Source organism: Hymenobacter artigasi (genome assembly GCF_012275535.1).
GTDB lineage: Bacteria > Bacteroidota > Bacteroidia > Cytophagales > Hymenobacteraceae > Hymenobacter > Hymenobacter artigasi.
On record NZ_JAAVTK010000010.1, the window covers coordinates 1 to 57671 of the forward strand.

A 57671-nucleotide genomic window follows, 5' to 3' on the forward strand; every position below is an offset into this window, starting at 1 on the left:
CCCCGCTGCGGCCGCCGCTTGCGCCGCCCGCCACGCGTAGTAGCGGCTGGGTACCACGTCCAACGCACGGCAGAGCTGTTGAACGGGGTGGAAAGTACGCTGCTGGTCAATGAATTGCAGTGTGCTCACAGGGTCGGGGGATGCGAGAAGATGGCGATGGCTTTTTTTAAAATCTCCAGTTCCTGCGCCAAGCGTTTGTTGGCCGCCCGCAACGCCCGCACTTCGGCGGCCTCGCCCGGGTCGGCCGGCAAAGGCGGCTGGGCCGCTTTTTGCCAGGCATAAATGCGCTTGGCGTCGATGTTTAGCGCGCGGGCGGCGGCCAGCGTGGAACGGCTTTCGCTGGCCAGCCGCAGGGCTTCGGCACGGAAGGCCGCATCATAGCGCGGCCGTTTTGTCGGAGGAGCTTTTTCCATCAGATTGGGAAGTTACCACCCAATTCTCTCCTGCTTTACCCGACCACCTCATTAATACTTTAACTTGTGTCCGTTAGCAGCCTGGTGTAACGACGCACAAGCTAAAGCATGTGCTACAGGGCATGTCCGGTGCCCCCTCTTTTTTGGAGAGGGGGTCAGGGGGTGAGGTTGCCGTTGAACGAGGCCGTCAAAAACCCTTCGGCAACTCAATCCCCTTAATTGTCTTGTACAAGCTCAGCGCGTTCTGGTCAGTCATACCGGCTACGAAATCCGTCAGCAGCAGAATTTTCTCATAGGCGGAAACGCCGGCCTGATGCCCTTCGGCGCGGAACTGCTCCGGTAGCAGCAGGAGCAGCTTACGGCTGCGGTGGCCCTGGCTGCCATCGAAAATGGCGGTGAGGAAGGCGTCGAGCAGGCCGCCGAGGACCTCGAAGCCGGCCGCTTCAATTTCGAGGACCGGGCGGCTGCGGTAAAGCTGGTTGATGCTCAGGCGCTGCACTTCCTGCAAATCGGTCCAGCAGCTCAACTCTTTGATGAGCGACTGGTCGTACTGGCCGCGCAGGATGGCGGGGGCGTGGTGGGCGAATAGCGTCGCCAGCTCGGCCACCAGCTTGCCGATGAGGCGGGCGCGGATGTAGCCCAACTCCTCGCGCCAGTCGTGCCACTGCACGCTGCCCACGCGGCCGGCCGGGTCGTTGAGCATGCGCTTGAGCAGCGGCAGGCCGGTTTCGGGCGCGATGAGGCCCAGCTTGAGGCCATCTTCAAAGTCGATGATGCGGTAGCAGAGGTCGTCGGCCGCTTCGACGAGGAAGGCCAGCGGGTGGCGGTGGTAGAAGCCATTGGCAGCATCTTTCGCAAGCAAACCCAGCGCGGCCGCGACGTGCTGAAAACGGGCGCTCTCGGACTGGAAGTGGCCGTATTTCTTCTCTGAAGCGCCGCCGGTTCGGGCGGCATCCGCCACCAGACTGGGCTTGGGATACTTCGTGAACGCGCCCAGCGTGGCATAGGTGAGGCCCAGGCCGGCCGTGCCGGTGCTGTGCGCCGCGTAGGTGTGCGTGAGGATGCGGAAACCGGCCGCGTTGCCCTCGAAATGCTGCAAATCGGCCACTTCGGCGGCGGTGAGCTGCTCCAGAAACGGGGCGGCGGCAGCGCTGAGGAAGTAGCTGCTGATGGCATCCTCGCCGGAGTGGCCGAAGGGCGGGTTACCGATGTCGTGGGCCAGGCAGGCGGCGGCCACGATGTCGCCGCAGTCCTGGTCGAAGTTGGGGAGCTGTTCGGCCAGCTCGGCATCGGCTTCCATGAGGTGGCGCGCGGCGAGGCGGCCCAGGGAGCGGCCCACCACGGCAGTTTCGAGCGAGTGGGTGAGGCGGGTGTGCACGAAATCAGTTTCGGGCAGGGGCATTACCTGCGTTTTGCGCTGCAGGCGCCGGAAGGCCGAACTGAACACCACCCGGTCATAATCGGCCACGAAGGCCCCGCGCACGGGGGCCGCGCTGGTGGGCGGCAGCTGCTGGTCGGGGAAGCGGCGCTGCGAGAGCAGGCGCGGCCAGGACATTGATTCCAAGGTGGAGGTATTTGACGGAATGGAAGAAATGGCTGTCATCCTTCGCAAGCTCAGGATGACAGCCGATTGCTAGCGTGCCAGCTGCTCATCGAGCTGCCGGAATGGATTGAGCGTGTTCAGGTTCAGCACGAAGCGGATGCGGTCGGTGAAATCCTGGCGGCTGGCGGGCAGGCCGTTGGCGTATTGTGAGCCGGCCACGGGCAGGTAGAAGCTGAGGATATCGCGCAACACGGGCACTACCAGGCCGGCATCATAATAGAGGCGCTGGGCGGCGCGGGAAGTCGATTCGCTGGTGAAGAACCGGTCGTGGCTGGCCCCGAAATCGGCAAAAACGGCCAGGTTGGTCACCGGCAAATCTGCCTGAATATTGAGCGTGCTGAGCCATTTGGTATCGGCCACCGGCAGGAATCCTTTGAAAGCACCGTCGCGGTCGTCGGCCTGGTGAAGCTGGGCCGTGACGCTGTGCGAAATCTGCTGGCGGTCGAGGAAGGCGGTTTGGCGGCGGTAGTCGGGGCTGCCGCTCAGGCCGAGCACGAACTCGGGGTTGTTGGGCTGCTGCAAAAAGCGACCGCCGAACAGGCGCATCTGCACCTTCTTTTTGGGCGAGTAAAAGCGGAAGTAGCTGGCGCTGGCGCGCAGCAGCACGGCCTGGCGGTTGTTGGCATCGTCGGCGTTGCTGGCAATCATGCGATTGAGGTCTACGGCGGCGCTCCAGCCTTGCAGGGCGTTGGCCTGGGCTACGTGGTAGTCCACGGCCTGGAACACGCCGGTGCGGTTGCGGTCCTCATCGGCCACAATGGTGTTGGCCAGCGTGAGGCGCTGCTGCGGGCCAACGCCCGGCGCGTGGGGCCATACAAAGCTTACGCTGGGCTCATACTTAACGTAGCGCTCGAAGCGCTGCACGCCGAAGGCAATGGTGGCCTGCCGCGAGAAGTGCTGAGGCAGTACGTTCAGCTGGATGCGGCCGATGCCGTTCAGCTCGTTCCGACTGAAGCTGTACATGGGCATGGCCAGGTATTGCAGGCGCTTGGGTACCAGCGGGCTGTTGTAGAACGCCGCGCCGAGCATGAATTTATCGGAAGTATTGGCCCCCAGCACCGGCAGCCAGCTGATGGTGGCTTTGTCCCAACGCTCTACGCTGGCCAGCGGGCGCAGGCGGATGGGCGTGAAGCCGGAAGGATGGTCGGCCACGGTGAGGCGGTCGTTGCGGCGGTTGAGCTCGGGGCTGACGTAGTTGGCATCGACCACGAGGGCGGCCACGTTGGCGCGTTTGAAATTGAGCTGGCTGGTGGCTTCCTCGTCGGCGTTGGGGTCGGTGTTGCCGAAGGGCGGCGTCCAGAGCGTTTCGAGCACCCGGCCGCTGGCATCAACCGACGACACCGGCACGGCCCAAGGCGTGGGCGAGTCGGTGCGCACCAGCACCTTCACCACGTCGTTGAAGCTGGCCAGGGTTTGCAAATCGGCGTCGTAGTGCTGCGTGTTGGTCATCATGCCCTGGAAAAACCAGCCCAGCTTCTGGCCCGTGCTTTCCTCAAACACGGCCTGCATATCCTCGGGGTACGGATGTTTGAACTGCCACCGGTCGTAGTACAGGTGCATGGCGGCATCGAACTTGGCCTGGCCCAAGTAGCCGGCCAGGTATTTCAGCAGCGAGCCCGTTTTCTGGTACACGATGATGCCGTAGTTCAGCATCGTGTAATCGGCCGAAGTGGGGCCCTGCACCGGCTGGTCGAGCCCCCGGCTGGCGGAGGCCTGGTAGGGCACTTGGTCGAAGGCGGAGGCCGGCAGCTTCTCCAGGCCAAAGGTGCGCTTCAGGCCCTGCGGCAGCTTATCGAACCCGTGAAACCCCTTAGCCGGCAGGGTGTCGAGCGCACTCACACGCTGCTCCACGTAGGTGTTCACGCCCTCGTCCATCCACGGGAAGTCCCGCTCGTTCGAGCCCAGAATGCCATAAAACCAGTTGTGGCCCACTTCGTGCACAATGGCGCTGGGCATGGTCACGGTCACCATCGGGTACTCCATGCCGGAGCCGGCGCTCAAAGCGCCATCCACGGCGGTGGCGGCCGAGTAGGGGTACTCGCCCACCCAGCGCGAGTAGTAGGTGAGGGCGTCGTTCACGTCCTGGAGGCCCTTTATCCACTTCGGAGCCTCTTTATTTGTGAAAAGCACCCACGACGTGACGGTGCGGCCCGAGGACAGGGTCACGCCGCTTTTCAGCACGTTGAAGCGCTTATCGGCAAACCAGGCGAAATCGTGCACCCGGTCCTGCTTGTAACGCAGGGTTTTGGTAGTGGCATCGGAGGCCGGGAATTTCAGGTCGGTGCCGAAATCCTGGGCGGTTTTTTTGCTGGCGGCGGTGGCGGCCAGGGCATCCATGCGGGCGCGCTCGTCGGGGTTTTGCAGCTCGCCGGTGGCCCCCACAGTGTAGTTGGTGGGCAGCGTAATGGTGACGTCGAACGAACCGAATTCGGAATAGAATTCGCCCTGGTCGAGGTAGGGAATGGGGTGCCAGCCGCGCCGGTCCAGCACGGCCGGCTTGGGGTACCACTGCGTAATCTGGTAGCTCTGCCCCACATGCCCAAACCGCGAGAACGACGCCGGAATCTTCACCCGAAACGGCGTGCTGATGCTGGCCGTGGCTCCCGCCGCCAGCGGCTGCGGCAGCACCAGCTTGGCAATGTCCGCGTTTTTGGGGTCGAATTCCAGCTTCGCCGACTGGCCGTTTACCTTGAAGTCGAGGCCGTCGATGAAGCCCCGGTCTTCGGCTTTGGCAAACTCAAACCGGCGCTTGCCCGCACGTAATTGCTGCTTCGCGAAAGCCGTCGAATTATCCTTGTAAGCATTGGGCCACAGGTGAAACCAGATGAAGGTGAGGGCCTGCGGCGAATGGTTGGTGTACGCCAGGTCCTCGCGCCCGGTGAGGAAGTTGGTCTTGTCATCGAGCACCACGTCGATGGAATAGTTAACCTCCTGCTGGAAGTAGGGGCCGGCTGCTTTGGCGGGCGTAGGCTTGGGCTTGTGCCGTTGGGCCAGGGCCAGGCCGGGCAGCAGGGCCAACAGGCCGAAAAGGAAACGTGTTTTCATGCGGAGTTCCGTGGGGCGGAAGTAGCGCCGCGCCCTTGGGACGAAGCTACGGCGCGGCGAGGGACTGCGGGATATTGAGAAGCCGATGAATTGCCAGCGTTTGAGTTTAAGCTCAAGTATTATTGGACCTGTTACGAAATCCAGTTCGCTGCTCAAGTACCTTGCAAATACAATCGCATGTTAAAATTTAAGGAATGAATAAGATAATAGGTCTCTGCACGATGTTTCTACTATCCTCCTGCGAGCCGGTTCGTGAAAATCCTTCATTTATGAACTCAGCATTAATGGCCCGCAACCTGATTCAAATTTGCGTCGATTCCACGTTGCGTTTAGATAGTGGGCTTAACTCAGTAAATTATTTAGTCGATTTCAAACTAGTGAAAAACCTGAATAGAGAAGGGGTAAAACAGTTTATGCTAACAAGAAGTGAAGCCAGCGAAACCAATCTGGATTCGTTGCTGATAATAGCGCGTAGGTTCAGTAAATACAGTTTTGGGCTTCCCGAAGCTGTTATTAGATTTGAGAAAATAACTGTTCGAACTGACGGAATGCTCCTTGTTGAAATATCCAAGATTCGGGCGGCGGATGGTTTCATCGATGCTGAATTACTATTGAAGCCAAATGGGTTGAGCTTTAAGTGCATTCGTAGCGGAATAACCCGCATTGGTTGAAACCACAAAAGCATCCAGCCATATTGATGCCCGAATTCCATGAAAAACGAGCTTAATAGATTCGAGGAAGCACAAGTCGGGAAATACCAAACCGCATTATCCGAAATCAAAAACGGCCGCAAGCGCAGCCATTGGATGTGGTTCATCTTCCCGCAAATCCAGGGCTTGGGCCTTAGTGAAACAGCCAGATTCTACGCGTTAGCCGATGCGCAGGAGGCAAAAGATTACCTGGCTCATCCCGTTTTGGGTACCCGCCTGCGGGAAATCTGCCAGGCACTGCTCGGGCTGCCCTCCAGTGACGCCCACGACATTTTCGGCAGTCCCGATGACCTAAAGCTGAAGTCTTCGATGACGCTGTTCGCGTCGGTGAGCAGTAGTTCGATTTTTCAGCAGGTGCTGGACAAGTTTTATGGCGGGAATCAGGACGATAAAACGTTGCGAATCCTGGGCTCGAAAGAATAAATTCAAAAGGTATTTCGCGCCTGATTGTAGGGGCGGGGCCTGTCCCCGCCCGGTCGTTGAACGGAAGCGTTGCTGTGCCCCCCCCCAATGACAGGCGGGGACAGGCCCCTACACCGCTCAGCTTACTACTCCTGCGTCCTCCCCAGCAACCGCACCGTGCCATAGCCCACCAGCAAAAACACCCCAAAAACCAGCGTCACGCCCCACGTTCCGGGAAAGGAGAACGGGTGCAAAATCCGGTTCACTATGTCGAAAAACAGCGTGAGCGGGTTGGTGAGAATGTCCCAGGAATTGAAGCGCAGGTAGCGGCCCAGGTAAACGCCGAAGCTGCTGAGCAGCAGCGCCACCGTGGCAAACGCCCAGCCCACCCCAAAGCCCAGCCGCTGCTGCACCAGCCGCTGCATGTCGGAGAGGGAGGCGTAGGCCAGCATCAGGCCGTTCCAGGCGCAGCTTAATATCAGGGCCAAATCGTACCAGAGCGGCACGCCGGGGCGGGTGTCGAGGTGGAATAAATCGGTGAGGATGTAGGGCGCGTTGGGAAAAAACAGCAGCCACGCCGCACCCACCGGGAGCAGAATCCGGGCTTTCAGCGGCCCCTTGGCCGTGCTAAGCATAGTGCTGATTGCGAAGGGGATAACGGCCAGAAACAGATTCCAGATGAGGAACAGGAACGTAAGCCGGCCGGTCATCAGCACGCGGCCGGCCACCAGCAGGATGCTCAGGGTCACGGAGGCGGCCAGCACAAATACCAGCGTGAGCCGGGCACGAGTGTAGGGCTGGCTCGAAAGAGTGGATGCTTGCATAATGTTAAAGTTACGGCCGAAGCGCTGTGCCGCATAGCCCCAATGCTACGCCGGCTCCGGCCCGAACGACAACGCCCGGCCCGGCAGGCTGCGTGCCCGCCCCCGGCATTTATGGCTAATTTTGCACGGCTTACCACAGGGGCAAGCGTGTTTTCTGGTTCAATGACGTTTATTCCTTCGCTGCGGCGGCCGCTCCGGTGGCTGGCAGCCGGCCTGCTGCTCACCAGCCCCGCGCTGGCCCAAACGCCGGCCCGGCCCCAGCCCGCTGCCAGCCCGCCGCCCGCCAAGCCGCAGCCGGCTGGCACTCTGCCCGCCAAGCCGCAGCCTGTCAAGCCGCAGCCCGCTAAGCCGCAAGCCGCCAAGCCCAAGCCCACCGCCGTGCCCCCGGCCGAAGCCAACGTGCGCTACCGCAGCGGCAAAGTCCAGCTCGACCAGGGCAACTACGCTGCCGCCCTCGCCCAGCTGGAGCCGCTGGCCCAGCCCACCGCCCGCTTCGCCCGCGCCGCCGATGCGGCCTACCTGGCCGCCGTGGCCAATGCCCGCCTCAAGCAGTGGCCCGAGGCCGAGCAGCTCCTCAACCTGCTCCGCACCGAGTACCCGACTTACCCCAACCTGCCCGATGCGCTGTTTTTGCAGGGCCAGGTTTCGTTTGAGCAGGAGGATTTCGACACCGCCCTCAAAGCCCTGGCCCAGCTCCCGGCCGATAAGCTGGTCCCCGAGCGCGAGGCCATGAAGGCCACCTACCTGCCCCGCATTAAGGAGCGCAACACCTGGCAGCGCAACCTGCGCCGCTACCCCGACGATGCCACCCTGGCCCGCGCCTACGCCGACCACCTCATCGCCGGCGGCGCCTATACCGATGCCGACCGCCCGCAGCTCGACGAGTTGATTGCGAAATTCAGCCTCGACCGCACCCGCTACACGCCGCGCCCCCGGCCCGTTTCCGTCAGGAAAACCAGCTACAACGTGGCCGTGCTACTGCCCTTCGAGCTGAGCGACCCGAGCTGGCAGACCGTGCGCAAAAACCAGTTCGTAACCGACCTCTACGCCGGCCTGCGCCTGGCTCAGGACAGCCTCCAGCGGGCCGGCCGCCCCATCCAGCTCTTCGCCTACGACACCGGGGCCGACACCCTCACCCTCAAGCAAACCCTGGCCCTGCCCGAGCTGGCTGGGATGGACATGCTCATCGGCCCGGTGTATAAGTCGGGGGCGCGGCTGCTGGCCCGCTACGCCCAGGAGCACCAGATTATCTGTGTAAACCCGCTGTCGCAGGACGGTGATTTGGTGCTCGATAACCCCTGGCACTACCTGTTTTCGCCCAGCTCGGCCACGCAGGGACGGGTGGCGGCCCAGTTTGCCCTCAACGCTTTCGGGGCCGGCAAACCCGGGCTGGTGCTGTACGAAGACAGCAAGGACGACGCCGACTTTGCCACTGCCTACAAGGCTGCGTTTGAGGAGCAGGGCGGCAAAATCAGCGCCCTGCGCCGCTTCAATCCCGATGTGGACGAGAGCCTCGCGGCCGCCTTTGCCGGGCCGGAGCTGGCCGCCGCCAGCCACGTCGTGGTCGTTTCCGACAACCGCCGCATCGGGCCCTACGCCCTGCGCCTGGTGCAGCAGCAGCCTGCCGCCACGCGCCCCGGCGTGCTGGCCCCCGGCTCCTGGCTCGATAATCCGCGCCTCGACGTGAGCCAGCTTAATGGTCCCACCACCTACTTCATCCAGCCCAAATACTACGATGAGCAGGGGCTGGGCTACCGCCGGTTCCGGCAGCTGTACTTGCAGCGCCAGCACCTGCCGCCGTCGGTTTTCGCCAACCAGGGCTTTGAGTTGTTAATGTATTTTGGCAACGTCCTGTCTCAGTATGGGTCCGACTTTCAAACCAGTTTATCAACTGCTCCGCCCGCCACGGGTGCCATTTTCGAGGGCGAAAGCTACTCCGGCGGTGCCCACGACAACCAGGTGGTGCCCATCGTCAAGCTCACCGGCCTGGAGTACCAGATGATGCGCTAAACCAATTTGTAATTGATGAAAAGTCATGCTGAGCGCAGTCGAAGCATCTCGCGTGCAGCAGTAAATAAATCTTGACAACGATGCGAGCGAGATGCTTCGATTGCGCTCAGCATGACGTTCTGAACCGACTCAACCAAATTACGTTACATGCTCAACCTCACCACTTCCGCTACCCTTTTCGAACGGGCCAAAACCCTTATTCCCGGCGGCGTAAACTCGCCGGTGCGCGCTTTCCGCTCGGTAGGCGGCTCGCCGGTGTTCATGCAGAGCGCCCACGGGGCCTGGCTCACCGACGTGGACGGCAACCGCTACGTCGATTTCATCAACTCCTGGGGGCCCATGATTCTCGGCCACGCGCCCGATGTGGTGCTCGATGCCGTGCGCGCCGCCCTGCCCAACTCGCTCAGCTTCGGTGCCCCCACGCACCGCGAAGTGGAAATGGCCGAATTGATTCGGGAAATGGTGCCCGGCGTCGAGAAGGTGCGCTTGGTAAACTCCGGTACTGAGGCCTGCATGTCGGCCATCCGCGCCGCCCGGGGCTTCACCGGCCGCGACAAAATCATCAAGTTTGAAGGCTGCTACCACGGCCACGGCGATGCCTTCCTGATTGCCGCCGGCAGCGGCGCCCTCACCGCCGGCGAGCCCGACTCGGCCGGCGTGACCCGGGGCGTGGCTCAGGATACCCTCACCGCGCCCTACAACGACCTGCCCGCCGTGCAGGCCCTCATCGCCGCCAACCCCAACCAGGTGGCGGCCCTCATCCTGGAGCCCGTGGTGGGCAATATGGGCCTGGTAATTCCCGCCCAGGGCTTCCTGGCCGGCCTACGTGCGTTGTGCAACCAGCACGACATCGTGCTCATTTTTGATGAGGTGATGACCGGGTTCCGCCTCGCGCCGGGCGGTGCGCAGCAACTCTACGGCATCACAGCCGACATGGTAACGCTGGGTAAAATCATCGGTGGTGGCCTGCCCGTGGGCGCTTACGGCGGACGCGAAGACATTATGAACTGCGTGGCTCCGGCCGGCAAAGTGTACCAGGCCGGCACACTTTCCGGCAACCCAATGGCCACCGCCGCCGGCATGGCCCAGCTGCGCTACCTGCACGAGCACCCCGAGCTCTACACGGCGCTCGAAGCCAGCAGCGCCCGCCTCGCCGACGGCACCCGCCAGATTGCCGCCGACCTCGGCCTGAACTACACCGTGAACCGCGTGGGCTCCATGTTCAGCCTGTTTTTCACCTCGGAACCGGTTAGCAACCTCGACGATGCCAAAAAGTGCGATACCGCCGCTTTTGGCCGCTATTTCCACGCCATGCTTAACCGGGGCATCTACCTCGCGCCCTCGCAGTTCGAGGCCCTGTTCGTGTCCACGGCCATCACCGACGAGCTGGTGGAGAAATACCTGACTGCCTGCCGCGAGTCGTTGATAGAGGCGCATAGCTTGTAACGCCCGTTAAATCTGCGACCTTTGCCCGATGCTAAAATTCCGTCTGCTAAGCCTGCTTTTGTTTTTTGCGGCGTTTGCCCATGCCGAAACGCCCGCCCAGGCCAACAAGCGCCTCTTCGATAAAACCATCGACGAGCTGAATTTCCGCACCATGGAAACGGTGTACGATAAGTCGTTCACCCGGGGCAAGTTTCCGCTCACGCTGCGCACCGCTGCCGCCCGCCGCGCCTTCGACGGCTTTGGCAGTAATTCGGGCCTCAAGCAGCTGTTCTTGAACTACAACGGCATTGCCGAGCGGTATAAAAACCGTTTCGGCAACGGCCCGCTTACCCTGGCGGAGTTCGATAAGCAGCTGAAATCGGTATTGCTGGACAAGAACTTCGAGTTCTTCATCCACAACCTGCCGCGCGATGAGCGGGTGTCGCTCATCCGGGCCGAGCAGCGCCTCATTCAGCAGGCCAGCGCCCAGTTCAACGACTCGGGCGCGGCGGCCGGCCCCACCGTGCCCACCGCCGAGAGCTACGCCCAGCCCGAAGCCCCCGTCACGGCCCCCCTCACCACCAACGACGCCGACGGCGCGGGGCCGGAAACCGCCCCCGCCACCGTGTCCGACGAGGCCCCGCTCACCAGCGCCTCCGTGGTGCCGGCCGGCCCGGCCCCGCACCACGACTGGCTCGACTACTTCACCCTGCTGCTGAGCCTGGCCAGTGCTGGTATGCTTTTCCATCTCATTACCAACGTGCTGCCCACCCTGAGCCGGCGCATCAATAACCTCTCGGCCGACCCGGAGCCCGAACCCGAGCCCCGCAGTCTGGCCAGTCGCCTGCGGCCCACCCGCCGCCCCGGCCTGCGCGAAGACCGGTACGAAGACGATGACGACGAGGAAGCCGAGGGCCAGCCCGCCGAACCTTACCGGCACGACGACGACTGAGACTTAAATAAACTGGCCGTCATGCATTCCTAAAAATACCCCATTCAATGATTCTTACCGACCAGCAAATTCTCGCGGAAATCGAAAAAGGCACCATCGTCATCAAGCCCTACGACCGCAGCTGCCTGGGCACCAACTCCTACGATGTGCACCTGGGCAAGTACCTCGCCACCTACCGCGATGAGGTGCTGGACGCCCGCAAGCACAACGAAATCGACACCTTTGAAATCCCCGAAGAGGAGGGCTACGTGCTCCAGCCCGGCCGCCTCTACCTGGGCGTGACGCAGGAATACACCGAAACCCACGCCACCGTGCCCTTCCTCGAAGGCAAGAGCAGCGTGGGCCGCCTCGGTATCGACATTCACGCCACCGCTGGCAAGGGCGACGTGGGCTTCTGCAACCACTGGACGCTGGAAATCAGCGTATCGATGCCCGTGCGGGTGTACCGGAACATGCCCATCGGCCAGCTGATTTACTTCACCGTGCAGGGCAACGTCGATACCCTCTATAACCACAAGCAGAGCGCCAAATACAACGATAAAACCGACAAGCCGGTGGAGTCGATGATGTGGAAAAACAGGTGGTAAGACATAGCATTAAGGTAATGTAGGGACGGTAAATCCGAACCGTGCCGCGCCTTTTTGCGTTGAATTCGGTGACCGCGCCGCCCATGGCTGGCCCGGTCCTTGCGTAAGTGTGCAACTGAAACCCCTACGACGATGACAATGAAAACTGCTTTTGCTTCTCTCTTTCTGGCGCTCCTGGCCGGTTCTGCTACCGCCCAGCAGGGACCTAACAGCACTGTTGCCGTGCAGGACAAAACCCAGTCCAGCCCCCGCCTCAACCCCGTGCAGGCCCGCGCCGACCGCCTCAGCGAGCAGATGGTGCGCGACCTGCACCTGAACAACTACCAGGCCACCAAGCTCCGGGCCGTGAATGCCGATAAGGTCTCCAAAATGGCGGCCATCGAGCGCCGAAACGCCGGTAATCAGAAGCTGATTGATGAGCAGTGCAATGGCGTGTGTAAAGAGCGGGACAAGGAGTTCCAGGCTTTTCTCAGCAACGACCAGTACAGCAGCTACTTCGGTGCCCGCGGCGTGTATAACAAGACTGACCGTGATTTCGCTAGCCAGTCGTCCACCATCCTCCTCACCAATTCGGTGCAGAACCCGTTGCCGGCCCGCGCCAACGACGCTTCTATTGCCCCAACCAGCACCAAGCCCACCAACCGCCCCGCCGGTAACCTGGGTCGCAACGCCCGGTAACTTGTAGCGCATGCTTTCGCTCGCGCCCTGAATACGAGAAAGCCCCGTCGGATATTTCCGGCGGGGCTTTTTGATGGTTCAATCCAACGAGTGCACAAGCTAAAGCATGTGCTACAGGCGCTCCTGGGTTTGTTCCTGTTTATCGAGGTACTCGGACAGTTCTTTGCACAGCGCGCGCATCTTATTGGCCATTTCCTTGTCGTCAGTAGCCGTCACAATGTTCTCGGCCATTGAGCCGATGTTATCGACTACAAAGCGCTTCATCTCGTCCACGGGCATGTCTTTGGTCCAGAGGTCGATTTTCATCGTACCGGCCTGCTCCCGGTCCCACAGTGCAATATTGATGGCTTTGGCGAAGTGGATATCCGGCCCCGCATCGGTGGCCGTCCAGCTAATAGCCTCGGGCACTTTGTTATCGTCGAGGGCAATGCTGAAGCGGATTTCTGATTTCTTAATCACTGATTAAAACGAATTTTAGCGGATTTCACGGATTTTGTAGACGATTGGAGTTGTTTCCTTGGATTTCGTCTGGTTGATGGAGTAACTAAGCGCGGAGCGGCAATTCAGGCATTGTGGCCGGCCCGTGGAAATGCCGACTACAAAATCCGTGAAATTCGCTAAAATCCGTGCTAATCAGTGATTAAACGTAGTTATTCAGCATCACCGGCATCACCAGCATCAGGATGCTTTCGTTGTCGTCGGGCGTAGTGGGCATCAGCAGGCCTGCGCGGTTGGGCGTGCTCAGCTCTAGGGTGATTTCCTCAGAGTCAATGTTGGAGAGCATTTCGAGCAGGAAGCGGGCGTTGAAGCCGATTTCCATGTCCTCGCCGTCGTACTGGCAGGTGAGGGTTTCCTTGGCTTCGTTGCTGAAGTCGAGGTCTTCGGCCGAAACCACCAACTCGGAGCCTGCCAGGCGCAGGCGCACCTGGTGGGTGGTTTTGTTGGAGTAGATGCTGATGCGGCGCACCGAGTTCAGCAGCTCGGCGCGGTTGATGATGAGCTTGTTAGGGTTGCTCACCGGAATCACATTTTCGTAGTCAGGGTACCGCTCGTCAATCAGGCGGCACACGAGGCGCATCTGGTTGAATGAGAAGAAGGCGTTGCTCTGGTTGAACTCCATCTTCACCGGCGTGGCCTCCGAAGGCAGCGTGCCTTTCAGCAGGTTGAAGGCTTTGCGCGGGATGATGAGGTTGGCGGTCTGGCCGGCGCCCACGTCCTGGCGGCGGTAGCGCAGCAGGCGGTGCCCGTCGGTGGCCACGAAGGTCACCTGCGAGTCGGCCAGCTGCACCAGAATACCGGTCATGGCCGGGCGCAGCTCGTCGGTGCTCACCGCGAAGATGGTTTTGTTGATGGCGCGGGCCAGCGACGAGGAGGGCATCTCAATCGGGGCCGAGCCCTTCACCACTGGCACGCGGGGGAAGTCGGCGGCATTCTCGCCGGCCAGCTTGTAGCGGCCGTTGGCCGAGCTGATTTCGATGGTATAGGTTTCCTCGTCCAGCGTGAAGGTCACAGGCTGGTCGGGCAGGTTCTTGAGGGTATCGAGCAGGATGCGGGCGGGCGCGGCGATGCGGCCGGTGTCGCGGGCCTCCACAGGCAGCTCGGTAATCATGCTCGTCTCCAGGTCGGAGGCGGTGATGGTGAGCTTACCGGCCTCAATCTCAAAGAGAAAGTTCTCCAGAATGGGCACCACGGGGTTGTTCGTAACCACGCCGTTGATGCTTTGCAGCTGCTTGAGCAGCGCGGAGGAGGATACAATGAATTTCATGGTGCGAGGGGAGGGCTAGGAATAAGGGAGGGCAAAGATAGGGGGTGCGGTTGGGGTTTGGAAGGGGCTACCTGAGTATGTGTACTTGGAGACTGGGTTTAATTCTGAGCGGCTAATGAAACCGGAAACCCGTCTTAACTTTCTTTGAGAAAACAGCGGTTAATCGAAAATGGGACAGCCTAAAAGACTTCAGCAAGCAGCGAAAGACCTCAACTTGGGTATGGAGAAAGTCATTGACACTTTAGCTAGCCGCGGGCACTACGTTGAGAATAAACCAACGACTAAATTGTCAGAAGAGCAAGTTGATATTTTAGAGGAAGTATTCAATGCTACCATCGCATCATCAGGCTCTCAGATAAAAGCTAGTGCTACAACAATTCAGAAACTAGAATACTTGCGAAGAAAGAAGGGACAGCCAAAATCATTTTTTAAATACTTCGGAACACAAGACCACCATTTTGCAAGCTTGGAAGACGGTTATGTTTATATGTCCCCACCTTCCTATTTCAATGACCCATTCGATTGTTCCCTGGATTTGGTAGACTTTTCAAATCGTACAAGCAAGAATTTCAATCAAAAAGCTGTAGATAGATTTAAACAGCGTGTAAAAGATATAGGTGTATGTTGTTTCTCAAGAATCAATGATTCAATATTGATGTGGGCGCATTACGCAAATAGCCACAGAGGTTTTTGTTTAGAATTCGTAACTGATAGTGGAAACCGCGATGGTATCCATCCTCTAGATGTTTGTTATTCAGAGAAGCTTATTAAGCTCAACTTTCATAACAATGCTGATGATGCCATTGCCAATATGATTTTCACAAAATCCTTGGACTGGCAGTACGAAGATGAACTTAGATGTATTGGCGATGGCCTAATTAGCCAAGATGAAAGAAAGAAGCATTTTGCTGCATCCAAACTCAAGGCAATATATCTGGGCGTAAAATGCGAAGAGGCTACAATAGAGAAGGTGAAGGACATTGTCAACAGGAAGTATCCATTGACAAAACTGTATCAGGCGGTTAAGAGTCCTGAATCGTTCTCAATCATATTTGAAGCCGTAAGTAAGTAGACTAACATACTACGCCCCAAACCCCGCATACCGCCGCTTGCGCCGCCACGCCCGCACGGCCCCGAAAACTCCTAGCAGCACCAGCGGCGCGCCGAGGTTCAGCAGCTGCCAGCGGCGGCGCTGCTCGGCCAGCTTCACTTTGTCAAGGGGGCGGAGGGTGATTTGCTTGCCGCGCACGGCGATGAGGCCGGTGTCGTCGAGCAGGTAGTCGGTGGCGTTGAGGACCAGCTCGCGGTTGGCGAATTCGGTGTTGGCGAGGCGGTCGAAGCCCAGGCGGTAGGGGTTGCCGGTTTTGGGGTCGACTTCGGAGCGGATGAAGTCGCCGTCGGCCAGCACCAGGATTTTGCTGGGCTTGGCGTTGGCCGGTTTTTCGGGTTGGAACTGGAGCGTGCCGGGCCGGGCGCGGTTGGCGAAGAGCGAGGTGAACTGGCCTTCGAGCAGGTAGGCCACCGGCTGGAAACCCTTCTGGTAGAGCTTGGGGTTGGGTTCGAGGCGAGCGTCGTTGAAGTTGATGGGCACCGGAGCGGGCAGCACGCGGGTGTAGCGCGAGGTGGTCATCAGCGGGGTTTTGCGGATGCCGCGGGCTTGCACCGTGTCGAGGTTGCCCACAAATTTCAGGTACACTGCGTCGAGGTTACGGGTGATGGGGTGGGGGCTGAACTTGTTGATGAGCGGGTAGAGCTGCCAAGGCATGGGCTCGATTTTGGGCTTGTTGCCATCCATGCCGGTCACGAGCGGGATTTGGCCGCTGTTCAGGTCAAGTAGCAGGTTCTGATTCAGGCGCAGGCCGTATTTGAAAAACAGGTCGTCGAGGTTGAGGTTGTAGGGCGTAGCCAGCGCCACACCGTTTCGGGCTACGCTGTCGAGGTCCACGCGCAGAGCGTCAACGAAGAACATGGCCCGGCCGCCCTGGGTGATGAACTGGTCGAGCTTGAACTTGTCGTCTTCCGAATAGGGCGTTTTGGGCTGGGCTACCACGATGGCATCGAGCGCGCTCAGGTCCTTCACCTTGCTCAGCGTCACCCGAAATACGTCGTACTGCTGCTGCCAGGTGCCGAGAATGTCGCCAGCCTGCACGTTGGTGAGTTCGCCGTGGCCTTCCACCACGCCGATGCGCTTGCGCAGCGCCGGTACCAGCGTGCGGATGGTGCTTGCCAGCTCGTATTCCAGGCCTTCAATGCTTTGGTTGAGGCGCACCTCGGCCGGGGCGGCTTGGTTGCCACGCAGCAGCAGCACCGACTTGTCGTGCCCGCCCACGCTCACCACGGCGTAGGGGAAAATGATTTTCTCGACCCGCTTGCCGTTTTCGGTGGCCCCGAGGTTGGTGGGTTTCAGGCCCTTTTTGAAAAGGGTTTGGTAGAAGGCGTTGCGGGCGGCTTCGGTGCTGCCGGCGCTGGGGTCGATGAAAATGTAGTTCAGGTTGGCCCCGCCGTAGACCTGGAATTCGGTCAGGGTTTCGCGCACGCCCTGCTCTAGGCGGCGGAAGGCGGGCGGGAAGTCGCCGGTGAGGTACACCGTGATGGTGACCGGTTGCTTGAGGTCGCGCAGCAGCGCCTTGGTGGCCGGCGACATCGTGTAGCGCTTTTCCTCGGTCAAATCGAGCCGGAAAAAGAAGCGTTGGGCAATGAAATTAAAAAGCAAGAGCCCGCCAATGATGGCGGCAAAAGTGAGCAAATCGTTGCGCTTGCGTGAGGTAGCAGGTGCTTCCGCGTGCGCCGGCTCGAACGAGTTTTCGGATGAATTCATAGATGCTAATTGGTGGCAGGTGGGAACAGGCTAACGCATGTTGTACTACCAATTCCGACTCCGTAAGGCCAGGCGCGTAGCCAGCAGGGCCACGGCTACCACGCTAAAAAAATAAACCAGGTCGCGGGAGTCAATCAGCCCTTTGCTCAGGTCGCGGTAGTGCGCTGCAATACCCAGCTGACTGGTATAATATGCCGAGCTGCCCTGCAGCACCGAGGCCAGCGAATCGAACCCCGAATACACCAGAAAGCAGCCCACCACCGCCACCAGAAAGGCGATAATCTGGTCGCGCGTAAGCGCCGAGGCCAGGATGCCAATGGCCGCGAACACCGCTGCCAGCAGCGCCAGCCCCAGGTAGGAGCCCACCGTGGCGGCCGAGTCGATGTTGCCCTCGGGGCTGCCCAATTTGTACACGGAGTAGTAGTAGAGCAGCGTGGGTACCAGCGCCAGCAGCGCCAGCAGCAGGCAGGCCAGGTACTTGCCGCCAATAATCTGCCCATCCGTCAGCGGCCGGGTCAGCAGTAGCTCGATGGTACCGGCCTTTTTCTCCTCCGCGAAGGTGCGCATGGTGAGGGCCGGAATCAGGAACAGGAAAATCCATGGAGCCAGGTTGAACAGCGTTTGCAGGTCGGCGTAGCCGTAGTCGAGCACGCTGCTATCGGGGAAAACCCAGACGAACAGGCCCGTCGCAATCAGGAAAACCCCCAGCACCACGTAGGCCACGGGGGAGTTCAGGAAGGCGTTGAATTCTTTTTGGAGGATGGTGAGCATTTTTTGTTGTCTGTCATCCTGAGCGGAGCGAAGAACCTTATCACGTCCGCTTTGTCAGAATAATTTCAGCTAAATCAATTTGATTACTGCAAACTGTTCGACGGTCATTAGGTCCTTCGCTGTGCTCAGGATGACAGGCGATTAAATCATTTTTATTTCGTCAATTCCCCAAACACCTCCTCCAGGCTCTGCTGCTCCTGCCGCAGCCCCAGCAGAATCCAGCCTTCCTGCCCGGCCAGGCGCGACACGGCGGCGCGCACGTCGGTGCCCGGCGCGGTGCGGAGCAGGACTGCGCCATCGGGGGCTAGCTCGACGTGGCGCACATTGGGGAGCTTGGCCAGCTTGGCGGTATCAACCAGGCCTTCGAACTCGGCACGCACCACGGTTTCGCCGGCGGCGCGGGCGGCCAGCTCGGCTACGGGGCTGTCGGCCACCAGCTTGCCTCGGCTGATGATGAGCACGCGGGAGCACAGCGCCGTGACTTCGGGCAGAATGTGGGTGCTGAAAATGACGGTTTTATCCTCGCCCACTTCGCGGATAAGCTGGCGGATTTCCAGAATCTGGTTGGGGTCGAGGCCGGTGGTGGGCTCGTCGAGGATGAGCACATCGGGGTCGTGGATGAGGGCCTGGGCCAGACCCACGCGCTGCCGGTAGCCCTTGCTGAGCGCGCCGATTTGCTTGTTCTGCTCACGGCTCAGGCCCACACGGCGCACCAGCTCGGCCACGCGGGCGCGCAGGCCGGAGCCGCGTAGTCCGTGCACCGACCCAATGAATTCGAGGTACTCGTGCACGTACATGTCGAGGTAGAGCGGGTTGTGCTCGGGCAGGTAGCCCACGTGGCGGCGCACTTCCAGACTGTCAACCAGCACATCGTAGCCAGCCACCCGCACCGTACCGGCGGTGGGCGGGAGGTAGCCGGTGGCAATTTTCATGGTGGTGCTTTTGCCCGCGCCATTCGGCCCGAGGAAGCCCACGATTTCGCCCTTGCCCGCCGTAAAGCTGATGTTGTCCACGGCGTTTTGGGTGCCGTAGGTTTTGGTCAGGTGCTCAATTTCTACCATGTGGTTTTAGTGGATTGCTATCAGAACGTCAGCCGGCGCGGCTGGCTCACCTCACCCCCGGCCCCTCTCCCCAAGGAGAGGGGAGCCGGACGAAGCAGACGAATTGTCTCGACAATCTTAGTATATCATTCGAAAGAAAAAAGCAATATTCAAGCTCATTGATTAGTCCTCTGGCTCCCCTCTCCCCAAGGAGAGGGGCTGGGGGTGAGGTGAGCCAGCCGCGCCGGCTGACGTTCAACTTACTTCACGTTCGCCGGCCGCAGCTGAATCTCCGAAATCATCGTCGTATCCGGCGCTTCAATCGCGTGCACAATGGCGGCGGCAATATCCTCCGGTTGCATCTTGTGCGGGTCGGGCGTGAGGCCGGGCTCTTTGCCGTTGAAGTTGGTTTCGACCGAGCCGGGCATTACGCAGGTCACGCGGATACCATCCGGCCGCACTTCCTTGAACAGCGAATCGGAAAAGCCCCGCACCGCAAACTTCGTGGCGCAGTAGCCCGACATGCCCGCCGAACCAGCCGTGCCAGCCAGCGAGGCCACGTTCACAATGTGGCCCGCGTGCTGCTGCTTCATCTGCGGCAGCACGGCGCGGGTGCAGAGGAAGGTGCCCAGCACGTTGGTATCGAACATCGTTTTCCAGTCTTCGGTCCGGAAACCGTCCACGTCGCCCATGATGCCCAGGCCGGCATTATTTACCAGAACATGGATTTCCGGGCCCAACTCGCGCATGGTGTTGGTGAAGGCTTCGGTGATGGAGTGCTCGTCCTGCACGTCGCACTCGAAAAACTGGAATCGGTCGTGCGTGAAATCGTCGGGGGCCGAGCGGGCCCAGCCGGCCACGGCAGCGCCGCGGGCCAACAGGGCTTGCACGGTGGCGAGGCCGATTCCTTTGCTTGCGCCGGTCACGATGGCAACTTTACCGCTGAGGTCCATTTATCTTTGGGAAAAGTAAGGGGGGATTATGCGCAAAACGAGTTTGCGGCCGCAAGTTAGCGGCCTGGGAGGGTTTGGGATACCGCACCGGCTGGGCTGCCTCGGATTCGGCGTCGCGCTGATGGCTGGTTTGAGCACCTGCGGCCCGGGCCACGGCACCGATTGCCTGAAAAGTACGGGCACCATCGTCACCCAGCGCCGCGAGGTAGATGCCGGCTTGGTCACCGTCACCGCTTTCGACAACGTGGACCTGCGCATCGTGCAGGATACCCAGACCTACGCCGAGGTGCGCGCCGGCGAAAACCTCCTCAGCGACATCGTGCTCACCCGCAAAGGCAACGCGCTGGAAATTAACAATACCAGCACCTGCAACTGGGCGCGCAGCTACGATACGCCCCGCGAAGTAACGCTGCATGTGCCGCGCGTCACCAACGTGTTTTTGCGCGGGCAGGGGAATCTCAGCACCGTCGGCCAGTTTGTGCAGGATACTATTTTCTTTCACCTCATCGGGGCTGGCGACATGGACCTTAGCGTGCGGTCAACTTACCTTTTCCTTGACCAATACGAACTGGGCGACATGACCGTGCGCGGTGCCACTGAGTTTATGAACTTCACGCTGGGCGGTTCTGGCCGACTGTTTGCCCAGGGCATCACCCCGAAAACCTGCTACTTTAAAACAACGCGCGACAGCGACGGCGATGCCCATGTGCGGGCCAGCGAGACCCTAGGTGGTACCGTGGCCGGCAATGGCACGCTGTACTACGGCGGCGCGCCCACGTTCACCGACATCAAAATAACCGGCAAGGGCAGCAAGAAAGTCGAATAAGCCTGCCAAGGGCCAGGAGCCAACTCACAAATCGCCCAGCTGCGGCCGAATTAGTAGCTCCTCCACCACGGCGTGGGGCGACAGGGAGTAGGCCGAAAACAGCGCCTCGGCCACATCATCGGCCTGCACAAACCGCTCGGCGGGCAGCTCTACACCGGCCCAGCTGGCCGTGAGGGTGGGGCCGGGCAATACGGCCGTCACGCGCACGCCGTTGGCCTTCAGCTCCTCGCGCAGGTTTTTGGTGAAGCCCAGCAGCGCGTGCTTAGCGATGCCGTAGGAGCCGCCGTTGGGGTAAGCCGTGATGCTGGCCGTGGAGCAAATGGTGAAAATGTGCCCCTGGCCCCGCGCAATGAGGCCCGGCAGTAGCGGCAGCGTCACGTCGTAGGCGCTGAGCAGGTTCACGGCCAGCATCTGGCGCAGCTGCGAGCCGTCGGCGGGCTCGTCCTGCAGGCGGCCGGGAATAAAGGCACCGGCGTTGTTCACCAGCACGTCAACGGGAAGGCCCAGCGCCAGCACAAATTCCGCGAAGCGGACGCAGTCGGCCTGCTGGCTGAGGTCGGCGGGCAGGGTGTGGAGCACGGCCCCGGGAACTTCGGTCGTCAGCTCGGTTGTAAGCGCGGCCAGGTCGGTGGCCGAGCGGGCGCAAGTGGCCACCGGAAAGCCCGCTTTTAGAAAGCGCGCCACGACGGCGCGACCAATACCTTTGCTGCCGCCGGTGACGACAATTAATTTTTCGCTCGTTTGGGCTTTGTTCATCTGATTTTACGTAAGGTGGCGAAGCCTCTGAAGTTTCGCCTGCGGCAACAGCCGCGCCCAAACTTCGGTTTTTATTCCTCAACAAATTCTCATGCTTAAAACTTTCGGCTCGTTTGTCCTTTTCCTGCGAGGCATGGTCACGCGCACGGAGCGGTTCAGCGTCCTCTGGAACCGCACCATCGACGAAGCCATTCTCATCGGCGTCGACTCCATTGTGATTGTGTCCATCGTGTCAGCCTTCATCGGGGCCGTTACCTGCGTCCAGATTGCCTACAACCTCACCAATCCGCTCATTCCGCAGTCCACTATCGGCTACATGGTGCGCGAAATGACTATTCTGGAACTGGCCCCCACCATCACCAGCATCGTGCTGGCGGGCAAGGTGGGCAGTAGCATTGCCGGCGGCCTGGGCACCATGCGCATCACCGAGCAGGTGTCGGCGCTGGAGGTAATGGGCATCAATTCCACGTCTTACCTCGTACTGCCGCGCATTCTGGCGGCACTGCTCATGTTCCCGCTGCTGGTTATTCTGGCCATGCTGCTGTCCATTCTGGGCGGCTACCTGGCCGGCACCCTCACCGGGGTTATGACGGCCCAGGACTACATCGAAGGCATTCGCACCGATTTTATTCCCTACAACATCGTCTTCGCCCTCATAAAGGCTGTGGTATTTGCCTTCCTGGTTTCGGGCATTTCGGCTTTCAAAGGCTACTACACCACCGGCGGTGCTCTCGAAGTAGGCGCGGCCAGCACCGGTGCCGTTACCAATTCCATCATCGCCATCCTCATTGCCGACTTCGCCCTGGCGGCGTTGCTGCTATAATTGGGACTTGGGTACTTAGGGTCTTAGGGACTTGGTTTTTGCAGACTTTGGCTGGTTTTTTTGTCAGATACACCACCGCACTGATATATTCTCCCAATTCCCTCCTAATAATTCTGCAAAGTCGCCAACGTGCTTAAAAATCCAAGACCCTAAGTCCCCAAGACCCCAAGTCCCTCAAAATGATTGAAGTATCCAACATCGAAAAATCCTTCGACGGCACGCCCGTGCTGAAAGGCATTTCGTGCGTGTTCGAAACCGGCAAGTGCAACATGCTGCTGGGCGGCTCGGGCACGGGCAAAAGTGTGCTGCTGCAGTGCATTGTGGGACTGATGAAGCCCGATATTGGCTCCATCACCTTCGATGGCACGGTGTATACCAACAGTAAAATCGATATCCGTCAGGAAATCCGCCGCAAAATCGGCATGCTGTTCCAGGGTTCGGCCCTGTTCGACTCGATGACGGTGGCCCAGAACGTAGAGTTTCCGCTGCAGATGCTGACCCCCGAAATGACCCCCGAAGAGCGGCGCGACCGGGTCGAATTCTGTCTCAAGCGTGTAGGCCTGGAAAATGCCGGCAACAAGATGCCCGCCGAAATTTCGGGCGGCATGAAGAAGCGCGTGGGCATTGCCCGCGCCATTGCACCGCAGTGTACCTACCTGTTTTGCGACGAACCCAACTCCGGCCTCGACCCCGCCACGAGCACCAAAATCGACAACCTCATCTACGAAATCACCCACGAATACGACATCACCACCGTCATCGTAACCCACGACATGAACTCGGTGATTGAGATTGGTGAGCACATCATTTTCCTGCACCAGGGCAAAAAACTTTGGGACGGTACCAAGGAAGAAATTCTGAATGCCAAAGTCCCCGAGCTGCGCGAATTTATCTTTAGCAGCAGCCTCGTGCGCGCCGCCAAGCGCGTCGACGACGAAACCGAAGGCGGCATGGCCGCTTTCGCCGAAGAAAGTGAGTCCGGCGGCGGTATCTGAAATCACTGATTGCCGCTGATTAACCGTGATTTCGTTGATTACTATGCAAAAAGGCCGCTCATTGAGCGGCCTTTTATTTGTTGCAAGTGCGCTAATGTTCGGTGCGAGTCATAGCTGAAAAAATAACCAGCGAAATCACGGTTAATCAGCGGCAATCAGTGATTCTAAATGCGCCAGATGGTGCTGGCCGTGCCAGGCATACAGTACCAGGGCCTGGTCGAGGGTCGATTCGCGCTGGTTGCCGGGGTGGTAGAACGTGCGCTGCCATTGGTCTTCCGTGAGGTGCTGCAACAGAGTAACCCAGCGCGAATGCAGGGCCTCCAGCAGCGTGAGCGACACGGTGATGGGTGTGGCGGCCACATCGGGCAGCCTGGCCCAGGCCGCTTCGTCGTAGGGCCGGATGGTGGGGTTGTCTTCCGTCAGGGCCAGGCGGTAGCGGAAGTAGCAGTTCATGTGCGAGTCGGCCACGTGGTGGATTACTTGGCGGCCGGTCCAGCCGCCGGGGCGGTAGGGGCGTTGCAGGCCTTCGCCGCCCACCCGGCGCGCCATGGCCGTGAGCCGGCCCGGAAGCTCGGCCAGCTGCTGAATCAGGGCCGTGCGCTCGGCAGGGGCGAGGGGGCCGGCAGGCAGTTGCGGCCGGCCAATGGGGTAGCGCAGCAGGTCATCGGAAGTAGGGCTCATAACTGCGAAGTAAGCAAAAACACCACCCCAAAATGGGGTGGCGCTTGCACTGGTAAGGAACGGACCTGCAAAGAACCCGTTCAATTCACTAAAATTGGTTTAACCGGCAGTATTAGCCGTTGCGCTTGTTCAACTCGTCGCGGATTTTGGCGGCCTTTTCGTAGTCCTCGCGGTTGAGGGCTTCGGACAGCATTTTCGATAGCTCCTCCATCGACACCTGGCCGCTGGGGTCGCGGGGCTCGGGCTGGGTGCGGCTGGCCCGGGGCGAGTCCGTATCGTTGTCGTCGTCCTCGTCGTCGTCATCTTCCTCGGCTTCGCTTTCGGCTTCGTCGAGGTCAGAAAGGATGATGCCGGCTTCGCTCAACACGCTTTCCACGGTGTAAATAGGCACGCCGAAGCGCAGGCCAATGGCAATGGCATCGGAAGGCCGGGCGTCGATATCGAACGTCGTGGCCCCGTCGGAGCACACAATGCGCGAATAGAAAACACCTTCTTTGAGGTCGGAAATCACCACCTCCAGAATCACCACGTGCACATGCTCGGCAAAAGATTTGAACAGGTCGTGGGTGAGCGGGCGATTGGGGCTAATCTTTTCTATCTGAATAGCAATGCTTTGCGCTTCAAACATGCCAATGATAATGGGCAAGCGGCGGTTGCCGCCCTTCTCGCCCAGAATCAGCGCGAAGGAGCCAGATTGCGACTGGCTGGACGAAAGTCCCAGGATTTCAAGCTGGATTTTTTTCAAGGGAATAAGGAACTGGGTGTCTTGGAAGCGGAAAGGAGGGAAGGGCCGGGCCGAAGCCGGTAGAGAGGATGTACGTGCAAATAAAGAAAAGTCCGGGCATCTGCGGCTAAATCCTGCCGTAGAAACCGGAAATGCTAAAAAAAGATTGGGGACCCGGGCCGCGGCCTTCTTGCGAAAACCACCGGACCAAGTCCCCAATGCCTGCACGTAGACCCTAGTTAAGGGCCTTCACAGCGGCGGTTAGCTTAGGCAATACGTCAAAAACGTCGCCCACGATGCCATAATCGGCCGCTTTAAAGAAAGGAGCTTCCGGGTCTTTGTTGATGACCACAATCACCTTCGAGCTGTTCACGCCGGCCAGGTGCTGGATAGCCCCCGAAATGCCGCAGGCAATGTACAGGTTCGGCGAGATGGTGATGCCGGTCTGGCCCACGTGCTCGTGGTGAGGGCGCCAGTCTACATCCGACACGGGCTTGGAGCAGGCCGTGCCCGCGCCCAGTGCCTTGGCCAGGTCCTCAATCAGGCCCCAGTTCTCGGGGCCTTTCATGCCCCGGCCACCCGATACCACGAGCTCGGCTTCGGGCAGGAGCACGCCGCCGGCCTGGTCCTGCATGATGACCTGCGTGGGCGCATCAGCAAAATCAGCGTCCGACAGCTGGGCCGCGAAGCTCACAACTTCGGCCGTTTTGCCATCATCGTGCTTGGCCTCGGTCGAGTTCTTTTTCACCGCGATGATTTTGCGGTCGCCGCTCAGCACCACGTCCGAAAACGCCTTGCCCGAGAATGCGCCGCGCTTCACGGTGAACTGACCGCCATCGGTTTTGGGCAGCTCTACCACGTTGGTGGCCAGGCTGGCCTTCAACCGCACCGACAGGCGCGAGCCTACTGCCGCGCCAATGTTGGAATTGGCCAGCACAATGATTTTGGCCTGCTCCTGCTCGGCTGCCGTAGCAATGAGCTTGGTGTAGGCGTTGTTCACGAAGTCCTTGAGGCGGGGCTCGGCGTCAAACAGCACTTTCGTGATGCCCTGCTCGCCCAGCTTGGCCAGGTTGGCTTCGTTGGCGTGGCCTACGGCAATGGCCGTGGCCGTGGTGCCCAGCTGGGCAGCCACCTGCGCCCCGTAAGAGGCTACTTCGAGCGAAGACTTCTTTACTTCGCCGTCGGCGCATTCAACTACAACTAATACAGACATGGTTTTGATAATTAGTAATTGATAATTAATAATTAAGAATTGGTAATAAGGTTTTTATTGGCTGCAGTAGCGCTAAAAGCGATTATTAATTCTCAATTACTAATTACTAATTGATTTTTAGATGACTTTGGCTTCGTTGCGCAGCAGCTTAATGAGCTCGCCGGCATTCTCGGCATCGATGAGCTTCACGCCCTGCTTTTTAGGCGGCAGCGCGAACTCGGCTACGGTGGTGCGGGCGGGCTCGCCAATGGCGGGCACTACTTTCAGCGGCTTGGTGCGGGCCGTCATAATGCCGCGCATGTTGGGGATGCGGGGCTCGCACATGGGCTGCTGGCACGAGGCCACGAAGGGCGTGTTCACAGTCACGATTTCCTTGCCGCCTTCAATTTCGCGCTCCAGCGTGGCAGTGTTGCCGCTCATGTCCAGCTTCATGGCCGGGGCCACGGTCGGGATGCCGAGCATTTCGCCCACCATGCCGTGTACCTGGAAGCCGTTGTAGTCGATGCTTTCCTTGCCCATCAAAATCACGTCGTAGGCACCTTCTTTGGCGATGGCGGCAATTTGCTCGGCCACGAAGTAGGCGTCCTGCGGTGCAGCGTTCACCCGGATGGCATCATCAGCCCCAATGGCCAGCGCCTTGCGGATGTTGGGCTCGGTGTCGGCTTCGCCCACGTTGAGGACGGTAACGGTGCCGCTACCGGCGGCTTCCTTCAGCTCGATGGCGCGGGTGAGGGCGTACTCATCCCAAGGGTTGATTACGAACTGCACACCGGCCTTATTGAACTCCTTGTTATCAGGGGTGAAGGCGATTTTGGTGGTCGTGTCGGGCACGTTGGAAATACAAACCAGAAACTTCATCTAAGCGGGATTAGGGTGGCGAAATCGAATTTAAAAGGCTGCATGCATAACAACCAATACCAGCTTGCCGGTTTCCGGCAGCCAATCTTTATCAGGGGATATGCGGCAGAAAAGCCGCAATTTTGCCCCAAAGGTAAACAAAACTCCTGCCCTAATGAATACTCCCGCCACGCGTTTGCAACAGTTATTGGCTTTCCATGCCGATGACCCCACCGATGCCTTCACTATATATGCCCTGGCAACCGAATACCGTGCCCAGGAGCCGGAGCGGGCCTGGGAATTTTACCACAAATTATTAACCGAGCATTCCGACTACGTGGGCACTTACTACCACGCCGGCAAGCTGTTGGAACAATTCGGCAAAAAGGACGACGCCGAGAAAGTGTACCGCACCGGCCTGAAAGTGGCCCGTGCCGCCGGCCAGCAGCACGCCGCCAGCGAGCTGCTTCAGGCGCTAAACAGCTGCCTCGGCCTCGACTACGAGGATGACTAACCAACCGAGCGTGGCCCGGCAAGTGGCCGGGCCGCTTTTGGTTGTTGATGGGTGGGCTGAAATGGTCGCACGGCGGTGTGTTTACGATTCAGCGGCAGATTAAGTATGAAGGTAGTTTCATTCAGCAGGCGCTAATTGATGTTGGTCGGCTAAAATAGTAGTTCTGTCGCTTATATAATGCTAGTGCTATTGCTGTTTAGCTGTTTTGCATCACTACCGCGAGAAAGATTCTACCCCATCTTCCTGTTTTGCTATGTCCTCATTGTTCACTGTTATTGCCCGGGCCTTCCCCCGGGAACTGATTAGCCACCTGGCGGCGCGCCTGGGCGAGGGCGAAAATGGAATGAAGCGGGCCCTCGACGGCGTGCTTCCCATGATAATGGGCGGTATGGCGCGGCAGGCGCAAACCAGCGATGCTCAGCTGCTTTTTGAATGCAATAACAGGGCGTATCAAACAACCCTGTACGGGTTGGGCAGCGTGACCGGAATGCTGGGAATCCTGGGCAGTGGCACCGCCGCCGACAGCGCCCTGATGCAGGGCGAAACGCTGCTGCTGGGGCTGTTCGGCAATTCCTGGCAGGCCATTGCGGTTTCGGCGAGCCGCTACGCCCAGGTGAAGCGCACTACGGCCAGCACGCTGCTAACGCTGGTGAGTGCGGTGCTGCCGGGCCTGCTGGGCCAGTATGCCGAGCACAACCGGTTGTCGGCCGCCGCCCTGACGGCTAATTTAATCGGCATCAAGAGCCAGCTGAATACCCTGTTGCCTTTCGATTTGAGAGCGGTGGCTAACTCACTGGGCCTGAACGGCGATGCCCGCGCGGCTAAGGCGGGGAACCGACAGGGGTGGATTGTTTCCTGGATGTTGCTGCTTACGGCCGCACTGGGCATTACCAGCCTACGCCCCCGCCAGTTGGCCCCGGTGGTGCCAGCGGCTTCCCTGGCACTGGGGCAGGGCTATTGGCTGGCGGCGCAGCTGGCCGGCCAGAGACCGGGCCGACGCTAGCCGTGGCCGCCGTGCCCCACGCGAAAAATTGACCGCCTTAAGAATGGGCGTTCACCGGGGTTTTGAGAGCGTTCAGAGGGTAAATGGGACATTCATTTTATCCTCATACAGACACCGGCACCTTTGTCAGGAAATCAACGCCAATTATGTCCCGCTTCCCTTTTCTGGTTCTTTTTGGAGCGTGGTGCCTGGGCGCTCAGCCCGCCGCCGCCCAAAGTGCTACGGCTATCTACGCTTCCCCAACCGATACCATTCGCCTTACGCTGCCGCAGGCGGAGCAGCAGTTTTCTCAGAATAACCTGGCCGTGCTGGCCCAGCAATTTAACGTGACGGTGGCCCAGGCCCAGGCCGTGCAGGCCCGCCTGATTGATAACCCCTCGCTATACGTGGAGCAGGACGTGCTGCGCCGCAAGATTAGCCGGCCCATGGTGCCCGAAGGCACGGTGGGCAGCGAGGCCATTGTGACGGTGCAGCAGCTGTTTTCGCTGGCCGGGCGGCGCAAAGCCGCCGGCCAGGTAGCCCGGCAAAACGCCGTGGTGGAGCAGTATAACCTGCAGGATTTGCTGCGCAACCTGCGCTACCAGCTGCGCAGCACGTTCTACGACGTGTACTTCAAGCAGCAGACGCTGAAAACCTACGCCACGGAAATTAGCTCGCTCACGCGTACTGTGGCCCTGTACCAGACGCAGTATGAAAAGGGCAACATCGCGCTGAAGGAGGTGATTCGCCTGCGGGCCTTCCTGTTTACGCTGCAAAGCGAGCGGCAGAACCTGCTGAATGACGTGGCTTCGGACCAGACCGATTTGCACGTATTGCTGCGCGACGCGACTGGCAGCCAGTTTGTGCCCCTGGTAGACCTGCGCCGTACCCGTGAGCTTAACCTGACCAGCCACCCGGAGCAGGAGCTGATTGATACCGCCCTGGTGCGCCGCACCGATTTGAACGCCCGCCGCGCCAGCCTGCAACAGCAAAACCTGAACCTGAAGCTACAGCAGAAGCTGGCCACCCCCGACCTGGCCGTGGGCTATACCTACGACAAAGCCGGCTCCTACATCAACGACTACAGTGCGCTGACGCTGGGCATCGCGGTGCCCATCTTCAACCGTAACCAAGGTAATATTCAGGCGGCGAAGGCCCAAATTGCGGGCAGCAAGCTGCTTGTGGACCAGCAGCAGCTGGTAGTGCAGAGCGAGGTGCACCAGGCGTATCAGCTGGCGGCCCGCAACGACGAGCTGTTTCAAAATACTGACCGCGATACCGCACCCTTTGCCCGCCTGATGGTGGGCATCGAGCAGAGTTACGCCAAACGCATTCTGAGTGTGGTAGAATATCTGGACTTTTTCGAGTCCTACAAGAATAACCTGGTGCAGCTGAACACCTTGCGGGCCAACCGCATGCGGGCCTTCGAGCAGCTGAATTTTGCCGTGGGCAAGCCGGTGTTCCGCGCCGAGTAACTACTGAGCCAAGTAAGAACGTCATGCTGAGCGCAACCATAATGCCTCGCATGAGATAGTAAATCAACCGATTGGATTAGTCACGCGGGCGAGATGCTTTGGCAAGCTCAGCATGACGTTCTACCAAAGACATTACCTTATATCCAATGAACCGCTCCTTTCTGGCATTGCTGACCGCCGTAACCTTGGTTGGCTGCTCCAAACCCGAAGTTAAAGAAGAGAAGAAGGAGGGCTTCCGCCTGTCCGATACCATGATGCAGCAGATTGTGCTCGACACGGTGCGCCTGCGCCCCGTGCAGGACGAGCTGGTGCTGACCGGCGAAATTGCCACCGACGGCGATAAAACCGTGAAGGTGTACCCGCTGGTGGGCGGCGTGGTAGAGCAGCTGAAAGTGCAGCTCGGCGACAAGGTGACCAAAGGCCAGGTGCTGGCCGTCATCAAGTCGGGCGAGATTGCCGATGTGCAGAACCAAACCACCGCTGCCAGCTCCGACCTCGACATTGCCCGCAAAAACCTGGCCGTGGCCGAAGATATGTTTAAAGCCGGCCTGAACTCGGAGCGCGATGTGGTGCTGGCCCGGGCTGAGGTGACCAAAGCCCGCGGCACGGTGGGCAAAAACGTGAAGCAGCTTAGCGTGTACGGCATCGGCAAAGATGGAATGTATGTGCTGCGGGCCCCGATTTCGGGCTTTATTACCGAGAAAAATGCTACTGACCATGAGCAGTTCAATAACGACAACGTAGGCAACTTGTTCACGGTGAGCGACCTGGACGATGTCTGGATTATGGCCAACGTATTCGAGTCGGATATTTCGAAGGTGAAGGAAGGCTACTCGGCCGATGTGACCACGCTGAGCTACCCGGACAAGCATTTCCGGGGCAAAATCGACAAGGTGTTCAACGTGCTCGACCCCGACAGCAAGGTGATGAAGGTGCGCGTGCGCCTCGACAACCCCGGCTATTTGCTGAAGCCCGAGATGTACGCCCAGGTGCGCGTGGTGAATACGGAAGGGGCGAAAGCCCTGGCCGTGCCCGCCAAATCAGTCGTTTTTGACAAGGACCGCAACTTCGTGATGGTGTTCAAGGACCGCACGCACGTCGAAACCCGCCCCGTGACCATCAGCAAAACGGTGGGCGACTACAGCTACATCACCAGCGGCCTCAAGGCGGGCGATGTGGTAATTGCGAAAGACCAGCTGTTGGTGTACGACGAGCTGAATGATTAAGCTGTTAGCTAATGGCTGCTAGCTGTTAGCTCTCCCTTTCAGGTTTTATTGACTGCTTTGAGATGAGCAGAGTACGGTTGATTTTTCAATCGAACGGCCATGCTTTCGCCGAAAAGAAAGCTAACAGCTAACAGCCATCAGCTATAAGTCGCATTAAGACTTCCGCTAAATCCAAATGAACAAGTTCATTCAAGGCATTATCGCCTTTTCGCTTAAGAACAAGGGCTTCATCTTTCTCATGACCCTGGTGGTGGTGGTGATGGGGGTGGTGAGCTACCGAAACACACCCATCGAGGCGTTTCCGGACGTGACCAACACCGAAATCACCATCATCACGCAATGGCCCGGCCGCTCGGCCGAGGAGATGGAGAAGTTCGTGACCGTGCCCATCGAAATCGCCCTGAATCCGGTACAGAAAAAGGCTTCGGTGCGCAGCACTACGCTATTTGGCCTGTCGGTGGTGAAGGTGATTTTTGACGATGGCGTGGACGATGCCTTCGCCCGCCCGCAGGTGAACAACCTGCTGCGCGAAGTAGACCTGCCCGACGGCATCACGCCCGACGTGCAGCCGCCCTACGGCCCTACCGGCGAAATCTACCGCTACACGCTGGAGAGCAAAACCAAAACCGTGCGCGAGCTCAAAACCCTGCAGGACTGGGTGATTGAGCGCAACCTGAAAGCCGTGCCCGGCGTGGCCGACGTGAACAGCTTTGGCGGTGAGGTGAAGGACTACGAAATATCGGTGAACCCCGGCAAGCTGCAGGATTTCGGCCTCACGCCGCTCGACCTCTACAACGCCGTGCAGCGCTCCAACATCAACGTGGGCGGCGACGTGATAAACCAGGGCCAGCAGAACTACGTGGTGCGCGGCATCGGCCTGCTCAACAACATTTCCGACATCACCAACACGGTGATTAAGAACGTGAACGGCGTGCCGATTCTGGTGCGCGACGTGGCCAAAGTCACCGAAAGTGCCCTGCCGCGCCTGGGCCAGGTAGGCCGCGGCTTTGAGGACGACAAGCTGGAAGGCATCGTGGTGATGCGCAAGGGCGAAAATCCTTCGGAAGTCATTGCCCGCCTGCACGATAAGGTAGACGAGCTGAACTCCAAAATTCTGCCGCCCGGCGTGAAGATGAAAACCTTCTACGACCGCCAGCAGCTGATTGATTTCTCCACCGAAACGGTGATTCATAACCTGTTGGAGGGCATTGTGCTGGTCACGCTCATCGTGTTCCTGTTCATGGCCGACTGGCGCACCACGTTGATTGTGTCGGTGATTATCCCGCTGGCGCTGCTGTTTGCCTTCATCTGCCTGCGCCTGCGCGGCATGAGCGCCAACTTGCTGAGCATGGGGGCCATCGACTTCGGCATCATCATCGACGGGGCCGTGGTGATGGTGGAGGGGCTGTTCGTGGCCCTCGACCACAAGGCGCACCAAGTGGGCATGGAGCGCTTCAACAAGCTTTCCAAGCTGGGGCTGATTAAGAAGTCGGGCCGTGAAATGGGCAAATCGATTTTCTTCGCTAAGGCCATTATCATCACGGCCTTGCTACCGATTTTCTCCTTCGAGAAAGTGGAGGGCAAGGTGTTCTCACCACTGGCCTGGACGCTGGGCTTCGCCCTGCTGGGCGCGCTGATTTTCACGCTTACCTTGGTGCCAGTGCTGGTGAGCATCCTGCTGAAAAAGAACGTGAAGGAGAAAGATAACTTCTTCGTGCGCGGCGTGAACAACGGGGCCAACCGCTTTTTCCGCTTCACCTACGCCCGCAAAACGGCCACGCTCATCATCGCCTTCTTGGTGACGGCCGTGGGCTTGTATTCCTTCTCGTTTCTGGGCTCAGAATTCCTGCCAGAGCTGAATGAAGGCTCGATTTACGTGCGGGCCCAGCTGCCGCTGAGCATCAGCCTGGAATCGAGCAATGAGCTGTGTAATAAGATGCGGCGCGATTTTCTGAGCTTCCCCGAGGTGAGTGATGTGGTGAGCCAGACCGGCCGGCCCAACGACGGCACCGACCCCACGGGCTTTTACAACAACGAGTTTCTGGTGCAGCTGAAGCACACGCCGGAGGTGGAAAAAAAGATGAAATCCAAGGTGTACCGCGAGGATTTGGTGGAGCGCATGAAGACCAAGCTCGACAAGTATACCGGCGTTGATTTCAACTTCTCGCAGCCGATTACCGACAACGTGGAGGAAGCCGCTTCGGGCGTGAAGGGCTCGATTGCGGTGAAGATTTACGGCACCGATTTGGCCACGCTCGAAGCCAAGGCCCGCGAGGTTTATGAGATACTGAAAACCGTGAAAGGCATTGACGATTTAGGCGTGCTGCGCAACATCGGCCAGCCCGAGTTTCACGTCGACCTTGATGAGCGCCGCATGGCCAGCTACGGCGTGAGCAAGACCGACGCGGCCTCGGTGCTGGAAATGGCGGTAGGCGGCAAGGAAGCCACGCAGCTGTATGAAGGCGAGCGCAAATTCCCCATCCGCGTACGCTACGAGCCCCAGTTCCGCCAGACGCCCACCGAAATTTCGGCCCTGATGGTGCCCACGCAGTCGGGTAAAACCATTCCACTTACCGAAATTGCCACCATCGGCTCCGTCACCGGCCCGAGCCTGATTTACCGCGACGACAACCGCCGCTTCGCTGCCGTGAAATTCTCGATTCGGGGCCGCGACATGGGCTCGACCATCAAGGAAGCCCAGGAAAAAGTGAATCGCCACGTCGTACTCCCCAAGGGCTACGAGCAGAAATGGACCGGCGATTTTGAGAACCAGCGCCGTGCCCAGCAGCGCCTCTCGCAGGTGGTGCCGGTGTCGCTGGCCCTCATTTTCTTCATTCTGTTCATCCTGTTTGGCAACCTCAAGGATGCCGGGCTGGTGCTGCTCAACGTGCCGTTTGCCATTATCGGTGGCATCGCGGCGCTGCTGCTCACGCATACCAACTTCTCGATTTCGGCCGGCATCGGCTTCATCGCCCTGTTCGGCATCTGTATCCAGAACGGGGTGATTCTGATATCCGTTTTCAAGCAGAACCTTGTCAAGAAGCACACGCTCGACCATTCAATCAACGAAGGCGTGATTTCGCGGGTGCGCCCCGTGGTAATGACGGCCCTTATGGCCACCATCGGCCTGATGCCGGCGGCCATTTCAACGGGCATTGGCTCGGAAACGTCCAAGCCGCTGGCTATTGTGGTAATCGGCGGTCTGATTACGGGTACCATCCTCACGCTCTTCGTGTTTCCGCTGGTGTTCGAACGTTTCTACCGGAGCGAGCATACCAAGTACGTGCCACTTCCCGGCGAGAAAGGGTATTTGGAGCCGGTGGCTACGCATTAAGCGTAACTCCTACCAACTCAACACGGATTCTAAGAGCCCACGCTACATAAAAAAATCCCGCTGCCTGACCAGGCAGCGGGATTTTTTTATGTAGCGTGGGCTTTATTCATCCTTCCTGGCTTCATTCAAACCTCATTATTTGCTCATCAACTTTTCACCAGATTCTCATCTTCCGGCCAGTTTCAATTCGAGGCGGCCACGATTGCAACCCGCCAATTCCCACCCCGCATTCGCATGAATAAGTTCATTTCCGGCATCGTCGCCTTCTCGCTGAAGAACCGCTTCTTCATCTTTTTCATGACGGCCCTGCTGGTCGCCGGGGGTACTTACAGCTACGTTCACACGCCCATCGAGGCGTTTCCGGACGTGACGAATACCCAGATGATTATTGTGAGCCTCTGGCCCGGCCGCTCGGCCGAGGAGGTGGAGCGGTTTGTGAGTACGCCCATTGAGGTAGCCATGAACTCGGTGCAGATGAAGAGCAACATGCGGAGCATCAGCATGTTTGGCTTGTCGGTGCTCAAGATTAACTTCGAGGATAACGTGGAGGACTTTTTCGCCCGACAACAGGTGAACAACCTGCTGAGCGGCGTGAACCTGCCCACGGGGTGCGAGTCGCACGTGCAGCCGCCGTATGGCCCCACCGGCGAGATTTTCCGCTACACGGTGCAGAGCCGCACCGGCCGCAGCACCAACGAGCTGCTCGCCATTCAGGACTGGACGGTGGAGCGGCAGCTGAAATCGGTGCCCGGCGTGGCCGATATCGCGGCCTTCGGCGGCACGCGTAAGGTATACGAAATCAGCGTGAACCCCGCCATGCTGGCCAAGTACGACATGACCCCGCTGGAGGTGTTTGAGGCGGTGCAGAAGTCGAACATGAACGTGGGCGGCGACGTGATTGAGAAGAACTCGCAGAGCTACGTGGTGCGCGGCATCGGCCTGCTCACCAAGCCCGAGGACATCGGCAACATCATCGTCAAGGACATCAACAACGTGCCGATTCTGGTGCGCAACGTGGCTCAGGTACAGGAGAGCCACGCCCCCCGCGTGGGCCAGGCCGGGCTCGACGACCAGAGCGACGTGGTGGAGGGCATCGTGATTATGCGCAAGGGCGAGAATCCCGCCGAGGTGCTGGGCCGCGTGAAAGCCAAAATCGCCGAGCTCAACGAAAAGGTACTGCCCAACGACGTGTACCTCAAAACGTTCTACGACCGCGACGTGCTGATGGACCACTGCACGCACACCGTGATTCACAACCTGATTGAGGGCATTGTGCTCGTCACGCTCATCGTGCTCATCTTTATGGCCGATTGGCGCACCACGCTCACGGTAGGCGTTGTGGTGCCGTTGGCACTGCTGTTTGCCTTCGTGTGTTTGCGGCTGAAGGGTATGAGCGCCAATTTGTTGAGCATGGGCGCGATTGATTTCGGTATCATCATCGACGGGGCGGTGGTGATGGTGGAGGGCATTTTTGTGGTGCTCGACCACAAGGCCCGGCAGGTGGGCATGGAGAAGTTCAACAAGCTGGCCAAGATGGGAATGATTAAGAAGACCGGCGGTGAGTTGGGCAAGGCCGTGTTCTTCTCGAAGCTGATTATTCTGACCTGCCTGCTGCCCATTTTCGCCTTCGAGAAAGTGGAGGGCAAGATGTTTAGCCCGCTGGCCTACACCCTGGGCTTCGCCCTGATTGGCGCCCTGATTCTGACCCTGACGCTGGTGCCGGTGCTGTGCTCGCTGCTGCTGAACAAGAACGTGAAGGAGAAGCACAACCCCATTGTGACCTTCTTCGACACCATCGTAACCAGCGCTTTTGGCTTCACTTACCGCCACAAGCTGCTGAGCTTCGGCGTGGCGATGGTGGTGGTAGTGGCCGGCCTGTATTCGTTCAAATTCCTGGGCTCGGAGTTTCTGCCCGAGCTGAACGAGGGTGCGCTGTGGGTGGAAACCAAGCTGCCGATGTCGTCATCGCTCACCGAAACCAATAAGATGGCGGCCAACTACCGCCGCATCCTGCGCTCGTTTCCGGAGGTGACCTCCGTGCTGAGCCAGACCGGGCGCTCCAACGATGGCACCGACCCGTCGGGCATCTACTATGTGCAGGCCCAGGTGAACCTCAAGCCCAAGGAGGAGTGGAAGCGCGACATCACCAAAGAGCAGCTGATTGAGGAAATGGACAAGAAGCTGAAGGAGTACCCCGGCATTATTTTCAACTACTCGCAGCCCATTATTGATAACGTGGAAGAGGCCGTGGCGGGCATTAATGCCGCGCTGGCGGTGAAGATTTTTGGCAATGACCTGAAGGAGCTCGACGGCAAGGCCAACGAGGTGATGAAGGTCCTCGGCACCGTGCGCGGCGTGAAGGACCTGGGCATTCTGCGCAACCTGGGCCAGCCCGAAATGAGCGTGCGCCTGGACCAGACCCGCATGGCCGCCTATGGCGTGCAAACCGCTGATGCCCAGACCGTGGTAGAAATGGCAGTGGGCGGCAAAGCCGCTACGCAGATTTACGAAGGCGACCGCAAATTTGACGTGACGGTGCGCTACCCCAAGCAAAACCGCGACACCGAGCAGAAAATCGGCGAGTTGCGCGTGCCCACTATTCGGGGCAGCAAGGTGGCATTGAAGGAGATTGCCGACATCGGCACCAGCAACGGCCCGGCCTTTGTGTACCACGATAACGGCCAGCGCTTTATCGCGGTGAAATTTTCCATTCGCGACCGCGACATGGGCTCGACCATCGCCGAGGCACAGCAGAAGATGGACCAGTCCATCAAGCTCGACAAGGGCTACCGCATTGAGTGGGCTGGCGAGTTTGAGAACCAGGTGCGCGCCACCAAGCGGCTGGGGCAGGTGGTGCCGGTGTCGTTGGTCATTATTTTCATCCTGCTATTCATCACCTTCGGCAATGGTAAGGATGCCGCGCTGGTACTGGCCAACGTGCCGTTTGCACTCATCGGCGGCATCGCGGCGCTGCACCTCACGGGCGTCAATTTCTCGATTTCGGCCGGCATCGGCTTCATCGCCCTGCTGGGAATATGTATTCAGAACGGCATCGTACTCATTACGGTGTTTAAAGAAAACCTGCGCAAGAAGATGAGCCTGGCCGACAGCCTGCGCCTGGGCGTGGCCTCGCGCGTGCGCCCCGTGGTGATGACGGCCCTCATGGCCATGATTGGCCTGTTTCCGGCCGCCCTCAGCACCGGCATTGGCTCCGAAACGCAGAAGCCGCTGGCCATTGTGGTCATCGGTGGGCTGGTGACGGCCACGGTGCTCACGCTGCTGATTTTTCCGCTCATCTTCGCCTTCTTTTACCGTGAGATGAACCAGAACGGGCCGTCGCCAAAAAAGCGGAAGAAGGAGCAGCCGGTGTTGGTGGGGGCGTAGGCCGTACTTTGCAGCGAAAGAACTTTAGCCGGGCAAACCAGTTGTTCCCGGCGCAACGTATTCTTTGCCTCAACCATCGACTTCCATTATTATGGCCTCTTCCGAAACCCGCGCCCAGGTGCAGGACTACTACGGTACCCAATTACAAACCAGCCAGGACCTGCTCACCAATGCCTGCTGCACCGATGACGTGCCGCTGGCCCACCGCCGCATTCTGGCCCAGCTGGAGTCGGAGGTGCTGGAGAAGTATTATGGCTGCGGCGTGTGCATTCCCGATGCCATCGAAGGCATCACGGTGCTCGACCTGGGCTCCGGCTCGGGCCGCGATGCGTATCTGCTCTCCAAGCTGGTGGGCGAGAATGGCCACGTTATCGGCGTGGACATGACCGAGGAACAGCTCGACGTGGCCCGCCGCCACATTGATGCCCATACCGTGACGTTCGGCTACTCGAAGCCCAACGTAGAGTTTCGCCATGGCTACATCGAAGACCTGCAATCGGCCAACATCCCCGACAACAGCGTGGACCTGGTGGTGAGCAACTGCGTGCTCAACCTGAGTACCGACAAAGACGCCACCTACCGCGAGATTTTCCGGGTGCTGAAGCCCGGCGGCGAGCTGTTCATCGCCGACGTGTTTGCCGACCGCCGCGTGCCCGAAACCCTGCGCCAGGACCCCATTCTCTACGGCGAATGCCTGAGCGGCGCCATGTACACCGAGGATTTCCGCCGCCTGCTGCTCCGCCTGGGCATCAACGACTACCGCGTGCTCAGCAGCCGCCGCCTCACCATCAACAATGCTGAAATCGAGGAAAAAGTAGGCAACATCGGCTTCTACTCGCTCACGGTGCGCGCCTTCAAGCTCGACATCGAAGACAAGTGCGAAGACCACGGCCAGGTGGCCACTTACTTGGGCACCATCCCCGGCCAGCCCAACAAATTCGTGCTCGACGACCACCACACCTTCGAAACCGGCCGCCCCATGCTCGTCTGCGGCAACACCGCCGCCATGGTGGCCGACACCCGCTACGGCTCCTACTTCAAAGTGCTGGGCGACACCAGCCAGCACTTCGGTTTGTTTGACCGTGGCACGGCCCCGGTGGTGGCCAGCGTCGATGCCCTGCCAGGCGGCTGCTGCTAGGTTAGGTGCGCGGCCGGTAACCTCACCCCCTGACCCCCTCTTTTTTGGAGAGGGGGTCAGGGGGTGAGGTTACCGGCCGCGCAGCTTATCGAGCAGCGCCACCGCTTCCGGCGCGGTGCCAGTCAGCAGCACGCCAGCGCCATAGAGCACCGTGAGCACTCCACCGCGCATCAGCAGCGTGAGGAAAGCGTGGCCGGTATCGGGCAGTACCCAGGCCGCAAACCCGGACCCGGCCGCCACCACCAGAATGCGCCCAATCTTGCCATCAAACGGCTGCATACCGTAGTTGCGCCACACAAACCACGTCCGCACGGTGTTGATGCTGACCAGGGCGATGCAGTAGGCCAGGGCCGCGCCGGCCAGCGCCAGGCGTGGGATGAGTATCCAGTTGAGTACTACCACGGCGGCGGCGAGGGAGATGTTGAACACCAAATCGAACCGGTAGCGCGGCGACGTGGCCACGATAATGCCATTGACGCCGGTGATGCCGTCGAACAGCCGGCCGGCCAGCAGCAGCAGCACAGCGGTGGTGCCCACCGCGTACTCGGGCCGGTGAATGAGTCCGTAGATAAAGTCGAGATTCAGGCCGATTCCTAACGCTAAGTAGCAGCCCAGTAGCGTGTTGATGCGGGTGCTGCGGCGGTAGAAATCGGCCATCTTGGCCATGTTGCCTTCCTTCCAGTATTCGGCAATCAGCGAGAAAGCCGTTTTGTAGAGCGCCCGGAAGGGCAGGACCAGCGCCGTGCTCACATTGGTGGCAATGAGATAGATACCGGCGGCCGCCAGACTGACTTTGGTGCCCACCATCAGGCTGTCAATGTTGAGCAGCACCGTACCCGAGATGTTGCTTAGCAGCACGAAAGCCCCAAAGCCCAGCATCTCGCGCAGCGGCTTGATGCGTAGCGCCGCCCGCGTGGGTCGCAGGTGCAGCTCGCCAATGGCGGCCAGGTAAATAGCCAGCAGCACGGCCACTACCCCATAAGCCCCCACGTAGGCCAGTACGAAGCCGTGGAAACTGATAACCCCCTGGCTGTAAGCAATGGCCGCCCCCACCAGCATCAGCCGTAATAGAATTTCCTGACAAAACGAGGAAAACGACGTGTGATAGAGGGAGCGCAGATAAGCATCCTGCAAGGAGCCCAGCATGATGCAGCCTGCCAGCGCAATAGCCGCCAGGTAGTGCGGCGAAAGCAATGCCGCATCGCCCTTGGCGTACCACTGCAGCAGCAGGGGCTTGCCCACCAGCATGGCCAGCGCCACTACCACGAAACCCAGCAGCGGCGGGCCCAGTAGCAGCGGCAGAAAGCCCGCGTGGTTGCGCCCCTGGTTCCGGAAAAACGGGAAATACCGGATGCCCATGTTGGCGAATCCGAACGAAGCCACCTGCGCCCCGATGGTAGCCAGTGGTAGCAATACGCTGGCTGTGAGTCCAATCTGGGCCGGTGAAAGCAGGCGCGGCAACACCAGAATGGTATTGGCAAAGCCGATGGCCAAGCCCACGTAGGAAATCAGGGTGTTGCGAATGCCCTGGCGCTGAACGATGCCCAAACGGTAAATGAGTAAATGAGTAAATGGGTAATTCCGGCTTCGGCGGGTACGGACGGGCTCAAAGTTCGGCCACAATCTGGCTTCCGGGGAGGAAAGCCGCACCGCGCTGCTGCAAATGGCCCATTATTTCGGCAAACTGGCGCGGTCCGGTGACGGCATTGGCCGGGTCGAAATGGTCGTTGTGCCAGAGCACGGTGGCCACGCCGCCAAACCGCTCAATCTCGGCGAACATGGGCTCTAGCGCCGGCATTATTTCCCCGGCTTGCAGCTGCAAGTAGTTGGGATGATGTAGGGTGGCATCCATCACATTGAGCGGGATTTCGAGAAAGCCGCACCCAGTACCAGTGGCAAAATTGAATGGATAAAACGGGTGGCAGTAGGAATGTCGAAAGCCAAAATGCTCGGCAAAGCCCAAGGTGGAATCATAACGAAATGAATTGGTCGCGTCAACTTCGGCTATGGTCCGGCGTGGCTCCCAGCGCAGATAATGGAAGCGCAGGCCCGCAACGCTGTGTTGCAAGCGTTCCACTTCACGCGCTAGATGTGGCGAATCAACAGCTGTTCCGATGCTGCCGTGAAGGCTGATTTCGCAGCCCTTGGCCTTCAGCACTTCCAGCCGTTGTAGCAGCGCCGTGGAAATTGGGTAGTCGGCGTTGGGCGTACCATCGGCACCGGGCCGGGACTCGGGCAAGATGAAAAAAGTGGACCTGGCCCCGTAAGCCGCCAGGGTGGTGGCTATGGCTTCCAGGTTGTCCCAGGCATCGGGCCGGGTAAAATGTTGCCAAGCCAGCTGCCCAAACTTGAGGAGCCGGCCGCGTTGCAGTGCCGCTTTGGCCGGCGCTTTCCAGCTGCTAAGCAGGTTGTCGATGTCGTGGGTGATGAAGGCGGCGAACGGTGCGCCACCAGCCCAGCAGCGCGGCCGCAGCGGCCGGCCTGTAACATGCTCCACGGCCGTTTTCAGCACGTCGAAATAGTAGTTCACCACCGGCAAATCCACGAAGCCATACCGCTTTTGCACGCTGGCCGCGTACGGAAAACGCCCGTGCCGGTCGCGGGTATCGGAGAAATATTCCTGCCAGCCGCTGAGCAGGTAGAAGGCGGCCGAAATGATATCGGCTCCAATCACAGCCCGGTCCGGGTGCAGGCTTAGCAACGGGACTTCGGGCTGATTATCGAAGAAAAAGGGGATGCCCTGCCCGGCCCAGTCGCGGTAGTTGGGCGCAGCAGGGTAGGGCGTGTTTTGCTGAAAAAAGTCGCCCGCACCATTTATAATTGTGATGGCCGGGTGGCTGGACGCGAAGCCAATATCCACGCTCGGCGCATCGGGATAGGCCAGCCGGAAATGCTGCAACACGTAAGCCAGCCGCAGACCGACCGTAACTGGGGCGGCGTTTAGTGGCGGCAAGGCAGATGCGGTTGGAGTTGCTGGCATTGATTCAAAAGTGGTCGAATATCAGATTATTGCGCTGGATGTGTTCAACCAATTATTTAGTAATGCTGCCGTGCGAATCTGGCTGCGGCCTTCATCGGCGGTGCCGAGCGTCGCGTTGTAATAAGTAGCCCGCCGGTAGAGGTCGGCGGGCTTGTGCTGGGCGTAGCGGCGCAGGGCGGCGGCCAGCTCGGCGGGGGTATCGGCGCGCTCCACCAGGCCCCGCGCGGCATAGCCGTAGTAGTCGTTGGTGAGGGCGAAGGTGCCGAATCGGAAGTAAATGCTGGCCACGTTCAGCAGCGTGGCTTCGAGGTGGGTGGAGGTGTCGGCGGCCACCAGGGCATCTTGCCGCAGCAGGAAATCGAACACGTTTTCCTGGCGGGCGCTCGACCATTGCAGGGCCGGCAGCAGCTTGCGCAGCGGCTCAAAATCGCGGCCGTCGCTGGGGTGGGGGCGCAGCGTGAAGGCGAGGTCTGGCAGCTCGCGCAGCAGGTACACCAGGGTATCGACCAGGGCCGGCATGGGGTCGTGGATGTTGCAGGCGATGCCCACGCGCTGCACCTGAGGCGCGGTGTTTTTCTGGTTGAGGTAGGCGTCGGCTTTGGGCATGCCTACCAAGGCTACCTCGCCCTGCACGGGTCCGCAAAGGCGGTACTTATCCAGCGCGTCCTGGCCTTCGAGCAGGCTGAGGTCGAAGCCCAGGGGCGGGAAGTTGGCGCTCACGCTGGCGTGCTGCACATAGGCGGTGGGCACGCCCTCGGCGCGGCAGGCCAGGAGCAGGGAGCGGGTGTCGTCGTTGTGGTCGTTGGAGAACACCACGGCGCGGGGCCGGTGCTGGCGCAACGCCTGCCGGTACACCTCGTAGTAGCCAATGGCGTAGAAAATGAAGTCGAAAAACCGCCAGGCCCGGCCGCCATCCGTTTTCAGAAGGCCAAAAAATGCCAGCGGAAACTGCCAGTAGTATAGCAGCTTGCGGCGCAGCGACAGCCGGTTCACTGCCGCGTTATAGCGCCCGATATTCTTGGCCTGGCCCGCTACCAGCACCGCATCGGGCCGGGCTTTCCGGATGAATTCCAGCGCGTCGTAGTTATTGGCACTCACCACGTACAGCCATACTTTGCCGTGCAGGTCGTCGTGGTTTTTGATGGGCTGGAAGACATTGCCTATCAGCCGCAGGCCTGCGTAGCCTAACACCCGCGCCAGCCGCTTCAGCGGGTTAGCCGGCGAAATGTCGGCCAGCGCCGCCGGGGGCAACGCCGCGAATATGGCCGTGAAGCGCAGCTGCAGGATGTCGCGCAGGCGCTCGGTTAGGGTGTGTGGGTGGGAGGGTATGGGGGTAGGAGTTATTATTGTTTGCGAAGTTGACATGCGTGCGAAACCTGAAAATCCAGCTAAAGTAGCTCCCTCATACCCTCATACCCTCATACCCTCATACCCTAAATCGCCTCCCAGGTCAGCGGGGTGCCGGCCTTCAGGTCCTTCGCCGCTTTGCGGCCGAGTACTATGCCCCAGTGGCGCGGCCACAGGCCGTCGCCGGGGCGGATGATTTTCAGGTTATCCGGGGTGAATTCCTCGCCCGCCGCGATGGGTTTCGACACGTAGATGCTGCGCTTGTAAAGCCGGCTTTTTTCCTCGCCGGTCTGAATGCACAGCTGCACCGTGCCCAGCGCCTGGTGGGCGCGCTCGGTTTCCTCCACCAGCATCTTCAATTCGTGCGGTTCGAGCGAAAAGGCCGAGTCCACGCCGCCCTCGGCGCGGCTTAGGGTGAAGTGCTTTTCGATGACGCAGGCCCCCAGCGCCACGGCGGCCACGCTGGCGCCCACGCCCATGGTGTGGTCGCTCAGGCCGATGGGGCAGCCGAAGGTTTCGGCCAGCACCGGGATGGTGCGCAGGTTGGTGTTGGCCGGCGAGGAAGGGTAGGTGCTGGTGCATTTCAGCAGCACCAGCTCGCGGCAGCCGGCTTCGCGTAGCACCCGCACGGCATCGTCAATCTCGGCCAGGGTAGCGGCTCCGGTGCTCACAATCACGGGTTTGCCGGTGGCGGCCACTTTGCGCAGCAGGGGCCAGTGCGCGTTTTCGAAGGAAGCAATTTTGTAAGCCGGCACGTCCAGCGTCTCCAGGAAATCCACCGCCGTCTCGTCAAACGGCGAGCTGAAGGCCAGCATGCCATGCTGCCGGGCGCGGGCAAACAGCTCGGCATGCCACTCCCAGGGCGTATGGGCTTCCTCGTACAGCTTGTAGAGGTTCTTACCCTCCCACAGCGACTGGCCTTCCTCATCGATGGCAAAACCGGTGTCCATCGTGATGGTATCGGCGGTATAGGTCTGGAGCTTAAGGGCATCGACGCCGGCAGCAGCGGCGGCATCGACCAGGGCCAGGGCACGGTCGAGGCTCTGGTTGTGGTTGCCCGACATTTCGGCGATGATAAACGGCTTGTGCGCGGGGCCAACCGGGCGGCCACCGATGGTGATTTCGGTCATGATTTTATTGGGGCGAATCGGAAGCGCAAAGGTACGTGCGGCAGTAGCGCGAACTTTGTAGTTCGCGTCCTGGAACGATTTTAACGGCGCGGGGACGCGAACTACAAAGTTCGCGCTACTGCGCGCTACAACTCGTCCAGCGTGTGAATGCTCCGGTCCGCCTCGTGCGCCGCATCGGCCTCGTAGTGCGCGTAGTTTCCCCGCAGAATTCGCACCGTCTTAAACCCCAGCGGCTTAATGCCCACGAAGTCCTTCTTCACATTGTCACCCATGTAGGTCACTTCTGACGGCGTCACGCCCTCGCGCTGGCAAATCAGCTGGAAAACGTGCGGGTTGGGCTTCGCGCGGTGGCGGCCATAGCGGTTGGTGAGGTAGGCGTGGCGCACTCGGCCCGTGAGGCCCAGGGCCGCCACTTTGCGGGCCTGTACCTCTTTGTGGCCATCGGTTACGATGTAGAGCGGCCAGTTGGCGAAGCGCGTGAGGCAGCGCTCGGCATCGGGAAATAAGGTTAGCTCGGGCTTATGCTGGCGGTAGGTGCGCAGGCAGGTAGCCACCAGCGCCCTGCTCCAGCGGCCATGTAATTTGAGGATGTTATCAAAAACCTGCCCCCGGCCCTGCACGGCTTCCTCGGCAATCATCCCGGCCGCCAGCGTTTTGGCCGGCACGTCCAGCAATGGACTCAGCATCGCCGCAACGGCCCGAAAACCGCTGTGCACGTAGCTGAGTTCGGGGTAGAGCGTGTCATCAAGGTCGAAAACGAGGACGGGCATAGTAGGGGCGGGGCCTGCCCCCGCCCGCCGTTGAACGGCCGGCGCAAAGGCAAATAGTGAGATAGAAGGCGCGATGGCCAGCAAAAGTCATTCAACGGCGGGCGGGGGCAGGCCCCACACCTACATTGGCATCACCACGTCGGCCGCCGCCCGAATCTGGCGTAACGGTCGAGTCGCCGGCCGGAACGGAAACTGACTCAAATCAGCCCCCGCCGCTTCCTGCAAAAACCAGAAAAACGAATCGACGCCCGCCGCGATGCCCAGCGTGGACGCTCCGCCGAAACGGCAGTTGCATTCGATGATGTGCAGGCCGTCATCATCGGTTAGCATGGCTTGCAGCACGAAGGGGCCGTAGAGGCCGAGTTTTTCGATGGTTGGCGTGAGGCGGGCCAGCAGCTCGGGTACTTCAATGGTGGTCGTTATCTGCGACTCGCCGCGCACCACTAGGTCGCGCGTGCGGGCGATGAGGCCGTGTACGTGGCCGGTGCGGTCCACGTAACCATCCACGCTTATTTCCTGGCCTTGAATGAATGGCTGAAAAATAGGTTCCTGGAGCTCGTAAGAGTGGGTGAGGGCGGCGGCTTCGGGCAGGTTGAGGCCCAGGCTGAGCGAGCCGGCCCCGTAGCGCTCCTTCACCACAAACGCTGTGTTGGCGGCCAGCGGCTCGCGGTCGGTGGCCAGAGCGTCGAGGCGCAGGCTGGTGGGTATTACCGGCAGGCCGCTCAGGCGGCCGAAGGTGGCAAATTCTATCTTGTCGAGGCAGCGCTGCACGGCGGCGGAATCGCTCACCAGCACCGCGATGCCGGCGGCGGCCAGCGTGGCGCGGTGCCGGGCCCAGAAAGCCAGCTCCCCATCGCGCGTGGGGATGATGTGCGCGATGCCCATCTCTTGGCACTGCCGAATAATGGCCGGCAGATTATCGTCGCTGGCAAGCGGCATTACCCACTGCCCATCGGTGTAGTGGAATGCCAGGGCCTGCGGGTTGAGGTCGCCGCCGATAATCTTGATGCTGGGATTGAAGCGCTTAGCCGCATTCTTCACGGCTTCCGTAAGTGGGACTTTGGCCGAGATGCTGCTAATGAGGATGTGGCCGGGGCCCTTGGCAGCGGCCGTTTCGGCGGCGGCCAACGTGTCTTGCCGGGCGCGCTCAAAGGCGATGATTTCGGGGATGGCCACTTCCAGCGTGGTCGGCGGCAGCCAGTCTATCTGGCTGGTCCAGCGGGTCATGTCGGCCTGGGAGGCTTCAAACGGAATATCGGAAGCCACGTAGTTGGCCCGCATTTCCGGGAAGTTCTGCCGGAGTACATCCACCACGTCGGATACGCGGCGGGCGCGGCCGGTGCCCAGGTTGATGATGCCGGTGATGCTTTCGGCCGCAGCCAGCCTGAGCAGGCCCTCGGCCGTGTCGGCGGCGTAGAGGTAGTCGAAAAACGACTCGGCCCCATACACCGTGATTTCCTCGCCAGCCAGCAGCATCCGCACCCAGCGCGAAGTGATATCGCGCCCGTTGCGCCCGTAGCCCCGGTAGATGCGCGGGGTTACCGTGCTGAACTGCTGCGCCCGAAACGTGTCGAGAAAGCGCAGCTCGATTTCGTGGGCCAGCTTGGCCATGCCCGTCAGGTTGCGGGGGAGGATGGGGTCGGTTTCGCGCAGGCTGGTGGCCTGGGCGGGCACCTCGGCAAAGTTGTAGAGGGCGGGGTCATAGATGAGGTAGCTGGAGGCGAACACCACGCGGCGCAGCGACGGCAGGTCCTTCTGCACCGTCATGAGGTGGTGACTGAGCTGCACGTTGTGCCGAAAATTCTCTTCCCAGAAGCCATAGGTTTCGGTTGAGCGCTCGAACGTGGCGGCGAGGTGAATGAACAAATCGGGTGCAAAAATCCCGATTTCCTGCTCAGTAAGAGCGTTTAAATCGCCCTGGCGGTACTGGAACCGGGCCGGAAAGTCGGCCGGGCGCGGCTTCAAATCGCCGGCCAGCACCTGAATATCAGAATCGAGTGAAGCTAGGCGGCGCACCATTTCCTGGCCGATTACGCCGGCCGCGCCGCTGATGAATATTCGTTTAAAGGGCAGTTCCAAAGGCTGTGGCATAGTCGGCGGCCAGCTGGCCGTGCATCAGTGAGTCGGTAAAAGTACCGGGCTGGAGCTGGATATGCTGCCGCAGCCGGCCTTCCAGCCGAAACCCGGCCTCTTCCAGAATGGCGACGTGGGCCGGGCGAATGTCATAAGTCTCGGTGAACAGGCGGTTGAATTTCAAGTCTTCAAATGCCACCTGGCCCAGCAGCCGCAGGTGCGCCCGGAAATCCTGGCGGTAGGTGGCCGGCTCGGCTGCCCGCGTGGGCTCAACCAGGAAAGAAACTTCGGCCCGCAAATCGGCCCAGGAAATGTGCACGAGGCCACCGTAGGCAATCAGCTCCTCGTTGTGCAGGAGTGAGAACAGCAGCTGACCCGGCTTTTCCTGCTCGAATAACGGCAGCACAACGCGCTGGAAATAAGCCTCCTGCTGGTCTGAAGTGAGTAGCGCGGCTTGCCGTAATACGTCGAGCTGGGCATTGCGCCAGGCGCGAATGGGCTCCCGGTCCTCGTAGCGAATGGGAACGAGGCGGTAGGCGTCGTGGCGGAATTCGGGCTGGATGAGGGGGCGGTAGGTAGTCAAGACCGGAAGAATTTTTGGAACGTCATGCCGAGCGCAGCCGAGGCATCTCGCTCGCTTCGTTGCGACGTTTGTAGGTTAGTGCTGCACGCGAGATGCCTCGGCTACGCTCGGCATGACGTTCATTCGTATAATGTTCTACACTACCAGATACGAAATCAGCGGATTCAACGGGCTGCGGCGCAGGGCATACTTAGCCACGCCGAATACCTCGTCAAACGCCAGCGTCTCGCCGGGGAATTCCGGGCAGTTCAGCTCGTCAAAAGCCACGATGGCGCCCTTGGTAAGGCGGGGCCGGATGGCTTCGAGGCAGGCCTTTGTGGGGGCGTAGATATCGAAATCAAAGTAGGCGAAGGCGATGACGGTTTCGGGGTGGTCGCGCAGGTAGCGGGGCACGGTTTCGGAGGCGTCGCCGGCCACCAGCTCAAACTTGCGCTTGTGCGGGATGGGGCTGTCGGCCTCGTGCAGGGCCAGAATTTCGGTGAGGTAGGCCTGGTACTCGGGCGTCACGCCGTAGTCGCCGGCCTTCACCCGGTCGCCATCTTTGGCATCTACGGACGGGAAGCCGCCGAAAGTATCGAAGCCGATGATTTTGCGGTTGTAGTTGAAGGGCTCGTAGATGCCGCGCAAGGCGTGCATCAGCGCCAGGTTCTGGCCCCAGCGCACGCCGAATTCCATGGCCACGCCGTGCACCGGGATGATTTGCTGGTAGAGCTCGGTGAAGAACAGCAGGCGCGAAAACGTCTGCCGGTTCAGGTACAGGCCAAGGTTGTTGAGCAGCTCGGTGTTCGGAATCGGCGACTCACGCAGGGTCTGGGCGAAGTTTTCGCGGCGCGACAGCTCGGGCACGGAGGCTCCGCTGAGCACGGAAATAGGGGAGGACATTTATGGTGCTTGGTTATTGGTGCTTGGTGCTTGGTTAATCGTCAGGCGATGCGGTACTGGAAACGAATTGCCCCGCGATGGACCAAGCACTAAGCACCAGGCACCAAGCATCAAATTCTAGTTCGGCTGCAAAAATGCAACAATACTGCGGCCCAGCCCAACGCCGGCCAGGGCTTCGTAATAAGCGGCCACGGCGGAAAGGGGAGCCGTACGCAACAGGAAATTGTCCTGCGCCAGCCGGGTTTGGTGGGCACCTTTGCCGGTGGGACGGTCCATCACGTAGTTGGTAGCAGGGTTCAGTAAGTTGAGGTCAATGGGTTGGTCGCCAATGACTTTTGCGACGTGCCAGCCGGTGGCATCGGCCAGGTTGCGCAGGCCGGTCTGGTTGAAATAGGAGAGGTGGTCGGGCAGCACCACCCAGAAGGGCCGGTCGATTTGGCCGCTGGCCAGCAGGTGTTGTTGCAGGGCCGAAAAATCGTTGGGTACGTCCACCATCAGCACGCCGGTGGGCGTGATGAGCTGCCGGCAGAGGCGCAGCAGGTCGGCGGGTTCGAGGACGTGTTCGAGCACGTTATCGAGCCAGAGCACGTCGAACTGCCGGCCGTCGGCCACCAGCTGCTGCACGCCCTCGTACAGGTCGCCGGTGCGCAGGTGCGCCCGCAGCTGCGGGTGAAACTTTTCGAGGCTGAAGCTGCTGAAGTCCAGCCCCAGCACGTCCCAGCCTTGGCGCTGGAAGTAATCCAGGGCCCAGCCCTCGCCGCTGCCGATGTCGAGGAAGGAACCGGTGCCGCTGGCCTCCCGCAGCTGCTCCAGCACCCAGTGCCGCAGCCGCAGCTTGCCCTCGATGTGTTCCAGCTCATCGGCTGGGTACTCGGGCTGGTAGGTGGTCAGGTTTTCCTGGTAATAGCGTTTGGCGTAGTAGTCGCTCAGCTCGGCGGGCGTCGGCTTGTCTTTGATTTCGTAGAAGCCGAACTCGTTCTGGCGCAGGGTATCGGGCAGGTTCATGTTGTCTTTTGCTCGATGTGCGCGTTCAGGGCCATTATTTCGGGGTGGGCTTCGAGCAGGGCCAGCAGGTCGGTCACGTTCAAATCCTGGGCGTGGTGCTGCTCAATCAGGGCCTTCAGCACGGCGTAGTCCTCGGCCGTGTCCAGCGTGATACGGAAGCGGCTGAAGTCGCCGCCGGGCCACACTTCGTCGCGGTAAACGATGCGGCCAGCTATAGCCGGATTGGTCTTGAGATAGGGCGTGACGTGCTCCCGCTCGTAGGGCAGCGTGGCGTTGGCGTAGGCTTCGGCCAGCATTTCCATCGAGAAAATCTCGAAATCCAGCCCGCGAGGGAAGGTGCGGACGATGGAGTTGGAGCGGTACACCAGTGGGTTGCCCTCGGCCAGGTAGCGCGCCACGGCGGCCCCAATCAGCGGCCCATCCACCAGCGGGCAGTCGGAGGTGACGCGCACGATGACGTCGAGGCCGAACTTTTGGGCCGTCTCGTAGTAGCGCGCCAGCACGTCGGCCTCGCTGCCCCGGTGGTAGGGAATGCCGTTGGTTTCGGCGTAGGCGGCTAGTACGTCATCGGCTGGCTCGGTGGTGGTGGCCAGGTAGATGGGCAGGCCACTGAGCCGGGTGCGGGCCACGTGGTAGTCGAGCAGCGGGCGACCGGCGGCGGGCAGCAGCAGCTTGCTCGGCAGCCGGGTGCTGCCCATCCGCACCTGCGAAATGATGCCGGCGTGCTGCATTAGGCGGTTTTTTCGAGCAGATAAATCACGTCCTGGTTGCCGCGCTCCGCATCGTTGATGTAGGGGTAGAGGTGCTGCTTCACCAGTCGTAGGTTCGGGAAATTATCGAGAAACACCTGCGCAAAGTCGGTTTTCCAGAGGAAGCCTTCGTTGCCCCGGTATTTGATGGCCGTGGTTTCGGGCGCGTAATACTCGTAGCCCATGATGTAGCGGCGCGAGGTGCGCACCATTTCGCCCATGATGCGCGGCAGGTCCTCGGGGGCGATGTGAATGAGCACGCCGTTGGTGCAGGTCACGTCGAAGTAGTTGTCTTTGAAGGGCAAATCGAAGCCGCTGCCTTGCAGGATATTCACGCCGCGCACGAAATCGCGGGCTTTTTCCACGGCGTAGCCTTGCAGCTCCACGCCGTAGAGGTTAGTGAAGCCGGCCGCCTGCAGGCCCACCAACTGCATGCCGGTGTTGCAGCCCACTTCCAGAATGCGCGCCTCACGGGGCAGCTCCCCAAGAAATTCGGCATTCATTTCCAGCTTGGTGTGGCCGTAGAGGTCGCGGTAAAACGCGTTCCACTCATCGAGCGGGCGGGAGTTGCGGTCGGTGTATTCGCGGCCGAAATCGCCGGACCAGAAGTCTTCTTGTTGGGTGTGCTGCAAGGGTTGGAAGTGTTGAGTGTTGAGGGCTGAGTGTTGAGTTGATGATTTAGTGTCGAGTTCTAAGACGAGGTGCCGGATAACTCAACATTCAACCCTCAACACTCAAAAATTCTCTAATGCACGCCACCACGTAGGCCTGTTCCTCATCGGTGAGGGTGGGAAACATGGGGATGCTGAGGCAGTGCGCGTAGTAGTTTTCCGCCAGCGGGAAGTCGCCTTCGCGCCAACCCAAGCCTTCGTAATACGGCATGCGGTGCACCGGGATGTAGTGTACCTGCGAAAATATCTGCTTGGTTTTCAGGAAGTTGTATAGCTCCAGCCGATTCGCTACTTGAATGACGTAGAGGTGGTAGGCGTGGCCGGGCTGGCCGGGGGCCAGCACCGTGAGGCCGGGCATGTGGGCGAAAGCGGCATCGTACTGCGCGGCCAGCTGGCGGCGGCGGGCGAGGCCTTCATCGGCGCGGGCGAGCTGGCTGAGGCCGAGGGCGCAGTTGAAATCGGGCAGGCGGTAATTGTAGCCCAGCTCCTGCATTTCCATGTACCAGCCGCCGTCGGGCTCGCGGATGAGGTCGGCCGGGTCGCGGGTGATGCCGTGGGTGCGCAGGCGCAGCAGGTGGTGGAACAAGGCCTCCGAGTTGGTGGTAATCATGCCGCCCTCGCCGGTGGCAATGTGCTTCACGGGGTGGAAGCTGAAAATGGCGAGGTCGGCGAAGTTGCCGTTGCCGCAGCGCTGCTCCCGGCCCTGCGAATCGACGAAAAAGCCGCCGGGCGAGTGGCAGGAATCCTCAATTATCCAGAGGCCAAACTCATTGGCCAGCTGGCGGGCTTTCTCCAAATCAACAGCCAGCCCGGCGAAATCAACGGGAATGAGGCCGACGAAATAGCCTTTCGGGTGCGCCTCCAGCAGGGCCCGCACCTTCACCAAATCAATCAGGCCCGTGGCCGGGTCAATGTCGGCAAACTGCACTTCGCCGCCGCAGTAGCGCACGCAGTTGGCCGAGGCCGAGAAGGTGAGGGGCGTGGTGATGACGCGCTGGCCGGGCTGCACGTTCAGGGCCAGGGCGCAGAGGTGCAGCGCGGCGGTGCCGTTGCTCACGGCCACGGCGTATTTGGCGCCGATGTAGGCGGCAAACTGCTTTTCAAACTCGGCCACGGTAGGGCCCTGCGTCAGGTAGTCGGCCTGCAGGGCGGCCGTGACGGCGGCTATGTCGGCCTCGGTGATGTTCTGGCGGCCATAGGGCAGGGGGCGGGTGGGAGCAACGACGGACATAGTCACAAATGTACTGGGGATGCGCCCGCAAATGAAGACGGGGGAGCAGTGAGTAGTTTTTTCCCCTTAGCGAATCCGTAAGTTTGAGTTTAGTTTAACGGAATCTATGCTGAAATCTACCCATTTGGCACCCCGGCATTTTTTGATGGCGGTGGTTTTGCTCGTAATTACTTTCGGCGGGATTCGCCCCGTGCAGGGGCAGAATACGGAATGGTCGCGCTGGTATTTCGGCAATCAGGCGGGCCTGCGCTTCACTCCTGACTCGGCCGTGGTGCTCACGGACAGCCGGATGATTAGCGCGTCGGCCAGTGCGAGCCTCTGCGACTCAACGGGCCGGCTCCAGCTCTACAGCAACGGGATGCGGGTCTGGAATGGCCGCCATCAGCTGATGCGAAACGGGGCCAGCCTGGGCGGCGATTCGCTCAGTTCGCAGGGCTGCGTGGTTGTGCCCCGGCCGGGCGCGGCTGGCCGGTACTACCTCTTCACGCTGGATAACTGGCTGGGCCGGAACCCGCGCCGGGGCTTGCGCATGGCCGAGCTCGACGTGGCAGCGGCGGCTGGCCAGGGCGAGGTGCTGCGCACCAACCAGCCGGTAGTGCCCGATACCCTGCTGCTGCGCCTGGGCCAACACGACTTTATGGAGCAGGCGGCTCTGGTGCGGCACCCCGACGGCCATAGCTGGTGGTTGGTGACGCACTTGCTCGATACAAACGTGTTTTTGAGCGTAAGAATCGACGGCGGAGCTTTCACCCGAAGCAGCGTTGTGCTCAGCAGTGCCGGGCGGGTCCGAACGATATTGCCCGGCAACGCCAACTCGCAGGTCGACGGCGTGGGGTGCATGGCTACGTCGCCCGATGGCCACCGCCTGGCGCTGAATTCGCTCATTAATGGTTGCGAAGTATTCAATTTCGACCCGGTGACGGGCCTGGTAAGCGCGCCGGTTTTTCTGGGCTATGGCATCTACAGCTACGGGGTGACTTTTTCGCCCAACGGCCGCTTGCTGTACTGCTCGCGCCAGGGCCCGGCATTTGGTACGGGCTGTACAAAAAACGCCATTACCGAAGTGCGGCAATTTGATGTGACCTTGCCCGCAGCATCCATCGCGGCTTCGGCCGTCACCGTGTACAACGGCTGTGGCGCGATGGTATGGGGGCTGCAGCTGGCTCCAAACGGCGCTATTTACGCGGCCAATCTGCGCACCGATGTTCCCGGGCCGCTCGCCACCGTCCTCGACGTTATCCGGCAGCCCAATGTGCGGGGCGTGGGCTGCCAGTACACGTTTGCCGGCCTCGACTTGGGCGTGGGGCATTGGGTGGTGCGCAGTTTTCCCGTGGTGCCCAGCCTGCTGCCCGGCCAGCGCCTGCTGGCTGTGGCAGCCATGGCCGGCACTATGCCAGGGCCAGGGCCGGGCAATAGTGGCCGGCTGGCTTGCGTGGGCACCGCAGTGGCCTTGCAAGCCACCGGCTCGACCCTGGGCGCTGTCGGCGATACCCTTGAGTGGGATTTTGGCGACGGCCAGCAGTTGCGCACCGTGCAGCAGCAGGCCAGCCACACCTACCGCTTGCCCGGCAGCTACACTGTGCAGGTGCGGCTGCGCAATGGCGGCCAGGTGCAGGCCCTGCGGCAACTAACCCTGGTAACTGTTGCGGCCCCCACCGTAAATCTGGGGCCTGATTTGTTGCAATGCGCCGGCCAGGGCGCCACGCTTACCGTGGGCACCCCGCCGCCGGGCACTCGCATCCGGTGGCAGGATAATTCTACGGCTGCTACCTTGGCCGTCACCGCGCCGGGCCTGTACTGGGCCGAGCTGACCTCCGCCGCCGGCTGCACCGTGCGCGACTCGCTGCGGCTCAGCTGGCACCCGCAAGCCCCGGTAGTCCTCGTCGCCAACGGCCCGCTGTGCCCGGACAAGCCTGTGCTGCTGAGTGTTGGCGCGCAGCCGGCCAATACGCGCTACCGCTGGCAGGACGGCAGCACTGCGCCCGGCTTCACGGCCACCTTGCCCGATACGTACAGCCTTACCCTCACCACGCCCGCCGGCTGCCAGGTAGCGGCCAGTATACTATTGGCCTACGACAATGCCGGCGGCTGCGCCCTCACTGGCTCTTTGCCCAACATCATCACGCCGAACAACGACCAGGCCAACGATTATTTCGAGCTCAAAGGCTTGAATGCCACCGATTGGAACCTCACGATTTTCAACCGCTGGGGCCGCGAAATATTCCGCCAGGCAGCTTATAATAATCGCTGGAATGCCACCGCCCAGCCCGCCGGCATGTACTATTACCACTTGGTGAACCCCGCAACCGGCCAGCAGTACAAAGGCTGGCTGGAAGTAGTGAAATAGCTCCCACGCAGCCGGGTGCATACAAAAAGGGCCGCTTTCATGCTGAAAGCGGCCCTTCTATTTTACATTGCCCGGGGGCCTACACCACAAAATCTGCATCAACGTGCAGGCGGATTTCGTCCCGAATCTGCTCCGCGTCCAGCCATTCCTCGTTGTTGGCCGAGTCGTACTGAAAGCCCAGGGGCACACGCTTGCCGTTGAATTCCTCGATGAACTTGTCCACGTTCCAGGTGGGCATCGAGGGCAGGATGACGTAATAGCGGTCAAGCTCTACCGTGCTCAGGGCGTCGGTTTCGGTAATCATGGCCTCATGCAGCTTCTCGCCGGGGCGAATGCCTACGATGAGTTGCTCGCACTCCGGGCCGATGGCGCGGGCCACTTCCGTGATTTTGTAAGAAGGAATTTTCGGTACGAAAATCTCGCCGCCCCAGGCGTGCTCCAGCGCATAGAGCACCAAATCCACACCTTCTTCGAGCGAGATGTTGAAGCGCGTCATGTCGGGGTGGGTGATGGGCAGCACGCCGGTGTGGCGCTGTTGCAGGAAGAACGGCACCACCGAGCCGCGCGAACCAATTACGTTGCCGTAGCGCACCACCGAAAAGCGCAGGTCGCGCTTGCCCTTCATGTTATTGGCCGCCACAAACAGCTTATCCGAGCACAGCTTGGTGGCCCCGTAGAGGTTGATGGGGGCCGCGGCCTTGTCGGTACTCAGGGCCACCACGTCCTTCACCCCGCAGTCGAGGGCGGCGTTTATTACGTTTTCAGCCCCAAAAATATTGGTCTTGATGCACTCCATCGGGTTGTACTCGGCGGCAGGCACCTGCTTGAGAGCGGCAGCGTGAATCACAATGTCGATGCCCTCGCAGGCGCGGTGTAGGCGCTCGCCATCGCGCACATCGCCAATGAAATAGCGAATGGCCGGGTACTTGGCCGGGCTGAATTCCTGGCTCATCTCATACTGCTTCAGCTCATCGCGCGAGAATACTACGAGGCGCTTCACCAGCGGAAATTGTTCGAAAACGGTGCGGACGAATTGCTTGCCGAAGGAGCCGGTGCCCCCCGTAACGAGGATGGATTTGTGGTTGAGGTCGAGAGCCATGAAATAGAATAAGCCAAAACAGGACTGCAAAAGTAGGGTATTCGGGGTTGGCGTTGGGAGTTGTTTGTCATCCTGAGCTTGCGACGGACCTTCTCACCGCTGAACGATTTGCAGTAACCCAACCGGCACAGCCGTGAGAAGGTCCGTCGCAGGCTCAGGATGACAGAAAAGCTCCCGCTACAATCCTGCCGGCGCTACTTTCGCGTCACGAATGCTATTTAATTCCCTTCATTTTCTCGTCTTCTTCCCGATTATCGTCGGGCTCTATTACGGCCTGCCGCCGCGCTGGCGCGGCCCGCTGCTGCTGCTGGCCAGCTACTATTTCTACATGAGCTGGCGGGCGGTATATGCCCTGCTGCTACTGGCCACCACGCTGCTCGACTACGTCAGCGGCTACCGCATGAGCCTGCTGCCCACCAAGGCGCAACGGCGGCCCTGGCTCTACCTCAGCCTAGCCAGTAACCTGGGCACGCTGTTCGTTTTCAAGTACTTCAATTTTTTTCGCGATGGCGTGGGGCAGCTGGCCGAGGCCCTGCATCTGCCGTTTGCGGTGGGCCCCACGCTGGGGCTGCTGCTGCCGGTGGGGGTGTCGTTCTACACGTTTCAGTCGGTGGGCTACATCATTGATGTGTACCAGGGCCGGCTGGAGGCGGAGCGGAATTTCGGGCGGTTTGCGCTGTTCGTGGCGTTTTTCCCGCAGCTGGTGGCCGGGCCCATCGAGCGCGGCGGGCACATGCTGCCGCAGTTCCGGCGCGAGCATGCGTTCGATTATGCCCGCATTGTGAGTGGGCTGAGGCTCATGGCCTGGGGCCTGTTTAAAAAAGTGGTGGTGGCCGACCGGCTGGCCCTGCTCGTCAACCCCGTTTTCAACAACCCGCGCCAGCACCCCGAAGGCCCCCTACTGGTGCTGGCCACACTGGCCTTCACCTTCCAGATTTACGGCGACTTCTCGGGCTATACCGACATGGCCCGGGGCGCGGCCAGGGTGCTGGGCTTCGATTTCAACCTGAATTTCCGGCAGCCCTACCAGTCGGTTTCCGTGCCGGATTTCTGGCGGCGCTGGCATATTTCACTGTCGAGCTGGTTTCGGGATTATCTGTATATCCCGCTGGGTGGCAGCCGGGTAAGCCAGGCCCGGGCATACATCAACCTGCTGATTGTCTTTTTAGTAAGCGGACTCTGGCACGGAGCCAACTGGACGTTTCTGGTCTGGGGCGGCTTGCACGGTGTGTATCTGGTGCTCAGCACCTGGGGCCGGCCTTTGCGCGAGTGGCTGGCGCAGCGCACGGGGCTGGCGGCGCATCCGGCGGCGCGGCGCGGGGTGGGGGTGGCCATCACCTTTAGTCTAGTGGCCTACGCCTGGATATTCTTTCGGGCCAATACCCTGGGCGATGCGCTCTTTATCAGCCGCCACCTGTTAAGCGGCTGGGGCAACCTGGGCGGGCGGGGGCTGGCTACCTTATTACTCGATTTCTCGCAACACTACCGCCCCGAGCTGGCCGTGGCCGCCCTCGGCGTGGGCCTGATGCTGCTGGTGGAATATTTCGGCAGCCGGCGCAGCCCGCAGGCCTGGCTGGCCGCGCAGCCCTTCGCCACGCGCTGGGTGGGCTACGCGGGGCTGGTCCTGCTCATCCTCTACCTGGGGGTTTTCAATAGTACCTCGTTTATTTATTTCCAGTTTTGAAAATGCCCGTGCGCGCTGCTGTTTCCAGGTTGCTGCTGCGCCTGTTGCTCCTGCTGGTAGCGGGCCTGCTGGGGGCCGTGCTATTGGCTCCCGTGGTACTGCGGGGCGGGGTCGATGCGTTCTACGGCCGTTTCACGAGTCCGCCGGCCGGCTCGCTTGTTCTGGGCACGTCGCGGGCGGCGCAGGGCATTAGGCCAGCGGTGCTCAGCGCAAGGC

Annotated in this window: 49 protein-coding genes (1 of these 49 running past the window's edge); 21 read left to right on the plus strand and 28 right to left on the minus strand. The window is 60.3% G+C overall.

Annotated features, from left to right (window positions below):
• Nucleotides 1-125: 125 nt before the first annotated feature.
• From HBN54_RS15655 to HBN54_RS15665, 3 genes are all read right to left on the minus strand, one after another.
• Nucleotides 126-413, minus strand: a complete 288-nt coding sequence (locus HBN54_RS15655) for a transposase (protein ID WP_168674165.1) — start codon at nucleotides 411-413, stop codon at nucleotides 126-128.
• A 187-nt stretch (nucleotides 414-600) separates the two neighbouring features.
• A complete protein-coding gene (dgt, locus tag HBN54_RS15660; protein WP_168674166.1) occupies nucleotides 601-1968 on the minus strand; it encodes a dGTP triphosphohydrolase in 1368 nt (455 codons plus the stop codon).
• Between the two features lie 78 nt (nucleotides 1969-2046).
• A complete protein-coding gene (locus HBN54_RS15665) occupies nucleotides 2047-5061 on the minus strand; it encodes a M1 family metallopeptidase (protein WP_168674167.1) in 3015 nt (1004 codons plus the stop codon).
• A gap of 221 nt (nucleotides 5062-5282) precedes the next feature.
• Between HBN54_RS15665 and HBN54_RS15670 the strand changes: the two genes are divergently transcribed.
• Entirely contained in the window at nucleotides 5283-5732 is a 450-nt protein-coding gene (locus tag HBN54_RS15670) for a hypothetical protein (RefSeq protein ID WP_168674168.1), read from the plus strand.
• 39 nt (nucleotides 5733-5771) lie between these two features.
• Nucleotides 5772-6194 (plus strand): DUF1810 domain-containing protein, encoded by a 423-nt coding sequence (locus HBN54_RS15675; protein WP_168674169.1) that lies wholly within the window; start codon nucleotides 5772-5774, stop codon nucleotides 6192-6194.
• A 125-nt stretch (nucleotides 6195-6319) separates the two neighbouring features.
• On the opposite strand, the gene HBN54_RS15680 is transcribed toward HBN54_RS15675, so the two are convergent.
• A complete protein-coding gene (locus HBN54_RS15680) occupies nucleotides 6320-6997 on the minus strand; it encodes a DUF1361 domain-containing protein (protein WP_168674170.1) in 678 nt (225 codons plus the stop codon).
• Between the two features lie 162 nt (nucleotides 6998-7159).
• On the opposite strand from HBN54_RS15680, the gene HBN54_RS15685 reads away from it, so the two are divergent.
• From HBN54_RS15685 to HBN54_RS15705, 5 genes are all read left to right on the plus strand, one after another.
• Nucleotides 7160-9007, plus strand: a complete 1848-nt coding sequence (locus HBN54_RS15685; protein WP_168674171.1) for an ABC transporter substrate-binding protein — start codon at nucleotides 7160-7162, stop codon at nucleotides 9005-9007.
• Between the two features lie 147 nt (nucleotides 9008-9154).
• The gene (hemL, locus tag HBN54_RS15690) at nucleotides 9155-10453 is read left to right on the plus strand and encodes a glutamate-1-semialdehyde 2,1-aminomutase (protein ID WP_168674172.1); all 1299 of its coding nucleotides are present in this window, start codon (nucleotides 9155-9157) and stop codon (nucleotides 10451-10453) included.
• Between the two features lie 28 nt (nucleotides 10454-10481).
• Entirely contained in the window at nucleotides 10482-11384 is a 903-nt protein-coding gene (locus tag HBN54_RS15695) for a hypothetical protein (RefSeq protein WP_168674173.1), read from the plus strand.
• Nucleotides 11385-11431: 47 nt separating this feature from the next.
• Nucleotides 11432-11971 (plus strand): dCTP deaminase, encoded by a 540-nt coding sequence (gene dcd, locus HBN54_RS15700; RefSeq protein WP_168674174.1) that lies wholly within the window; start codon nucleotides 11432-11434, stop codon nucleotides 11969-11971.
• 138 nt (nucleotides 11972-12109) lie between these two features.
• On the plus strand, nucleotides 12110-12649 hold the full coding sequence (locus HBN54_RS15705) for a hypothetical protein (protein ID WP_168674175.1): 540 nt from the start codon (nucleotides 12110-12112) through the stop codon (nucleotides 12647-12649).
• Nucleotides 12650-12760: 111 nt separating this feature from the next.
• Here the strand turns inward: HBN54_RS15705 and gldC are convergent, their stop codons facing one another.
• Complete coding sequence (gene gldC, locus HBN54_RS15710) at nucleotides 12761-13108, minus strand: gliding motility protein GldC (protein WP_317170234.1); 348 nt, start codon at nucleotides 13106-13108, stop codon at nucleotides 12761-12763.
• 181 nt (nucleotides 13109-13289) lie between these two features.
• The gene (gene dnaN / locus HBN54_RS15715) at nucleotides 13290-14414 is read right to left on the minus strand and encodes a DNA polymerase III subunit beta (protein WP_035567181.1); all 1125 of its coding nucleotides are present in this window, start codon (nucleotides 14412-14414) and stop codon (nucleotides 13290-13292) included.
• Nucleotides 14415-14583: 169 nt separating this feature from the next.
• On the opposite strand from dnaN, the gene HBN54_RS15720 reads away from it, so the two are divergent.
• Nucleotides 14584-15486, plus strand: a complete 903-nt coding sequence (locus HBN54_RS15720) for a DUF2971 domain-containing protein (protein WP_168674176.1) — start codon at nucleotides 14584-14586, stop codon at nucleotides 15484-15486.
• Between the two features lie 9 nt (nucleotides 15487-15495).
• On the opposite strand, the gene gldG is transcribed toward HBN54_RS15720, so the two are convergent.
• The 4 genes from gldG to HBN54_RS15740 all read right to left on the minus strand — a co-directional run bounded on the left by gldG (nucleotide 15496) and on the right by HBN54_RS15740 (nucleotide 19996).
• Entirely contained in the window at nucleotides 15496-17232 is a 1737-nt protein-coding gene (gldG, locus tag HBN54_RS15725; RefSeq protein ID WP_168674177.1) for a gliding motility-associated ABC transporter substrate-binding protein GldG, read from the minus strand.
• Between the two features lie 45 nt (nucleotides 17233-17277).
• Complete coding sequence (gene gldF, locus HBN54_RS15730) at nucleotides 17278-18003, minus strand: gliding motility-associated ABC transporter permease subunit GldF (RefSeq protein WP_168674178.1); 726 nt, start codon at nucleotides 18001-18003, stop codon at nucleotides 17278-17280.
• Between the two features lie 152 nt (nucleotides 18004-18155).
• Nucleotides 18156-19064, minus strand: a complete 909-nt coding sequence (gene gldA, locus HBN54_RS15735; RefSeq protein WP_168674179.1) for a gliding motility-associated ABC transporter ATP-binding subunit GldA — start codon at nucleotides 19062-19064, stop codon at nucleotides 18156-18158.
• 239 nt (nucleotides 19065-19303) lie between these two features.
• On the minus strand, nucleotides 19304-19996 hold the full coding sequence (locus tag HBN54_RS15740) for an SDR family oxidoreductase (protein WP_168674180.1): 693 nt from the start codon (nucleotides 19994-19996) through the stop codon (nucleotides 19304-19306).
• Nucleotides 19997-20117: 121 nt separating this feature from the next.
• Between HBN54_RS15740 and HBN54_RS15745 the strand changes: the two genes are divergently transcribed.
• A complete protein-coding gene (locus tag HBN54_RS15745; protein WP_168674181.1) occupies nucleotides 20118-20822 on the plus strand; it encodes a GIN domain-containing protein in 705 nt (234 codons plus the stop codon).
• 24 nt (nucleotides 20823-20846) lie between these two features.
• Here the strand turns inward: HBN54_RS15745 and HBN54_RS15750 are convergent, their stop codons facing one another.
• A complete protein-coding gene (locus HBN54_RS15750) occupies nucleotides 20847-21578 on the minus strand; it encodes an SDR family oxidoreductase (RefSeq protein WP_168674182.1) in 732 nt (243 codons plus the stop codon).
• A gap of 91 nt (nucleotides 21579-21669) precedes the next feature.
• On the opposite strand from HBN54_RS15750, the gene HBN54_RS15755 reads away from it, so the two are divergent.
• Together HBN54_RS15755 and HBN54_RS15760 are read left to right on the plus strand one after the other, a co-directional pair.
• Nucleotides 21670-22401 carry an MlaE family ABC transporter permease gene (locus HBN54_RS15755; RefSeq protein WP_168674183.1) on the plus strand — a complete coding sequence of 244 codons (732 nt, stop codon included), beginning with the start codon at nucleotides 21670-21672 and terminating at the stop codon, nucleotides 22399-22401.
• A 179-nt stretch (nucleotides 22402-22580) separates the two neighbouring features.
• The gene (locus HBN54_RS15760; protein ID WP_168674184.1) at nucleotides 22581-23396 is read left to right on the plus strand and encodes an ABC transporter ATP-binding protein; all 816 of its coding nucleotides are present in this window, start codon (nucleotides 22581-22583) and stop codon (nucleotides 23394-23396) included.
• A 141-nt stretch (nucleotides 23397-23537) separates the two neighbouring features.
• Here the strand turns inward: HBN54_RS15760 and HBN54_RS15765 are convergent, their stop codons facing one another.
• The 4 genes from HBN54_RS15765 to HBN54_RS15780 form a co-directional block, all read right to left on the minus strand.
• Entirely contained in the window at nucleotides 23538-24077 is a 540-nt protein-coding gene (locus tag HBN54_RS15765) for a YfiT family bacillithiol transferase (protein ID WP_168674185.1), read from the minus strand.
• A 112-nt stretch (nucleotides 24078-24189) separates the two neighbouring features.
• A complete protein-coding gene (locus HBN54_RS15770) occupies nucleotides 24190-24822 on the minus strand; it encodes a bifunctional nuclease family protein (protein WP_168674186.1) in 633 nt (210 codons plus the stop codon).
• A gap of 214 nt (nucleotides 24823-25036) precedes the next feature.
• Entirely contained in the window at nucleotides 25037-26014 is a 978-nt protein-coding gene (locus tag HBN54_RS15775; RefSeq protein WP_168674187.1) for an electron transfer flavoprotein subunit alpha/FixB family protein, read from the minus strand.
• Nucleotides 26015-26131: 117 nt separating this feature from the next.
• Nucleotides 26132-26872, minus strand: coding sequence for an electron transfer flavoprotein subunit beta/FixA family protein (locus HBN54_RS15780; RefSeq protein WP_168674188.1), 741 nt, complete (start codon nucleotides 26870-26872; stop codon nucleotides 26132-26134).
• Between the two features lie 154 nt (nucleotides 26873-27026).
• On the opposite strand from HBN54_RS15780, the gene HBN54_RS15785 reads away from it, so the two are divergent.
• The 7 genes from HBN54_RS15785 to HBN54_RS15815 all read left to right on the plus strand — a co-directional run bounded on the left by HBN54_RS15785 (nucleotide 27027) and on the right by HBN54_RS15815 (nucleotide 38904).
• Nucleotides 27027-27365, plus strand: coding sequence for a tetratricopeptide repeat protein (locus HBN54_RS15785; protein ID WP_168674189.1), 339 nt, complete (start codon nucleotides 27027-27029; stop codon nucleotides 27363-27365).
• A 253-nt stretch (nucleotides 27366-27618) separates the two neighbouring features.
• Nucleotides 27619-28368 carry a DUF937 domain-containing protein gene (locus tag HBN54_RS15790; protein ID WP_168674190.1) on the plus strand — a complete coding sequence of 250 codons (750 nt, stop codon included), beginning with the start codon at nucleotides 27619-27621 and terminating at the stop codon, nucleotides 28366-28368.
• A 146-nt stretch (nucleotides 28369-28514) separates the two neighbouring features.
• Nucleotides 28515-29822: a TolC family protein gene (locus tag HBN54_RS15795; RefSeq protein WP_168674191.1), complete on the plus strand. Its 1308-nt coding sequence runs from the start codon at nucleotides 28515-28517 to the stop codon at nucleotides 29820-29822.
• A gap of 146 nt (nucleotides 29823-29968) precedes the next feature.
• Nucleotides 29969-31048 (plus strand): efflux RND transporter periplasmic adaptor subunit, encoded by a 1080-nt coding sequence (locus HBN54_RS15800; RefSeq protein ID WP_168674192.1) that lies wholly within the window; start codon nucleotides 29969-29971, stop codon nucleotides 31046-31048.
• A 175-nt stretch (nucleotides 31049-31223) separates the two neighbouring features.
• Nucleotides 31224-34382, plus strand: coding sequence for an efflux RND transporter permease subunit (locus HBN54_RS15805; RefSeq protein ID WP_168674193.1), 3159 nt, complete (start codon nucleotides 31224-31226; stop codon nucleotides 34380-34382).
• 234 nt (nucleotides 34383-34616) lie between these two features.
• Complete coding sequence (locus HBN54_RS15810; protein WP_168674194.1) at nucleotides 34617-37766, plus strand: efflux RND transporter permease subunit; 3150 nt, start codon at nucleotides 34617-34619, stop codon at nucleotides 37764-37766.
• 91 nt (nucleotides 37767-37857) lie between these two features.
• Nucleotides 37858-38904, plus strand: coding sequence for a methyltransferase domain-containing protein (locus tag HBN54_RS15815; RefSeq protein WP_168674195.1), 1047 nt, complete (start codon nucleotides 37858-37860; stop codon nucleotides 38902-38904).
• 69 nt (nucleotides 38905-38973) lie between these two features.
• Here HBN54_RS15815 and HBN54_RS15820 read toward each other — a convergent pair whose 3' ends face one another.
• The 12 genes from HBN54_RS15820 to pseC form a co-directional block, all read right to left on the minus strand.
• Nucleotides 38974-40452, minus strand: coding sequence for a lipopolysaccharide biosynthesis protein (locus HBN54_RS15820; protein WP_168674196.1), 1479 nt, complete (start codon nucleotides 40450-40452; stop codon nucleotides 38974-38976).
• 58 nt (nucleotides 40453-40510) lie between these two features.
• A complete protein-coding gene (locus tag HBN54_RS15825) occupies nucleotides 40511-41857 on the minus strand; it encodes a DUF7033 domain-containing protein (RefSeq protein WP_168674197.1) in 1347 nt (448 codons plus the stop codon).
• Between the two features lie 48 nt (nucleotides 41858-41905).
• Complete coding sequence (locus tag HBN54_RS15830) at nucleotides 41906-43249, minus strand: glycosyltransferase family protein (RefSeq protein WP_235955556.1); 1344 nt, start codon at nucleotides 43247-43249, stop codon at nucleotides 41906-41908.
• Nucleotides 43250-43317: 68 nt separating this feature from the next.
• A complete protein-coding gene (gene pseI, locus HBN54_RS15835) occupies nucleotides 43318-44361 on the minus strand; it encodes a pseudaminic acid synthase (protein WP_168674198.1) in 1044 nt (347 codons plus the stop codon).
• Between the two features lie 125 nt (nucleotides 44362-44486).
• The gene (locus HBN54_RS15840; RefSeq protein WP_168674199.1) at nucleotides 44487-45131 is read right to left on the minus strand and encodes an HAD family hydrolase; all 645 of its coding nucleotides are present in this window, start codon (nucleotides 45129-45131) and stop codon (nucleotides 44487-44489) included.
• Between the two features lie 120 nt (nucleotides 45132-45251).
• A complete protein-coding gene (locus tag HBN54_RS15845; RefSeq protein ID WP_210428080.1) occupies nucleotides 45252-47210 on the minus strand; it encodes an NAD-dependent epimerase/dehydratase family protein in 1959 nt (652 codons plus the stop codon).
• Nucleotides 47194-47787, minus strand: coding sequence for a GNAT family N-acetyltransferase (locus tag HBN54_RS15850; RefSeq protein ID WP_168674201.1), 594 nt, complete (start codon nucleotides 47785-47787; stop codon nucleotides 47194-47196). The genes HBN54_RS15845 and HBN54_RS15850 overlap by 17 nt, the downstream gene beginning before the upstream one ends.
• A gap of 135 nt (nucleotides 47788-47922) precedes the next feature.
• Entirely contained in the window at nucleotides 47923-48669 is a 747-nt protein-coding gene (locus tag HBN54_RS15855; RefSeq protein WP_168674202.1) for a class I SAM-dependent methyltransferase, read from the minus strand.
• 117 nt (nucleotides 48670-48786) lie between these two features.
• On the minus strand, nucleotides 48787-49674 hold the full coding sequence (locus HBN54_RS15860) for a class I SAM-dependent methyltransferase (RefSeq protein ID WP_168674203.1): 888 nt from the start codon (nucleotides 49672-49674) through the stop codon (nucleotides 48787-48789).
• A complete protein-coding gene (locus tag HBN54_RS15865) occupies nucleotides 49671-50405 on the minus strand; it encodes a cytidylyltransferase domain-containing protein (protein WP_168674204.1) in 735 nt (244 codons plus the stop codon). Before HBN54_RS15865 ends, HBN54_RS15860 begins: the two co-directional genes overlap by 4 nt.
• Entirely contained in the window at nucleotides 50405-51055 is a 651-nt protein-coding gene (locus HBN54_RS15870; RefSeq protein ID WP_168674205.1) for a pseudaminic acid biosynthesis-associated methylase, read from the minus strand. Before HBN54_RS15870 ends, HBN54_RS15865 begins: the two co-directional genes overlap by 1 nt.
• Nucleotides 51056-51143: 88 nt before the next feature.
• Entirely contained in the window at nucleotides 51144-52325 is a 1182-nt protein-coding gene (gene pseC, locus HBN54_RS15875) for a UDP-4-amino-4,6-dideoxy-N-acetyl-beta-L-altrosamine transaminase (RefSeq protein ID WP_168674206.1), read from the minus strand.
• A gap of 157 nt (nucleotides 52326-52482) precedes the next feature.
• Here pseC and HBN54_RS15880 point away from each other — a divergent pair, with 157 nt between their 5' ends.
• A complete protein-coding gene (locus HBN54_RS15880) occupies nucleotides 52483-54672 on the plus strand; it encodes a T9SS type B sorting domain-containing protein (RefSeq protein ID WP_210428081.1) in 2190 nt (729 codons plus the stop codon).
• 79 nt (nucleotides 54673-54751) lie between these two features.
• On the opposite strand, the gene pseB is transcribed toward HBN54_RS15880, so the two are convergent.
• Nucleotides 54752-55771 (minus strand): UDP-N-acetylglucosamine 4,6-dehydratase (inverting), encoded by a 1020-nt coding sequence (gene pseB / locus HBN54_RS15885; protein WP_168674208.1) that lies wholly within the window; start codon nucleotides 55769-55771, stop codon nucleotides 54752-54754.
• 211 nt (nucleotides 55772-55982) lie between these two features.
• Here pseB and HBN54_RS15890 point away from each other — a divergent pair, with 211 nt between their 5' ends.
• Together HBN54_RS15890 and HBN54_RS15895 are read left to right on the plus strand one after the other, a co-directional pair.
• Complete coding sequence (locus tag HBN54_RS15890) at nucleotides 55983-57455, plus strand: MBOAT family O-acyltransferase (RefSeq protein ID WP_168674209.1); 1473 nt, start codon at nucleotides 55983-55985, stop codon at nucleotides 57453-57455.
• Nucleotides 57456-57457: 2 nt separating this feature from the next.
• A protein-coding gene (locus HBN54_RS15895) for a hypothetical protein (RefSeq protein ID WP_168674210.1) crosses the window boundary here: on the plus strand, nucleotides 57458-57671 show its start. The gene runs 701 nt beyond the window's last position; 214 of the gene's 915 nt are visible here — the first part of the coding sequence; it begins with the start codon at nucleotides 57458-57460; its stop codon lies off the right edge, out of view.

Excerpts from the sequence above, each read along its gene's own strand:
- gldA (WP_168674179.1), bottom strand. The coding sequence starts at position 19,064 with ATGGTAGAAATTGAGCACCTGACCAAAACCTACGGCACCCAAAACGCC.
- hemL (WP_168674172.1), top strand. The coding sequence starts at position 9,155 with ATGCTCAACCTCACCACTTCCGCTACCCTTTTCGAACGGGCCAAAACC.
- HBN54_RS15865 (WP_168674204.1), bottom strand. The coding sequence starts at position 50,405 with ATGCAGCACGCCGGCATCATTTCGCAGGTGCGGATGGGCAGCACCCGG.
- pseI (WP_168674198.1), bottom strand. The coding sequence starts at position 44,361 with ATGACCGAAATCACCATCGGTGGCCGCCCGGTTGGCCCCGCGCACAAG.
- HBN54_RS15705 (WP_168674175.1), top strand. The coding sequence starts at position 12,110 with ATGAAAACTGCTTTTGCTTCTCTCTTTCTGGCGCTCCTGGCCGGTTCT.
- HBN54_RS15890 (WP_168674209.1), top strand. The coding sequence starts at position 55,983 with ATGCTATTTAATTCCCTTCATTTTCTCGTCTTCTTCCCGATTATCGTC.
- gldF (WP_168674178.1), bottom strand. The coding sequence starts at position 18,003 with ATGCTCACCATCCTCCAAAAAGAATTCAACGCCTTCCTGAACTCCCCC.
- HBN54_RS15815 (WP_168674195.1), top strand. The coding sequence starts at position 37,858 with ATGGCCTCTTCCGAAACCCGCGCCCAGGTGCAGGACTACTACGGTACC.
- HBN54_RS15765 (WP_168674185.1), bottom strand. The coding sequence starts at position 24,077 with ATGAGCCCTACTTCCGATGACCTGCTGCGCTACCCCATTGGCCGGCCG.
- HBN54_RS15720 (WP_168674176.1), top strand. The coding sequence starts at position 14,584 with ATGGGACAGCCTAAAAGACTTCAGCAAGCAGCGAAAGACCTCAACTTG.
- HBN54_RS15800 (WP_168674192.1), top strand. The coding sequence starts at position 29,969 with ATGAACCGCTCCTTTCTGGCATTGCTGACCGCCGTAACCTTGGTTGGC.
- HBN54_RS15675 (WP_168674169.1), top strand. The coding sequence starts at position 5,772 with ATGAAAAACGAGCTTAATAGATTCGAGGAAGCACAAGTCGGGAAATAC.
- dgt (WP_168674166.1), bottom strand. The coding sequence starts at position 1,968 with ATGTCCTGGCCGCGCCTGCTCTCGCAGCGCCGCTTCCCCGACCAGCAG.
- HBN54_RS15840 (WP_168674199.1), bottom strand. The coding sequence starts at position 45,131 with ATGCCCGTCCTCGTTTTCGACCTTGATGACACGCTCTACCCCGAACTC.
- HBN54_RS15860 (WP_168674203.1), bottom strand. The coding sequence starts at position 49,674 with ATGAACCTGCCCGATACCCTGCGCCAGAACGAGTTCGGCTTCTACGAA.
- HBN54_RS15670 (WP_168674168.1), top strand. The coding sequence starts at position 5,283 with ATGTTTCTACTATCCTCCTGCGAGCCGGTTCGTGAAAATCCTTCATTT.
- gldG (WP_168674177.1), bottom strand. The coding sequence starts at position 17,232 with ATGAATTCATCCGAAAACTCGTTCGAGCCGGCGCACGCGGAAGCACCT.
- pseC (WP_168674206.1), bottom strand. The coding sequence starts at position 52,325 with ATGTCCGTCGTTGCTCCCACCCGCCCCCTGCCCTATGGCCGCCAGAAC.
- HBN54_RS15750 (WP_168674182.1), bottom strand. The coding sequence starts at position 21,578 with ATGAACAAAGCCCAAACGAGCGAAAAATTAATTGTCGTCACCGGCGGC.
- HBN54_RS15785 (WP_168674189.1), top strand. The coding sequence starts at position 27,027 with ATGAATACTCCCGCCACGCGTTTGCAACAGTTATTGGCTTTCCATGCC.
- dnaN (WP_035567181.1), bottom strand. The coding sequence starts at position 14,414 with ATGAAATTCATTGTATCCTCCTCCGCGCTGCTCAAGCAGCTGCAAAGC.
- HBN54_RS15665 (WP_168674167.1), bottom strand. The coding sequence starts at position 5,061 with ATGAAAACACGTTTCCTTTTCGGCCTGTTGGCCCTGCTGCCCGGCCTG.
- HBN54_RS15830 (WP_235955556.1), bottom strand. The coding sequence starts at position 43,249 with ATGTCAACTTCGCAAACAATAATAACTCCTACCCCCATACCCTCCCAC.
- HBN54_RS15780 (WP_168674188.1), bottom strand. The coding sequence starts at position 26,872 with ATGAAGTTTCTGGTTTGTATTTCCAACGTGCCCGACACGACCACCAAA.
- HBN54_RS15680 (WP_168674170.1), bottom strand. The coding sequence starts at position 6,997 with ATGCAAGCATCCACTCTTTCGAGCCAGCCCTACACTCGTGCCCGGCTC.
- HBN54_RS15755 (WP_168674183.1), top strand. The coding sequence starts at position 21,670 with ATGCTTAAAACTTTCGGCTCGTTTGTCCTTTTCCTGCGAGGCATGGTC.
- HBN54_RS15805 (WP_168674193.1), top strand. The coding sequence starts at position 31,224 with ATGAACAAGTTCATTCAAGGCATTATCGCCTTTTCGCTTAAGAACAAG.
- HBN54_RS15855 (WP_168674202.1), bottom strand. The coding sequence starts at position 48,669 with ATGTCCTCCCCTATTTCCGTGCTCAGCGGAGCCTCCGTGCCCGAGCTG.
- HBN54_RS15810 (WP_168674194.1), top strand. The coding sequence starts at position 34,617 with ATGAATAAGTTCATTTCCGGCATCGTCGCCTTCTCGCTGAAGAACCGC.
- HBN54_RS15745 (WP_168674181.1), top strand. The coding sequence starts at position 20,118 with ATGGCTGGTTTGAGCACCTGCGGCCCGGGCCACGGCACCGATTGCCTG.
- HBN54_RS15760 (WP_168674184.1), top strand. The coding sequence starts at position 22,581 with ATGATTGAAGTATCCAACATCGAAAAATCCTTCGACGGCACGCCCGTG.
- dcd (WP_168674174.1), top strand. The coding sequence starts at position 11,432 with ATGATTCTTACCGACCAGCAAATTCTCGCGGAAATCGAAAAAGGCACC.
- pseB (WP_168674208.1), bottom strand. The coding sequence starts at position 55,771 with ATGGCTCTCGACCTCAACCACAAATCCATCCTCGTTACGGGGGGCACC.
- HBN54_RS15775 (WP_168674187.1), bottom strand. The coding sequence starts at position 26,014 with ATGTCTGTATTAGTTGTAGTTGAATGCGCCGACGGCGAAGTAAAGAAG.
- HBN54_RS15655 (WP_168674165.1), bottom strand. The coding sequence starts at position 413 with ATGGAAAAAGCTCCTCCGACAAAACGGCCGCGCTATGATGCGGCCTTC.
- HBN54_RS15740 (WP_168674180.1), bottom strand. The coding sequence starts at position 19,996 with ATGGACCTCAGCGGTAAAGTTGCCATCGTGACCGGCGCAAGCAAAGGA.
- HBN54_RS15685 (WP_168674171.1), top strand. The coding sequence starts at position 7,160 with ATGACGTTTATTCCTTCGCTGCGGCGGCCGCTCCGGTGGCTGGCAGCC.
- HBN54_RS15790 (WP_168674190.1), top strand. The coding sequence starts at position 27,619 with ATGTCCTCATTGTTCACTGTTATTGCCCGGGCCTTCCCCCGGGAACTG.
- HBN54_RS15695 (WP_168674173.1), top strand. The coding sequence starts at position 10,482 with ATGCTAAAATTCCGTCTGCTAAGCCTGCTTTTGTTTTTTGCGGCGTTT.
- HBN54_RS15795 (WP_168674191.1), top strand. The coding sequence starts at position 28,515 with ATGTCCCGCTTCCCTTTTCTGGTTCTTTTTGGAGCGTGGTGCCTGGGC.